This window comes from Mesorhizobium sp. P2_D5, from assembly GCF_056404355.1.
In genome coordinates this window covers 109,820-167,490 of sequence record NZ_JBFUEE010000005.1, presented here as the reverse complement: position 1 = coordinate 167,490, position 57,671 = coordinate 109,820, and the positions used below count along the sequence as shown (strand labels likewise).

At 63.6% G+C, this 57,671-nt stretch carries 45 protein-coding genes (1 of these 45 cut by a window edge); 19 read left to right on the top strand and 26 right to left on the bottom strand.

The annotated features are described in order from the left end of the window. The 4 genes from AC1DYW_RS22140 to AC1DYW_RS22125 all read right to left on the bottom strand — a co-directional run. Positions 1 to 478, bottom strand: partial view of a F0F1 ATP synthase subunit gamma gene (locus AC1DYW_RS22140; RefSeq protein WP_477227636.1) — the 5' portion only. The gene continues 407 nt to the left of window position 1, outside the view; only the first 478 of its 885 coding nucleotides appear in the window; its start codon is at positions 476 to 478; its stop codon lies beyond the left edge, outside the window. A 46-nt stretch (positions 479 to 524) separates the two neighbouring features. After that, complete coding sequence (gene atpA, locus AC1DYW_RS22135; RefSeq protein ID WP_095084178.1) at positions 525 to 2,054, bottom strand: F0F1 ATP synthase subunit alpha; 1,530 nt, start codon at positions 2,052 to 2,054, stop codon at positions 525 to 527. Beyond that, positions 2,054 to 2,614, bottom strand: coding sequence for a F0F1 ATP synthase subunit delta (locus AC1DYW_RS22130; protein ID WP_477227635.1), 561 nt, complete (start codon positions 2,612 to 2,614; stop codon positions 2,054 to 2,056). Before AC1DYW_RS22130 ends, atpA begins: the two co-directional genes overlap by 1 nt. Positions 2,615 to 2,860: 246 nt before the next feature. After that, positions 2,861 to 3,259, bottom strand: coding sequence for an AGROH133_08824 family phage infection protein (locus AC1DYW_RS22125; protein WP_477227634.1), 399 nt, complete (start codon positions 3,257 to 3,259; stop codon positions 2,861 to 2,863). Between the two features lie 369 nt (positions 3,260 to 3,628). Between AC1DYW_RS22125 and AC1DYW_RS22120 the strand changes: the two genes are divergently transcribed. Further along, complete coding sequence (locus AC1DYW_RS22120; RefSeq protein WP_477227633.1) at positions 3,629 to 6,598, top strand: hypothetical protein; 2,970 nt, start codon at positions 3,629 to 3,631, stop codon at positions 6,596 to 6,598. A gap of 48 nt (positions 6,599 to 6,646) precedes the next feature. Here the strand turns inward: AC1DYW_RS22120 and AC1DYW_RS22115 are convergent, their stop codons facing one another. Both AC1DYW_RS22115 and AC1DYW_RS22110 read right to left on the bottom strand, forming a co-directional pair. Next, a complete protein-coding gene (locus AC1DYW_RS22115; RefSeq protein ID WP_477227632.1) occupies positions 6,647 to 7,342 on the bottom strand; it encodes an aspartate/glutamate racemase family protein in 696 nt (231 codons plus the stop codon). 52 nt (positions 7,343 to 7,394) lie between these two features. Further along, positions 7,395 to 9,578: a primosomal protein N' gene (locus AC1DYW_RS22110; protein WP_477227631.1), complete on the bottom strand. Its 2,184-nt coding sequence runs from the start codon at positions 9,576 to 9,578 to the stop codon at positions 7,395 to 7,397. A 90-nt stretch (positions 9,579 to 9,668) separates the two neighbouring features. On the opposite strand from AC1DYW_RS22110, the gene fsa reads away from it, so the two are divergent. Next, positions 9,669 to 10,325 (top strand): fructose-6-phosphate aldolase, encoded by a 657-nt coding sequence (gene fsa / locus AC1DYW_RS22105; RefSeq protein ID WP_095084171.1) that lies wholly within the window; start codon positions 9,669 to 9,671, stop codon positions 10,323 to 10,325. A 107-nt stretch (positions 10,326 to 10,432) separates the two neighbouring features. On the opposite strand, the gene AC1DYW_RS22100 is transcribed toward fsa, so the two are convergent. The 3 genes from AC1DYW_RS22100 to leuS all read right to left on the bottom strand — a co-directional run bounded on the left by AC1DYW_RS22100 (position 10,433) and on the right by leuS (position 16,630). Next, positions 10,433 to 13,141 carry a DNA translocase FtsK gene (locus tag AC1DYW_RS22100; protein WP_477227630.1) on the bottom strand — a complete coding sequence of 903 codons (2,709 nt, stop codon included), beginning with the start codon at positions 13,139 to 13,141 and terminating at the stop codon, positions 10,433 to 10,435. 296 nt (positions 13,142 to 13,437) lie between these two features. Then, on the bottom strand, positions 13,438 to 14,019 hold the full coding sequence (gene lptE / locus AC1DYW_RS22095) for an LPS assembly lipoprotein LptE (RefSeq protein ID WP_477227629.1): 582 nt from the start codon (positions 14,017 to 14,019) through the stop codon (positions 13,438 to 13,440). After that, positions 14,006 to 16,630: a leucine--tRNA ligase gene (leuS, locus tag AC1DYW_RS22090; RefSeq protein ID WP_477227628.1), complete on the bottom strand. Its 2,625-nt coding sequence runs from the start codon at positions 16,628 to 16,630 to the stop codon at positions 14,006 to 14,008. The genes lptE and leuS overlap by 14 nt, the downstream gene beginning before the upstream one ends. A 153-nt stretch (positions 16,631 to 16,783) precedes the next feature. Between leuS and AC1DYW_RS22085 the strand changes: the two genes are divergently transcribed. Continuing rightward, on the top strand, positions 16,784 to 17,446 hold the full coding sequence (locus AC1DYW_RS22085) for a YggS family pyridoxal phosphate-dependent enzyme (RefSeq protein ID WP_477227627.1): 663 nt from the start codon (positions 16,784 to 16,786) through the stop codon (positions 17,444 to 17,446). 108 nt (positions 17,447 to 17,554) lie between these two features. Continuing rightward, positions 17,555 to 18,604 (top strand): aldo/keto reductase, encoded by a 1,050-nt coding sequence (locus tag AC1DYW_RS22080; RefSeq protein WP_477227626.1) that lies wholly within the window; start codon positions 17,555 to 17,557, stop codon positions 18,602 to 18,604. A gap of 55 nt (positions 18,605 to 18,659) precedes the next feature. Here AC1DYW_RS22080 and AC1DYW_RS22075 read toward each other — a convergent pair whose 3' ends face one another. Further along, a complete protein-coding gene (locus AC1DYW_RS22075; RefSeq protein WP_477227625.1) occupies positions 18,660 to 19,568 on the bottom strand; it encodes a LysR family transcriptional regulator in 909 nt (302 codons plus the stop codon). 119 nt (positions 19,569 to 19,687) lie between these two features. On the opposite strand from AC1DYW_RS22075, the gene AC1DYW_RS22070 reads away from it, so the two are divergent. Together AC1DYW_RS22070 and AC1DYW_RS22065 are read left to right on the top strand one after the other, a co-directional pair. Continuing rightward, entirely contained in the window at positions 19,688 to 20,869 is a 1,182-nt protein-coding gene (locus AC1DYW_RS22070) for an MFS transporter (RefSeq protein ID WP_477227624.1), read from the top strand. Between the two features lie 58 nt (positions 20,870 to 20,927). Further along, positions 20,928 to 21,962, top strand: coding sequence for an aldo/keto reductase (locus AC1DYW_RS22065; RefSeq protein WP_477227623.1), 1,035 nt, complete (start codon positions 20,928 to 20,930; stop codon positions 21,960 to 21,962). Between the two features lie 162 nt (positions 21,963 to 22,124). Here the strand turns inward: AC1DYW_RS22065 and AC1DYW_RS22060 are convergent, their stop codons facing one another. After that, positions 22,125 to 22,397, bottom strand: a complete 273-nt coding sequence (locus AC1DYW_RS22060) for an usg protein (RefSeq protein WP_457150557.1) — start codon at positions 22,395 to 22,397, stop codon at positions 22,125 to 22,127. A 317-nt stretch (positions 22,398 to 22,714) separates the two neighbouring features. Here AC1DYW_RS22060 and acs point away from each other — a divergent pair, with 317 nt between their 5' ends. Further along, positions 22,715 to 24,670: an acetate--CoA ligase gene (acs, locus tag AC1DYW_RS22055; RefSeq protein WP_477227622.1), complete on the top strand. Its 1,956-nt coding sequence runs from the start codon at positions 22,715 to 22,717 to the stop codon at positions 24,668 to 24,670. Next, positions 24,670 to 25,419 carry an MOSC domain-containing protein gene (locus AC1DYW_RS22050; RefSeq protein WP_477227621.1) on the top strand — a complete coding sequence of 250 codons (750 nt, stop codon included), beginning with the start codon at positions 24,670 to 24,672 and terminating at the stop codon, positions 25,417 to 25,419. Before acs ends, AC1DYW_RS22050 begins: the two co-directional genes overlap by 1 nt. Here the strand turns inward: AC1DYW_RS22050 and AC1DYW_RS22045 are convergent, their stop codons facing one another. From AC1DYW_RS22045 to AC1DYW_RS22035, 3 genes are all read right to left on the bottom strand, one after another. Further along, entirely contained in the window at positions 25,420 to 26,682 is a 1,263-nt protein-coding gene (locus tag AC1DYW_RS22045; protein ID WP_477227620.1) for a class I SAM-dependent methyltransferase, read from the bottom strand. It lies immediately after the preceding gene. 396 nt (positions 26,683 to 27,078) lie between these two features. Continuing rightward, positions 27,079 to 28,497, bottom strand: coding sequence for a TadE/TadG family type IV pilus assembly protein (locus AC1DYW_RS22040; RefSeq protein ID WP_477227619.1), 1,419 nt, complete (start codon positions 28,495 to 28,497; stop codon positions 27,079 to 27,081). Between the two features lie 331 nt (positions 28,498 to 28,828). Then, positions 28,829 to 29,698 carry a transglutaminase-like domain-containing protein gene (locus AC1DYW_RS22035; protein ID WP_457150552.1) on the bottom strand — a complete coding sequence of 290 codons (870 nt, stop codon included), beginning with the start codon at positions 29,696 to 29,698 and terminating at the stop codon, positions 28,829 to 28,831. Between the two features lie 167 nt (positions 29,699 to 29,865). Between AC1DYW_RS22035 and AC1DYW_RS22030 the strand changes: the two genes are divergently transcribed. Beyond that, positions 29,866 to 30,537 carry an HAD family hydrolase gene (locus tag AC1DYW_RS22030; RefSeq protein WP_477227618.1) on the top strand — a complete coding sequence of 224 codons (672 nt, stop codon included), beginning with the start codon at positions 29,866 to 29,868 and terminating at the stop codon, positions 30,535 to 30,537. Positions 30,538 to 30,635: 98 nt separating this feature from the next. Here AC1DYW_RS22030 and AC1DYW_RS22025 read toward each other — a convergent pair whose 3' ends face one another. Then, positions 30,636 to 30,857, bottom strand: a complete 222-nt coding sequence (locus tag AC1DYW_RS22025) for a DUF1674 domain-containing protein (protein WP_095084156.1) — start codon at positions 30,855 to 30,857, stop codon at positions 30,636 to 30,638. A 105-nt stretch (positions 30,858 to 30,962) separates the two neighbouring features. On the opposite strand from AC1DYW_RS22025, the gene htpX reads away from it, so the two are divergent. The 4 genes from htpX (at position 30,963) to purH (ending at position 37,231) form a co-directional block, all read left to right on the top strand. Next, complete coding sequence (htpX, locus tag AC1DYW_RS22020) at positions 30,963 to 31,982, top strand: zinc metalloprotease HtpX (RefSeq protein WP_477227617.1); 1,020 nt, start codon at positions 30,963 to 30,965, stop codon at positions 31,980 to 31,982. Continuing rightward, positions 31,979 to 33,367: an RsmB/NOP family class I SAM-dependent RNA methyltransferase gene (locus AC1DYW_RS22015; protein ID WP_477227616.1), complete on the top strand. Its 1,389-nt coding sequence runs from the start codon at positions 31,979 to 31,981 to the stop codon at positions 33,365 to 33,367. The genes htpX and AC1DYW_RS22015 overlap by 4 nt, the downstream gene beginning before the upstream one ends. 147 nt (positions 33,368 to 33,514) lie before the next feature. Further along, on the top strand, positions 33,515 to 35,239 hold the full coding sequence (locus tag AC1DYW_RS22010) for a heparinase II/III family protein (RefSeq protein ID WP_477227615.1): 1,725 nt from the start codon (positions 33,515 to 33,517) through the stop codon (positions 35,237 to 35,239). A gap of 375 nt (positions 35,240 to 35,614) precedes the next feature. Continuing rightward, a complete protein-coding gene (gene purH, locus AC1DYW_RS22005) occupies positions 35,615 to 37,231 on the top strand; it encodes a bifunctional phosphoribosylaminoimidazolecarboxamide formyltransferase/IMP cyclohydrolase (RefSeq protein WP_477227614.1) in 1,617 nt (538 codons plus the stop codon). Between the two features lie 150 nt (positions 37,232 to 37,381). Here purH and AC1DYW_RS22000 read toward each other — a convergent pair whose 3' ends face one another. Together AC1DYW_RS22000 and AC1DYW_RS21995 are read right to left on the bottom strand one after the other, a co-directional pair. Continuing rightward, positions 37,382 to 38,758, bottom strand: coding sequence for an MFS transporter (locus tag AC1DYW_RS22000; protein WP_477227613.1), 1,377 nt, complete (start codon positions 38,756 to 38,758; stop codon positions 37,382 to 37,384). Between the two features lie 281 nt (positions 38,759 to 39,039). Beyond that, positions 39,040 to 43,830, bottom strand: coding sequence for an NAD-glutamate dehydrogenase (locus AC1DYW_RS21995; protein ID WP_477227612.1), 4,791 nt, complete (start codon positions 43,828 to 43,830; stop codon positions 39,040 to 39,042). Between the two features lie 136 nt (positions 43,831 to 43,966). Between AC1DYW_RS21995 and AC1DYW_RS21990 the strand changes: the two genes are divergently transcribed. Both AC1DYW_RS21990 and AC1DYW_RS21985 read left to right on the top strand, forming a co-directional pair. Next, positions 43,967 to 44,530 (top strand): peroxidase-related enzyme, encoded by a 564-nt coding sequence (locus AC1DYW_RS21990; RefSeq protein WP_477227611.1) that lies wholly within the window; start codon positions 43,967 to 43,969, stop codon positions 44,528 to 44,530. A 130-nt stretch (positions 44,531 to 44,660) separates the two neighbouring features. After that, positions 44,661 to 44,984 carry a YciI family protein gene (locus tag AC1DYW_RS21985; protein ID WP_095084148.1) on the top strand — a complete coding sequence of 108 codons (324 nt, stop codon included), beginning with the start codon at positions 44,661 to 44,663 and terminating at the stop codon, positions 44,982 to 44,984. Positions 44,985 to 45,084: 100 nt separating this feature from the next. On the opposite strand, the gene AC1DYW_RS21980 is transcribed toward AC1DYW_RS21985, so the two are convergent. Continuing rightward, entirely contained in the window at positions 45,085 to 45,696 is a 612-nt protein-coding gene (locus tag AC1DYW_RS21980; RefSeq protein WP_457150544.1) for a LysE family translocator, read from the bottom strand. 476 nt (positions 45,697 to 46,172) lie between these two features. On the opposite strand from AC1DYW_RS21980, the gene AC1DYW_RS21975 reads away from it, so the two are divergent. Further along, positions 46,173 to 46,799, top strand: coding sequence for a DUF1062 domain-containing protein (locus AC1DYW_RS21975; protein WP_477227610.1), 627 nt, complete (start codon positions 46,173 to 46,175; stop codon positions 46,797 to 46,799). A gap of 65 nt (positions 46,800 to 46,864) precedes the next feature. On the opposite strand, the gene typA is transcribed toward AC1DYW_RS21975, so the two are convergent. After that, complete coding sequence (gene typA, locus AC1DYW_RS21970) at positions 46,865 to 48,694, bottom strand: translational GTPase TypA (protein ID WP_095084146.1); 1,830 nt, start codon at positions 48,692 to 48,694, stop codon at positions 46,865 to 46,867. A gap of 196 nt (positions 48,695 to 48,890) precedes the next feature. Between typA and AC1DYW_RS21965 the strand changes: the two genes are divergently transcribed. After that, the gene (locus AC1DYW_RS21965) at positions 48,891 to 49,172 is read left to right on the top strand and encodes a hypothetical protein (protein ID WP_245331066.1); all 282 of its coding nucleotides are present in this window, start codon (positions 48,891 to 48,893) and stop codon (positions 49,170 to 49,172) included. 45 nt (positions 49,173 to 49,217) lie between these two features. Here AC1DYW_RS21965 and AC1DYW_RS21960 read toward each other — a convergent pair whose 3' ends face one another. After that, complete coding sequence (locus AC1DYW_RS21960; protein WP_477227609.1) at positions 49,218 to 50,792, bottom strand: alkaline phosphatase D family protein; 1,575 nt, start codon at positions 50,790 to 50,792, stop codon at positions 49,218 to 49,220. Between the two features lie 153 nt (positions 50,793 to 50,945). Further along, on the bottom strand, positions 50,946 to 52,229 hold the full coding sequence (locus AC1DYW_RS21955; protein ID WP_457150612.1) for an MFS transporter: 1,284 nt from the start codon (positions 52,227 to 52,229) through the stop codon (positions 50,946 to 50,948). Positions 52,230 to 52,302: 73 nt separating this feature from the next. Here AC1DYW_RS21955 and AC1DYW_RS21950 point away from each other — a divergent pair, with 73 nt between their 5' ends. Together AC1DYW_RS21950 and AC1DYW_RS21945 are read left to right on the top strand one after the other, a co-directional pair. Next, positions 52,303 to 52,920 carry a TetR/AcrR family transcriptional regulator gene (locus AC1DYW_RS21950; protein WP_095084415.1) on the top strand — a complete coding sequence of 206 codons (618 nt, stop codon included), beginning with the start codon at positions 52,303 to 52,305 and terminating at the stop codon, positions 52,918 to 52,920. A gap of 45 nt (positions 52,921 to 52,965) precedes the next feature. Continuing rightward, complete coding sequence (locus tag AC1DYW_RS21945) at positions 52,966 to 53,559, top strand: hypothetical protein (protein WP_457150614.1); 594 nt, start codon at positions 52,966 to 52,968, stop codon at positions 53,557 to 53,559. A 196-nt stretch (positions 53,560 to 53,755) separates the two neighbouring features. Here the strand turns inward: AC1DYW_RS21945 and ppa are convergent, their stop codons facing one another. The 5 genes from ppa to AC1DYW_RS21920 all read right to left on the bottom strand — a co-directional run bounded on the left by ppa (position 53,756) and on the right by AC1DYW_RS21920 (position 57,499). Continuing rightward, the gene (gene ppa, locus AC1DYW_RS21940) at positions 53,756 to 54,289 is read right to left on the bottom strand and encodes an inorganic diphosphatase (protein ID WP_457150615.1); all 534 of its coding nucleotides are present in this window, start codon (positions 54,287 to 54,289) and stop codon (positions 53,756 to 53,758) included. A gap of 114 nt (positions 54,290 to 54,403) precedes the next feature. After that, positions 54,404 to 54,910 (bottom strand): GNAT family N-acetyltransferase, encoded by a 507-nt coding sequence (locus AC1DYW_RS21935; RefSeq protein WP_457150616.1) that lies wholly within the window; start codon positions 54,908 to 54,910, stop codon positions 54,404 to 54,406. Positions 54,911 to 55,152: 242 nt separating this feature from the next. Beyond that, on the bottom strand, positions 55,153 to 55,791 hold the full coding sequence (locus AC1DYW_RS21930) for a TPM domain-containing protein (protein ID WP_457150617.1): 639 nt from the start codon (positions 55,789 to 55,791) through the stop codon (positions 55,153 to 55,155). A 9-nt stretch (positions 55,792 to 55,800) separates the two neighbouring features. Then, positions 55,801 to 56,679 carry a TPM domain-containing protein gene (locus AC1DYW_RS21925; protein WP_477227608.1) on the bottom strand — a complete coding sequence of 293 codons (879 nt, stop codon included), beginning with the start codon at positions 56,677 to 56,679 and terminating at the stop codon, positions 55,801 to 55,803. Positions 56,680 to 56,683: 4 nt separating this feature from the next. After that, positions 56,684 to 57,499: a TPM domain-containing protein gene (locus AC1DYW_RS21920; protein WP_457150619.1), complete on the bottom strand. Its 816-nt coding sequence runs from the start codon at positions 57,497 to 57,499 to the stop codon at positions 56,684 to 56,686. Positions 57,500 to 57,671 lie beyond the last annotated feature (172 nt).

Sequence of the window (57,671 nt, the reverse complement as noted above, 5' to 3'; positions counted from 1 at the left end):
TCTTGGCGATCGCGTCGGCATTGACGAAGCCGAGCGTCTTGACCTCGCGCAGATCGACACGATCGAGAATCATCGACGCATAGTCGCGGCGCAGGATATCGAAACCCTTTTTGCCGACGCAGATGATCTTGACCTGCTTGCCGTCGGCCAAAAGCTTGCGGATATGGTCGCGGGCAAGGCGGGCGATCTGCGAATTGAAGCCGCCGCACAAGCCGCGCTCGGCGCTGCAGACGACGAGCAGATGCACGTCGTCCTTGCCGGTGCCGGTCATCAGCGCCGGGGCATCGCCGCCGCCGCCGATTGCCTGGGTGATATTAGCCAGCACGGAACCCATGCGCTCCGAATAGGGGCGCGCCGCTTCGGCAGCCTCTTGCGCACGGCGCAGCTTCGCAGCGGCGACCATCTGCATCGCCTTGGTGATCTTCTGCGTCGCCTTGACCGAGGCGATACGGTTACGAAGGTCTTTTAATGAAGGCATGCTTCAAACCTGATCCCGTCTTGTCTCATCCCGACTGGCGCTTCGCTCAGGCGAAGGTCTTGGCGAAAGCGTCGATCTCGGCCTTCAGCTTGGCGCGCAGATCGTCCGACAGCGCCTTTTCCTTGCGGATGGCCTCGAGCACGTCCTTGCCCGCCGCACGCATGTGGCTGAGCAGGCCATGCTCGAACTTGCCGACCTGGTTGACCGGCAGCTTGTCGAGATAGCCGTTGACGCCGGCGAAGATCACCGCGACCTGCTCTTCCGTCTTCAGCGGCGAGAACTGCGGCTGCTTCAGGAGTTCGGTCAGGCGCGATCCGCGGTTGAGCAGGCGCTGCGTGGCGGCGTCGAGATCGGAGCCGAACTGCGCAAAGGCCGCCATTTCGCGATACTGCGCGAGCTCGCCCTTGATCGAGCCGGCAACCTGCTTCATCGCCTTGATCTGCGCGGCCGAGCCGACGCGCGACACCGACAGGCCGACGTTGACGGCCGGACGGATGCCCTGGAAGAACAGGTTGGTTTCGAGGAAGATCTGGCCGTCGGTGATCGAGATCACGTTGGTCGGGATATAGGCCGACACGTCGTTGGCCTGCGTCTCGATGATCGGCAGGGCGGTCAGCGACCCACCGCCCAGATCGTCGTTGAGCTTGGCGGCGCGCTCGAGCAGGCGCGAGTGCAGGTAGAAGACGTCGCCCGGATAGGCTTCGCGGCCCGGCGGGCGGCGCAGCAACAGCGACATCTGGCGGTAGGCGACGGCCTGCTTCGACAGATCGTCATAGCTGATCAGCGCATGCATGCCGTTGTCGCGGAAATACTCGCCCATGGTGCAGCCGGCGAACGGCGCCAGATACTGCATCGGCGCCGGGTCGGACGCGGTGGCGGCGATGATGATCGAATATTCGAGCGCGCCGCGCTCTTCCAGCACCTTGACGAACTGCGCCACGGTCGAGCGCTTCTGGCCGACGGCGACGTAGACGCAGTAGAGCTTTTCCTTCTCGGGGCCGTTGTCGTGCACCGACTTCTGGTTGAGCATCGTGTCGAGGATGATGGCGGTCTTGCCGGTCTGGCGGTCGCCGATGACCAGCTCGCGCTGGCCGCGGCCGACCGGGATCAGTGCATCGATGGCCTTGAGGCCGGTCGACATCGGCTCGTTCACCGATTTGCGCGGGATGATGCCGGGCGCCTTGACGTCGACGCGTTTGCGCTCGACTGCCTTGATCGGGCCCTTGCCGTCGATCGGATTGCCGAGCGCGTCGACGACGCGGCCGAGCAGACCCGGACCGACCGGAACGTCGACGATGGCGCCGGTGCGCTTTACGATGTCGCCTTCCTTGATGTCGCGGTCGGCGCCGAAGATGACGACGCCGACATTGTCGGCTTCGAGGTTGAGCGCCATGCCGCGAGTGCCGCCGGGGAATTCGACCATTTCGCCGGCCTGGACATTGTCGAGGCCGTAGACGCGGGCGATACCGTCACCGACGGACAGCACCTGTCCAACTTCGGAGACCTCGGCCTCCTTGCCGAAATTCTTGATCTGGTCTTTCAGAATTGCGGAAATTTCCGCGGCGCGGATGTCCATCAGCCGACCTCTTTCAGTGCAAGCTTGAGCGAGTTGAGTTTGGTTTTGAGCGACGTATCGATCTGGCGCGAGCCCATCTTGACCACCAGCCCGCCGAGCAGTGACGGATCGACGGTGACAGAGATGGCCACGTCCTTGCCGGCAACGCTTTTCAGCGCCGCCTTGAGTTCGTTCTGCTGGGCATCGGTCAACTCGTGCGCCGACGTCACTTCAGCAGCGGTCTCGCCACGGTGTTCGGCGGCGATCTGGCGGAACGCCCTGATCATGCCGGGGATGGCGAACAGACGGCGGTTACGGGCCACGACGCGCAGGAAATTGCCGGTGAGGCCGGTGATCCCTGCCTTGTCGGCGATCGCCGCGATGGCCTTGGCCTGATCCTCGCTGGAAAACACCGGGCTGTTGATCAGCCGGGTAAGGTCGGCACTGCCCGCGAGCATCGCCTCGAAACTGTTGAGGTCTGCCTCGACCTTGGCGACCGAATTTGCCTGCAGGGCGAGTTCGAACAGCGAACCCGCGTAGCGTTCTGCGACACCTGAGATTGGCGATGACGATTGGGCCACGGACCGTCTTTTCTCTTGTCTGACAGGCCGCAGATTGTTGGCGCGAGCAAAAACTCTGGCTAAATCTTTGACCTTACTGCATTTTTCCAAGCACGGAGACGCGGCTTCCGCTATCCCCGGCCGAAAGTCGATTGCCGTCTACCACAGGCATTTTAAGACCGCAATGCGTCGTTCCGCATGGTTTTCAGGCACTATTGTCGCATCCGGCAAAAGAGTCCTGCCTTCCGCCCCGGAAACCCCAGGGATTCAAGGCAGAAAGCCGAAGGCAAAGGCGAGCGGCAACGCCGCCAATGCCAATTCCACCACAATGGACACCCAATTGAAAGGCGTATTGGCGCCATCCGACATCATCGACAGCAGCCGGCCGAAGGCAGTGAACAGCCAGGAGAAGCCAAGAGCCATATAGAGAAAGGGCTGTGGGCCGAGCAGGAGACAGCACAGGCCGACGCCAAGATAGAAGCCCGACATCCTGCCGCGCCCCTCGGCGATCGCCGCCACCTTCTCGGGCCTTACCTGCAAGCGAAGAATCCGGAAGGCCAGGTGGGGCGCCAGAAAAAACAAAAGCCCTTGCAGAACGGTGACGACGGCGCTCGACCACGCCAGCCATTCGCCCTGACTCGTCGGCCATGGAAGCGCAAAATCCATCTTGTCTCGAACCCCCTCACAGTAATTCCGGATGCATTGAATGTCGCCCGTGGAGGAAGTCAAGCGCACCCCCGGAAAGCCGGGGCTCGGCAGGGCCGCCTTGGAATGCCGTCGCCTCACGCTTGGAAGCCGCGACTTGGCAGCCGATTCGGTTGGCAGGGAAACAATTCCTTGGACAAGAGATACGCGGACAATTTCTTCGATAGTATAGATCGCTGTCTTGCCGCGGCGTAACGCAAGTATTATGCTTCGAATGTTCCTTTCGTCGACTTCTTGTTTATTTTAGCAACTTCACATGTTGTGCGATCACCTGTGAAATCTGCGCGGACGGGAGTGCGGCAGGCAGGATCTCGAAATTCGGAGACGATCATGCCGGATCTTTGTCGGACATTGCATCTGGCCAGCATCTGGATCGCAGCGGCCGCCCTTGCCGGGATCGCGCAGGGTGCACGCGCGGACTGTATCGCCGAACGGCCGACGGCCATGGCTCCCGCCGATCCCTTGGTCTGCCATGAGCTCGAGGCCGCGATCAAGAAGCCGTCGGCGCTGCCTCTGGGCGACTACGAGAACAAGCTCAACCAGTATCTCGGCAGTTACTGTTATCGCAACGAAGCTGCCGGATGGGTGCACGACAAATATGTGCGCCAGGCCGGACCCCGCATCGCGACCCTGGTCAACGGCGCCTGGCTGGGCAAGGATTTCGGAACCCATGCGCCTGTCATGATCTGGTATTCGCCGGAGATGATGGACTGGCTTCGCAAGAATCGCTCCGCCGAGGGCGAGATCGATCATCCGCCGCCGGTTCCCGACGGTGCCATCATGGTCAAGGAGATGTTTTCGGAGCCGGCGTCGGATTGCCGGACGATCGATCCTCTCAAACTTTTTCCAACCAGCGGCGCCGCGATCATGATCCGCGATGCCAGCGCCTCTTACGATGGCTGGTTCTGGGGCTGGTACGGCTTTGGCAGCCAGAGCGGCTGGACACCGGATTGGCCAGCCCTGCCGGCCGACAACAACAGCCTGCCCAACATGGGTTTCGCCCAGTACTGCATGAACTGCCATGCGTCGGCGGCCGACAATCTGACTTTCGCATCGCCCAAGAACATCGCGGGTGAGCCGGGCAAGCCGCTCAACTATCTCGCACAGGATTTCTTCAAGGGAGCGCCGGCAGAAACCTTGCACCAGACCGTCGTTTTGCCGGTCAATGCCAACCCGCGTCTCGGCCAACCGCTCTACAGTCCGAACGCCGACGTGATTGCCGCCCTGCAGGCCTACGTCCGCGAGATGCCGACCTATGAGACCGTCTCGCGAATGCCTTCTGAAACTTACGACAACACCTGGGTCGGGGCCAAGGGTCCTGGTGCGTCCGATACGTTCCTGACCTCGAGCCAATGCCTGGGTTGTCATGATGCCGGCAGCACCGGGCTGCAGTTCGACATGACCAGGCCAAACCCGCATGGCGATGGCTTGATCAATCTGTCTCCGCTGGCGACCTGGCGAACCTCGCCGATGGGGCTGGGAGGCCGCGACCCGATATTCTTCGCGCAACTGGCCAGTGAAACGCAAAGCTTTCACCCCAAAATGTCCGGTGTGGTGCAGGACGTTTGCCTTGGCTGCCACGGCATCGCCGGGGAACGGCAGTTCCACATCGACGAGAAGGCGCGCTCGGGCAAATGCGAATTGTTCACGCGCGACATGGTCGATGCGACGCCCTGGCCGGCCGACAATCCGGGTGCCGCGCTCGCCAATTACGGCATGCTTGCCCGCGATGGCATCACCTGCACATCCTGTCACCGCATGGTGCTCAACAGCAAGGCCAGCGGACCGCTGGGCGATCAGCCGCAGAACGCCTGCGTCGACGAGCGGCAGGCGCTGCTCAATCCGCACGCGACGGGCTTTGCCAAGACCTTCACCGGCAGCTTCATGGTCGGTTCGCCCGATACGCTCATCGGCCCGTTCGAGAAACCGGAGGTCGGGCCGATGCATACGGCGCTCGGCATCAAACCGGTCCACGACGCCACGATCATGAGCTCCGAGGTCTGCGGGACATGCCACACGGTTCATTTGCCGTTTCTGCAGGGCACCAACACCCTGGCGCATATCTACGAGCAGACGACCTATCCGGAATGGGCTTTCAGTGCCTATCGAACCGGCAGCACTCCGGACGGACCGCTTCCACTGGGTGCCGGTGCCACGCCGCGCAGCTGCCAGGGTTGTCACATGCCATCGACGGAACAGGACGGATCGCCGACGATGAGCAAGATCGCCAGCATCCAGGAAAATCTCAATTTCCCGCAGACCGAGTCCAGCAACGCGCCGGATCTTTCGGTTCGCGAGGGATTTGCCCGCCACACGCTCGTCGGTCTCAACGTCTTCCTGGTCAAGATGGCGCAGCAGTTTCCCGAAGTTTTCGGCATCAGGACGCGCGATCCCATGATGGGCAAGAAGGCGCTCGATCCTCTCGTCCTCACCGAGCAGGCGATGCTGGACCAGGCCTCGCAGGCAACAGCCACTGTCACCGTCAGCGACCTTGCCATGACTGCCGACGCGCTAGATGTCAAAGTGACGGTGAAGAACCTGGCCGGTCACAAGTTTCCCTCCGGGGTGGGTTTCCGGCGTGCGTTCCTCACCTTCAGCGTGCTCGACCAGAATGGCGAACAGCTTTGGGTTTCCGGCCGCACAAATGCTGCCGGTGTGATCGTCGGCGCCGACGGCAAGCCGCTTGATGGTGAGCTCTGGTGGAAGGACGATTGTTCCGGCCGCCTCCATCCTGGCGAACGGCCGCATCAGCCACACTACCAGAAGATCACGCGACAGGATCAGGTTCAGATCTATCAGGAACTGGTCTCAACGCCGCCCGCCGACACACCCAATCCGGTCTGCAATGCGCAATCCAAGCCGGAAGGCGAACTGACGACCAGCTTCCTGTCGATCTGCACGGAGGTGAAGGACAACCGGATACTACCGGCGGGTTTCCTGCCGATCGAAAGCCGGCTCGAAATCGCCAAGGCATTGGGCGCCGATGAGGAACTCGCCGTCGACGTCGGCGGGACCGCCGTCGAGGACGATCCCGACTACGTATCGGGCGGCAGCGACACGCTTAGCTACTCGATACCGCTTGCCGATTTGCCGAAGGGCGCACGCCCTGCCAGCATCGAGGCGGACCTCTACTACCAGGCGACGCCTCCGTCCTATCTGCAGGATCGATTCTGCACCGCCAAGGGCCCCGACACCGATCGCCTGTATTTCCTGGCCGGGCATCTCAATCTCGCCGGCACGCAGGCAGACGGATGGAAGCTGAAAGTGGTCGGCAGCGGAACTGTCGCCATCCAGCCCTGAGCTCTGACTTCCCAAGGGAAATCGCTGCGCGATTTCCCTTGAATTGCTTCAGGGCAGCATGAAGGCCACCGCCGCCTCGGCATGGATGCGCGTCGTGTCGAAGACCGGTATATTGAAGTCCGGCTGGCCGATCAGCATGGTGATCTCGGTGCAGCCCATGATGACGCTGTCGGCGGCCTCTTCGCGACGCAGGCGTTCGGTCTCGGCGATGTAGGCCGCCTTCGAAGTTTCGGTGACGACGCCCTGGCACAGTTCCTCGTAGATGACGCGATGCACCATGTCGCGGCCGGCGGCATCGGGCACAATGGGCTGCAACCCATGTTTGTCGGCGAGCCGGCCCTTGTAGAAATCCTGCTCCATGGTGAAGCGCGTCGCCAGCAGCGCCGGGCGCTGCATGCCGGCACGCTTGACGGCAAGCGCGGTGGCGTCGGCTATGTGGATCAACGGGATCGATACCGACGCCTGCACCTGGTCGGCCAATTTGTGCATGGTGTTGGTGCACAGAAGCAGGCCCTCCGCGCCGCCCGCCTCGAGCTTGCGTGCCGCGTCAGCCAGAAGCGCGCCGGCGCCGTCCCAGTCGCCATGATGTTGCCGCTCGGCGATCTCGGCAAAATCGAACGACCACAGCAGCAGTTTGGCCGAATGCAGCCCGCCGAGCCGCTCGCGCACGATCTCGTTGAGCAGACGGTAGTAGATGGCGGTCGATTCCCAGCTCATGCCGCCCAGAAGGCCGAGGGTTTTCATGTGATCTTCCTGTCTTGCCGGCTTGGCGGCAGCCTAGCGCCGAATCGCGCCCTTACAAAAAACTCTGCGGATCGATGTCGACCTGCACCCTGACCGAGCCGCGCTGTTTTGGCCCGTTGGCCAGCATGGCGCGGATGAAGCCTTGCATGTCGGCGCGCCGTTCACCCTGGATCAGCAGGCGAAAACGGTGGCGCCCGCCGAGCAATGACAGCGGGGCCTCCGCCGGTCCCAGCACGAACAGGTCGGTCGCCTCGGGCGCGGCGCGGCGCAGGCCGCGTGCGTGGCCTTCGGCTTCGGCCCGCGTCACCGCACTGACGATGACGCCGGCGAGCCGGCCGAATGGCGGCAGGGCCGCCCGTTCGCGCTCGGCGATCTCGCGCTCGTAAAAGGCCTCGGCGTCGCCGGAGACGATCGCCCGCATCACCGGATGGTCGGGTTGAAAAGTCTGCAGCAGGCCAAGGCTCTTCTTGCCGGTCCGGCCGGCGCGGCCGGTCACCTGGCTCAGCAGCTGGAAGGTGCGCTCGGCGGCGCGCGGATCGCCATTGGCGAGGCCGAGATCGGCATCGACGACGCCAACCAAAGTCATGTTCGGGAAGTTGTGACCCTTGGCGACAAGCTGCGTTCCGATGACGATGTCTGCCTCGCCATTGGCGATCGCTTCCAGCTCCAGCCGCAACCGCCGCACGCCGCCCATCAGGTCGGACGACAAGACGATGGTGCGCGCGTCCGGGAAATGCGCGACAACCTCTTCGGCGATGCGCTCGACGCCGGGTCCGCAAGCGACCAGATGGTCCAGCGTACCGCATTCCGGACAGGCTTCGGGGCGGCGTTCATTGTGCCCGCAATGATGGCAGACCAGTTGGCCGCGAAACCGGTGCTCAACCAGCCAGGCCGAGCAGACCGGGCAGCCGAAGCGATGGCCGCAGACGCGGCACAGCGTCAGCGGCGCATAGCCGCGCCGGTTGAGGAACAGCAGCGATTGCTCCTTCTTCCCCAGCGTCTGGCGCATCTGGTCGAGCAGCACCGGCGACAGGAAGCCGCCACGTGCCGGCGGCGCCCGCCGCATGTCGACCGCCTTGAGATGAGGAAGAGCCGCCTCGGCAAAGCGGGCGGAAAGCACCGCCCTGTTGTAGCGGCCCTGGCTGGCATTGACCCGGCTTTCGACCGATGGCGTTGCCGACGCCAGCACCACCGGAAAGCTGCCGATATGGCCGCGCACCACCGCCATGTCGCGTGCATTGTAGAAGACGCGGTCTTCCTGCTTGTAGGCCGGGTCATGCTCCTCGTCGACGACGATCAGGCCAAGCTCCCTGAACGGCAGGAACAGCGCCGAGCGAGCACCGGCGACGACGCGCACGCCGCCTTCCGCCACTTGCCGCCAGACGCGTTCGCGCATGCGCGGCGGCAGGTCCGAATGCCATTCTCCCGGCTTGGCGCCGAAACGTTGCTGGAAACGCTCGAGAAAGGCGTGCGTCAGCGCGATTTCCGGCAGCAGGATCAGCACCTGCTTGCCCTGGTCGAGAGCAGCCGCCACCGCTTCGAAATAAACCTCGGTCTTGCCCGACCCGGTGACGCCGTCGAGCAGCGCGACATTGAACACACCGGCCGCGACATTGGCGCGCAGCATCTGTGCGGCATCGCTCTGGTCCGGCATCAATTCCGGCACGGCGTAGCCGGTGTCCGGCGCGGCCACCACTGGGCGCGGCGGGATCATCACCGTCTCGAACACACCTTGCGCCCTCAGGCCGTCGATCACCGTCGACGACACGCCGGCCGCGTGTGCGAGGCCGGAGCGCGTCCAGGCAAGTCCGCCTTCGGCCGTCTCCAGCACGCGCTCTCTCGCACCCGTCATCCGGTCGGGCGTCAAGAGGGTGCGCTGCAGCCCCTCGATCCATGGTTCGGGGTCGAACGCTTCCGGCGCCCTGAGCAGCATGCGCGCCACCATGCCGGGCGGCGACAGCGTGTACTGCGCCACCCAGTCGACGAAGCGGCGCATTGCGCGGTCGATCGGCGGGCAATCGAAAACCTGTTCGATCGGGCGCAGCTTTTTCGCGTCGACCGTCTCGACCACGCCATCCCACACGATGCCGGCAACCTGGCGCGGGCCAAGCGGCACGCGCACGATCGAGCCCGGCACCACGCGCATGCCGGCCGGCACTGCATAGGTGTAGGGGCGTTCGGCGGGCATCGGCACCAGCACGGGTGCGGCTGCGACAAAGGGCGAATCTTCGATCATGAAGCGTGACCTTGCCCCGACTTTGGTCTAGATCAAAGGGCAACGCTGAACGTGCCTTTCCCAGCACGACGAAATCGTCAGGAGACCGCCATGAAATTTTTTGTCGACACCGCAGACGTCAAGGATATCCGTGAGCTCAACGATCTGGGCCTGCTTGACGGCGTCACCACCAACCCGTCACTGATCCTGAAATCCGGCGGCAAGATCGCCGAGGTCACCAAGCAGATCTGCGACATCGTCAAGGGTCCGGTCTCGGCTGAAGTCACCGCCACCGAATATTCCGAGATGATGCAGCAGGCCAAGGTTCTGGCCAAGATCGCCGACAATGTCTGCATCAAGGTGCCGCTGACGCTCGACGGCCTGAAGGCCTGCAAGACGATCCGCACCGAGATGAACCGCCTGGTCAACGTCACGCTGTGCTTCTCGGCCAACCAGGCGCTGCTGGCGGCCAAGGCCGGTGCGTCCTTCATCTCGCCCTTCGTTGGCCGCATCGACGACATGGGCGTCGACGGCATGGAGCTGATCCAGGAGATCCGGCAGATCTACGACAATTATGATTTCCAGACCGAGATCCTGGTGGCTTCGGTTCGCACCGTGAACCACGTCAAGCAGGCAGCACTGATCGGCGCCGATGTCGCCACCGTGCCGGCGGCGACGCTGAAGGCACTGGTCAAGCATCCGCTGACCGACAAGGGCCTGGAACAGTTCCTCGCCGACTGGGCAAAGACCGGCCAATCGATCGGCTAAGACCGCGATCGGCGGAAGTCACACCGCTTCCAACAGAAAAGGCCGGGCAACCGGCCTTTTTTATTGCGCTCCCGAAGACTTCAAATCGCCAAGGGCGCGCCTGCCGATCAATCGGTGCCATCATCGTCGGATGGGCTCACCGGCTGGCGCCGGCCCATGATGATCTCGCGTTTGCCGACATGGTTGGGTGCACCGACCAGCCCTTCCTTTTCCATGCGTTCCACCAGCGATGCGGCGCGGTTGTAACCGACACCGAGGCGGCGCTGGATGTAAGACGTCGAGCACTTCTTGTCACGCACCACCACCTTGACCGCCTCGTCATAGATGGAATCATTGTCTTCGGCTGCAACGGAGCCCTTGTCGAAGACCGCACCCTGATCGGCTTCGGCTTCTTCCTCATCCTCGTCGGCTGTCACCGTCTCCAGATATTCGGGGCGACCCTGGGCCTTCAGATGCGCCACGACATGCTCGACTTCCGCGTCGGAAACAAACGGGCCATGCACGCGCGAAATGCGCCCGCCACCCATCATGTGCAGCATGTCGCCCTGGCCAAGCAGCTGTTCGGCGCCCTGTTCGCCCAGGATGGTGCGGCTGTCGATCTTGGATGTCACCTGGAAGGAAATCCGGGTCGGGAAGTTGGCCTTGATCGTGCCGGTGATGACATCGACCGAAGGGCGCTGCGTTGCCATGATCAGGTGGATGCCGGCAGCGCGGGCCATCTGCGCCAGACGCTGGATGGCGCCTTCGATCTCCTTGCCGGCAACCATCATCAGATCGGCCATCTCGTCGACGATGACGACGATATAGGGCATCGGCGCGAGGTCGATTTCCTGCTGTTCGAAAAGCGGCTCGCCGGTGCCCTTTTCGAAGCCGGCCTGCACGGTCATCACCACCGTCTCGCCCTTGTCGCGGGCGGCAGCCGCGCGCTCATTGTAGCCGTCTATGTTGCGCACGCCGAGCCGCGCCATCTTGCGATAGCGGTCCTCCATCTCGCGCACCGCCCATTTGAGCGCGGTGACCGCTTTCTTGGGGTCCGTGACGACAGGGGTCAAAAGATGCGGGATGCCGTCATAGACGGAGAGCTCCAGCATCTTGGGGTCGACCATGATCAGGCGGCACTCTTCCGGCTTCAGCCGGTAGAGCAACGACAGGATCATGGTGTTGATGGCGACCGACTTGCCGGAGCCGGTGGTGCCCGCCACGAGCAGGTGCGGCATCTTCGCCAACTCGGCGATGACAGGCTCGCCGCCGATCGTCTTGCCGAGACAAAGCGCCAGCTTGCAGCTGGTCTTGCGGAAGCCTTCCGATTCGATCAGCTCGCGGAAATAGACCGTTTCGCGCATCTCGTTCGGAAGCTCGATGCCGATGACATTGCGGCCAGGCACGACGGCGACGCGCGCCGAAACCGCCGACATGGAGCGGGCGATGTCATCGGCGAGCCCGATGACACGAGAGGATTTGACACCAGGCGCTGGCTCGAACTCATAGAGCGTGACGACTGGGCCCGGGCGAACATGAATAATCTCGCCGCGCACGCCGAAGTCTTCGAGCACGCTTTCCAAAAGATCGGCGTTCTGCTCAAGCCGCTCCTGCGACATGTAGAACCCCTGCCCCTCCGGTGGCTGCTGCAACAACTCTTCGGAGGGGAGTTGATAGGAATCCCCCGCCATTGAAGGTGCGATTTTGCCGGCCAGAGGCAAGCGTGGGGACGCGGCCGCGGCCCGCACGGCGACGTCCCGTCTCGGCACGATTGGCACGGCAACGGTATCCCTTGCCGCAGCGGGGATTACAGCGGTCTCTGCCTGCAGAGGCGCATTGCTCGCCGGCACGTGCGGCGGGGCGACAGCTTCGTTCGAGTTGGACGGCCAGACATCGGGTAAAGGCTTCGAGGGCTGGCCCGGAAGCCATTCGATCACACGAAACAGCGAGGTGGTGTCGGCCACCATCGATGGGCTGATACCAATTCGCGCAGCGGCGGCCGGCGCCGGAGTGGTTTGGCTGGCTGGCCGGGCCTGGGACGAAACGTCGACAAGGTAGGGCGCCATGACCTCGAAGAAGGCATGATCGGAGAGATGAGGCCAGCGCAGTGTCTCGGGGTTGGCTGTCTTAGTCGCGGCGCTGCCTGCCGGGACGGCGGCCATGCGCACGGATGCTCGTCCCGTTGCGGCGGTCATCGGAGGTACCGACGGAGCACGTCGTGCCTTGTCGTTGGCACGCCCCGGCGCAGCGGACGCTGCAGCCGGCGGCGACGTCCTTGATGCGGCCGGTTCGCTGCTGCCCTGCAACCGGGCTGTTTCCAAATTGCGGCTTTTCACCGAAACCGGCAATGCCAGCAGCGAGGGAGCAACTGGTGCCTTATCAACGATGGGCTGTGTGACGGCCTGTTGCGTTGGGAGCGCGTCTGGAGCGCCTTGTTCGACGACAGGGTCGCTCTGCTGGCGATGCTTCTTGGTCTCGTAGTCAGGCGTGCGCGTAAAACGCACGTTGGGCGCGAGGAAGAAATATTCCTGCCAGGCAGGACTTTCGATGTCGCCGATTTTCGGGGACGCTTGGCTCGTCCCATGGTCAACCCTCGGCTCCATATAGGGCCGCCTGCTACCGCCAAGATCAACAACCCGTGCGGAATAGCCTGTCTGGTGTATGCCGGACTGCCGGCCGTCCTGTCCCTGGTGAATTTGGCGATCATGGCCGCCTGTCGCGGCTGAGGGAGCTTGCCGACCGGCCCTGCCACCCGCGCCCTCGAAACGCTCTACCCCGGGGTCATCGGGCGAAGTTGCCTTCAATGAATTGACCCGGGAAAAACGCTTGGATTCCATTCTCACGACTCGCTCTGAAACACCTGCCGAGCAATAGGGAGCGAGTGGTTAACAGTTGCTTCCCGGCGGCGCGATCGTCGACGATCTTGGGACAGCATGTCATCGTACCGGTCGCAACCAGCGACCCGTTGTCAGGCAGCACTCACGCCGACGCAATCTGATTGCGGGAACCACAAGGCGTGAGGTAGGCCACCTCCACGGAATCTCGGGCGGACTGACTTTGTGCGCGTGATCAACGTCACCATTGCCCGCCATACCCGCATTTTGAGGCGGGGAGCGTTCGAAACGATGATGCGCTAGCCGGCCGTCTTGCCGTACTTGACCAGGTCCTGAGCGATGGACAGCTGCAGCGCTTCGGCCAGTTCGCGCGCGGCACGGTTCTCGGCGTCGATCTGCGCCCGGTATGCGGCGAATTCCTGACGCGGCCTGTCGAAGGACGAGGTGATCGAGCGCCTCCCGGACGCGATCTTCGCCCCGGTCTTGGCATCGCTCAGCGTGTAGTTGGCGGTCAGCGTCACGGAACCAGCGGTCGGCTCGTCTTCGTCGGTTCCGACCTGCACGAGTGCCGCGGATTCGACGGCTTCGCCCACGCCGAGAAAGAGCGAATAGGCCGGCGAGGCCGGTTCGCCAGCGCCTCGTCCAAATCCGAAGATCAAATTGTTGCGCACCTGCTGTCCGAAACGCGTGTTGACCGGCTTGATGCCGATCGACGCCAGTTCGGAATTGGCACTGCCGGTCGAGCTGGTCGACAACGGCTCGCTCGAATAGAGCGGCCGCACCGTGCAGGCCGAGGCCAGCGCAAGCGAGCCGAGCAGGCCAGCAAGCGCCACGCGGCGCAGCAAACGGCCCAGCTCTGTCTTTCGATCAGGCAACGACATTGACGATCCTCTGCGGCACGATGATCACCTTGCGCGGAGCCTTACCTTCGAGCGCTTTCTGCACGAAGTCGAGGGCCAATACCGCTTTTTCGACCGCACCTTGGTCCGCGTCGCGGGCAATTGTCAAATCCCCCCGCTTCTTGCCGTTGACCTGTACCGGATAGGTAACTTCGTTGTCGACGACCAGTGCCGGATCGAAGATCGGCCACGGCCGTTCGGCGACCAGATCGGTGCCGCCGAGCGTTTCCCAGCACTCCTCGGCCAGATGCGGCATGACCGGCGCGATCAGATGCACGAGTATCTCTACGGCCTGCCGGCAAGCGCCTTTCAGCGCCGCATCGGCCTTGCCTTCGGCCACATCGCTGAGCGGCGTGGTCAGCGCATTGGCCAGTTCGTAGATGCGGGCGATGGCGCGGTTGAAGGCGAGCTTTTCGATATCCTCGCCGACCGCCTTCAGGATCTTGTGCGCCGCCTTGGAGACCGCTCCCGCCTCGCCGGCATTGGCCGCCACCGGCTCGACGCCGGCCAGCGTCTCGGCCGCGGTCGACACCAGGCGCCAGATGCGCTGGATGAAGCGATGCGCGCCGGCGGCGCCATCGTCGGTCCATTCGACATCGCGCTCGGGCGGTGAGTCCGACAGCATGAACCAGCGCGCCGTGTCGGCGCCGTAGCCGTCGGTGATGTCTTCCGGGCTCACCGTGTTCTTCTTCGACTTCGACATCTTTTCGAGCGGGCCGATCGTCACGGCCTCGCCGGTGGCGATGTCGATGGCGCGGCGCTTGCCGTCGACGTCCTCCAGCCGCACTTCCGTAGGCGCCAGCCAGCGACCATTCGATGCCGAGCCGACGCGATAGGTTTCGTGCACCACCATGCCTTGCGTGAACAGGCCCTTGAACGGCTCGGCCAGATCGACATGGCCGGTCTCGCGCATGGCGCGGGTGAAGAAGCGCGAATAGAGCAGATGCAGGATCGCGTGCTCGATGCCGCCAATATACTGGTCGACCGCCAGCCACTCATTGGCTGCCTTGGGATCGGTTGGCTCATACGCCCTGGGTGCCGTGAAACGCGCGAAATACCACGACGAATCGACGAACGTGTCCATCGTGTCGGTTTCACGCCGCGCATCCTTGCCGCATTGCGGGCATTTGACGTGGCGCCAGGTCGGATGGCGGTCGAGCGGATTGCCCGGCCGGTCGAAATCGACATCGTCGGGCAGCCTGACCGGCAGGTCGGCCTTCGGTACCGGCACCACGCCGCAATCCTCGCAATGGATCATCGGGATCGGGCAGCCCCAGTAGCGCTGGCGCGAAATGCCCCAGTCGCGCAGGCGGAAATTCACCTTGCGCTCGGCCATCGGCCGGTTGCCGATGGTCTTCTGCTCCAGCAGTTTCGCGACCTCGTCGAACGCCTGATCCGGCTTCATGCCGTCGAGGAAGCGCGAATTGATCATCACGCCGTCGCCGACATAGGCTTCATCGATGATCTGGAAGCTGCCTGGATTCTCGCCTTCCGGCATCACCACCGGGATCACCGGCAGGCCGTATTTGTTGGCGAAGTCGAGGTCGCGCTGGTCGCCGGACGGACAGCCGAAGATAGCGCCGGTACCGTATTCCATCAGCACGAAATTGGCGACATAGACCGGCAGCGTCCAGCTGTCGTCAAACGGATGAACGACGCGGATGCCGGTGTCGAAGCCCTTCTTCTCAGCCGTCTCCAGCGCCGCCACCGAGGTGCCCATATGACGGACCTCGTCGATGAACTTGGCCAGCGCCGGATTGGTCTCGGCAGCCTTCCTGGCCAGCGGATGATCGGCGGCGACAGCCATGAAGGAGGCGCCGAAAATGGTGTCGGGCCTCGTTGTATAGACTTCCAGCTCATGCTCGCCGCCGATGGCGTCGGCCAGCGGCCAGCGAATCAGCAGGCCCTCGGAGCGGCCGATCCAGTTCTGCTGCATCAGCTTCACTTTTTCCGGCCATTCGGTGAGGCCGTCGAGCGAATCCAGCAGGTCTTGCGCGAAATCGGTGATCCTGAAGAACCACTGCGTCAGTTCGCGCTGTTCGACCAGCGCCCCCGAACGCCAGCCGCGTCCGTCGATGACCTGCTCGTTGGCGAGAACGGTCATGTCCTCCGGATCCCAGTTGACCTTGGAGGATTTGCGCGTCACCAGGCCCTTCTCGACGAAATCGAGGAACAGCATCTGCTGGCGGTGGTAGTAGTCGACATCGCAGGTGGCGAATTCGCGCGCCCAGTCCAGCGACAGGCCCATGACCTTGAGCTGCTCGCGCATGGTGGCGATGTTCTGGTAGGTCCATTCCTTGGGATGGACCTTGTTCTGCATCGCCGCGTTCTCGGCCGGCATGCCGAAGGCGTCCCAGCCCATCGGGTGCAGCACGTTGAAGCCCTTGGCCCGCTTGTAGCGCGCCACCACGTCACCCATCGTGTAGTTGCGGGTGTGGCCGATATGGATGCGCCCCGACGGATAGGGGAACATCTCCAGCACGTAGTATTTCGGGCGCGGATCGTCATTGTGCGCTTCGAAAAGCTTCCTGGCGTCCCAGGCCTTCTGCCATTTGGGCTCTGACGCGCGCGGATTGTATCGTTCGGTTGCCATGGGACGTTTTTCACTTAAAAGCATGCGGACTGCGGGCGACAGCTCGGCAGTTCATTGGATATGGTCCGGGTGTTCACCATGGTTTGGCAAACCCGTCAACCATATGGGTCTCGCGTCGGTCAAAAACGCGGATCAAAACAGCGGGATTTGCATATGGGTGACGCCGTTCAGCAGTTTTTCGCGGTCAAGGCCAGGATCGCCGCCGCCGAACGCGAAGCCGGCCGCGATCCTGGCGCGGTAACGCTGGTCGCGGTCTCCAAGACCTTTGACGCCGCTGACATAAGCCCGGTCATCGAGGCCGGCCAGCGCGTCTTCGGCGAAAACCGCGTGCAGGAGGCGCAAGGCAAATGGCCGGCGCTGAAGGAGGCTTTTGCAGACATCGAGCTGCATCTGATCGGTCCGCTGCAGTCGAACAAGGCAAAGGAGGCGGTGGCGCTGTTCGATGTCATCGAGACGGTCGATCGCGACAAGATCGCCGTCGAACTCGCCAGGGAGATCACCAGGCAGGGCCGCGCGCCGAAGCTCTATGTCCAGGTCAACACCGGCTCCGAGCCGCAGAAGGCCGGCATCGAACCGCGCGATGCGGTCGCCTTCGTCACCCGCTGCCGTGGTGTCCACGGCCTCGCCATCGAAGGCCTGATGTGCATTCCGCCGGCCGACGAGAACCCAGGTCCTCACTTCGCTTTGCTGGAGAAGCTTGCGCATGAGGCCGGCGTCGCCAAACTGTCGATGGGCATGTCCGGCGACTACGAGACGGCGGTCGCCTTCGGCGCCACCAGCGTCCGGGTCGGCTCGGCGATCTTCGGCAGCCGCTGACACCGCGGACTTTAGGCCAATCAGGCAGCCTCGTTGTGCCAACACTGGAAACGAAACGTGTCGTTCCTATTTGCTTGGTGTCATCACCATTCTCCTGGAGCCTCCACTATGCGTTACAACCAGCTTGGAAATACGGGGATGTTCGTCTCCGAACTCTGCCTCGGCACCATGACCTTCGGCGCCGCCGGCGAAAACGCCCAATGGGGCCTGATCGCCAGCCTCGACCAGAAGGGCGTCAACGAGATCGTTGCGCGCTCGCTCGCCGCCGGCGTCAATTTCTTCGATACGGCCGACGTCTACTCGTTTGGCGAGTCTGAGCGGCTGCTCGGCCAGTCGCTGAGGGATCTCGGCGTCGACAGGCAGAAAGTGGTCATCGCCACCAAGGTGCATGGCGCCATGGGTGACGGTCCTAACCAGCGTGGCTCGTCACGCGGCCACATCATGGACTCGGTCGATGCCAGCCTCGAGAGGCTTCAGCTCGACCATATCGACCTCTATCAGTTGCACGGCACCGACATGGTGACGCCGATCGACGAGACGCTGCGGGCGCTCGACGATCTGGTTGCCAGCGGCAAGGTCCGCTATGTCGGCGTTTCCAACTGGCAGGCCTGGCGCATCGCCAAGGCGCTCGGCATCGCCGACCGCAAGGGCTTTGCCCGTTTCGAGACCATCCAGTCCTATTATTCGATCGCCGGACGCGATCTCGAGCGCGAAATCGTGCCGCTCATCAATGAGGAAAAGCTTGGCCTGATGGTATGGTCGCCGATGGCCGGAGGTCTGCTGTCCGGCAAATACGGCCCCGGCGCGCCCGGCAATGGCGAGGGACGTCGTGCCTCCCTCAACTTTCCGCCGGTCAACGAGGAGCGCGCCTGGGGGGCCGTCGCCGTCATGCGCGAGATCGCTGGGAAGCACGATGTGAGCGTTGCCACGGTGGCGCTCGGCTATGTCCTGGCCAAGCCCTTCGTGATGAGCGTCATCATCGGCGCCAGCCGCATGGAGCAGCTCGAACAGAACCTTGCCGCCACCCAGCTGAAGCTCGACGCCGACGATCTTGTCCGTCTCGATGAGGTCAGCGCCCTGCCGGCCGAATATCCCGGCTGGATGGTGGAGCGCCAGGCGGCCGGCCGCCGCCCGGCGCCGTTCACCCCGAAAGCATAGCAGCCGCCAGCGCAGGCATCTCGGGGGCCCATTGGCTCCCGAGAGCCGTCTCGCCTCAGGTCGGCCGCACGCTCTCGCCAAGGAAATCGAGAAAGGCCCGCACCCGCGCCGGCAGATGCCGGCCCTGGCCGACATAGACGGCGTGGGTGGCCTCCTCGTCGCCCGGATTGAAATCCTCGAGCAACTGCACCAGCCGGCCGGCCGCGATATCGGCTGCCACGTGCCAGCGCGCCAGCCGGGCAATGCCCGCGCCAGCCAGCGCCATCAGCCGCATCGCCTCGCCATCGCTGACCAGCGTGTTGCCGGCGATCGGAACCATGATGGGGTTGCCGGCTGCATCGAGGAACGGCCAGCCATCGACATGCCGCATGAAACCGAAGCCCATGCGGTTGTGCCTGTCGAGATCGGCCGGGGTTAGCGGCGTGCCATGCGCCTCGAGGTAGGAAGGTGCTGCAACGACCACCACCGGGCTTTGCCCGAGCTTGCGCGCCACCAGCCGCGATTCGCCGAGCGGCCCGGCGCGGATGGCGACATCGGCGCGTTCCGCCATCAGGTCGATGACACTGTCGGTCAGCACCAGATCGACCGAAATCTCGGGGTAACGTTCAAGGAAGCGCGGCAGAAGAGGGATCAGCCGATGCACCCCGAACGGAACGTAGGAGTTGACGCGCAACCGCCCGCGTGGCGCCGCCCCTGCCGCGGCTTCCTGCTCGGCCGCCGCCATGTCGGCCAGGATGCGCAGGCCGCTGTCGTAGAACGCGGTGCCTTCCGGCGTCAGTTGCAGTTTTCGCGTCGAACGGCTGACCAGCCGGGCGCCAAGCCGGGCCTCCAGCCGCGCGATCAGCTTGCTGACCGCCGACGGCGTCATGCGCAACGCGCGTGCCGCGGAAGAGAAACTACCTTCCTCGACGACGCGCACGAACACTTCGATCTCGCCGGAGCGATTGATATCAGGCCTGGCCATTTGTGAATCTATTTCACAGAAAATGTGCCCGGCGCAAGTCTGGTTCACAATGCATGGCGACACGATCTTTCGGGTCGGGGCGCGGGACGGCGCTCATCCTCATCGAAGTGGAAATCGCCATGCCTCTTGCTCTTTACGCCCTCGCCGCCGGCGCCTTCGGCATTGGCGTCACCGAATTCGTCATCATGGGTTTGCTGCTCGACGTCAGCAAGGATCTCGGCGTCTCGATCTCGGCCGCCGGCCAGCTCATTTCGGGCTATGCGCTCGGCGTCGTCATCGGCGCGCCCTTGCTGACCATCGCCACCGGCAACTGGCCGCGCAAGACCGTGCTTCTGGCGCTGATGGCGATCTTCACGCTTGGCAATCTCGCCTGTGCGCTAGCGCCCGACTATTGGACGCTGATGGGCGCCCGCGTCATCACCGCCTTTGCCCATGGCACCTTCTTCGGTGTCGGTTCGGTGGTCGCCACCGGGCTGGTCGCGCCCAACAAGAAGGCCTCGGCGATCGCACTGATGTTCACCGGCCTGACCATCGCCAACATCCTCGGCGTGCCCTTCGGCACCTGGCTCGGCCAGGCCTTTGGCTGGCGGGCGACCTTCTGGGCGGTAACCGTGGTTGGCCTGGCGGCCTTCGCCGTCATCTTGGCTCTGGTGCCACGCAGCCAGACGGCGCCCGAAAAGAGCGACCTGCGCGCCGACCTCGCCGTGCTGCGCCGCACGCCCGTGCTGCTCGGCCTCGCCACCACCGTGCTCGGCTATGCCGGCGTCTTCGCCGTCTTCACCTACATTGCTCCGTTACTGACGCAGATCAGCGGTTTTGGCGAAGCCGCCGTGTCGCCAATCCTGCTCGTCTTCGGCGGCGGTCTCATCGCCGGCAATCTCGCCGGCGGCAAGGTCGCCGATCGCTGGCTGGTGCCGGCCGTGCTGGGCAGCCTCGTGGTGCTGGCCCTGGTGCTCGCAACCATGACCTTCGCCATCCACAGCCAGGTAATGGCCGTGATCTATGTCGGCCTGCTGGGTGCCGCCGCTTTCGGCACCGTGGCGCCGCTGCAGATGTGGGTGCTGGAAAAGGCGCAAGGTGCGGGCCAAAGCCTTGCCTCTTCCTTCAACATCGCCGCCTTCAATCTTGGCAACGCCGCTGGCGCCTGGCTTGGCGGCGCGGTGATCGCCCAGGGCCTCGGCTTGGGTTCGCTCACCTGGATCGCCGCCCTGCTGCCACTCACCGCACTCGCCGTGGCGGGACTGGCACTGCGCCTCGATCGCAGCCCTACGATCGGCGAGCCTGTCTCGGTCCGCTCGTAACGCCGGCAAAACCGGATCGCCTTCGACATCCCTTTCCAAACCACCAGGAGCCACGAAAATGGACTATCGACGTCTCGGTGCATCGGGCCTGAAAGTGCCCGCACTCTCATTTGGCGCGGGAACCTTTGGCGGCTCCGGCCCACTGTTCGGCGCCTGGGGCAACAGCGACGCCAGGGAAGCGCGGCGGCTGGTCGACATCTGCCTCGAAGCCGGCGTCAATCTGTTCGACACCGCTGACGTCTACTCGAACGGCGCGTCAGAAGAAGTGCTTGGTGAGGCGATAAAGGGCCGCCGCGATGCCGTTCTGATCTCGACCAAGACCTCGCTGCCGATGGGCGACGGCCCGGCCGACTACGGCTCGTCGCGTTCGCGGCTGATCAAATCCGTGGACGATGCGCTGAGGCGGCTCGGCACCGATTACATCGACCTGCTGCAGCTGCATGCCTTCGATGCCGGCACTCCGATCGAGGAGGTGCTGTCGACGCTGGACGAGCTGGTGCACTCCGGCAAGCTTCGCTATGTCGGCGTCTCCAACTTCTCAGGCTGGCAAGTGATGAAGTCGCTGGCGCAGGCCGACAAGAACGGCTATCCGCGCTATGTCGCGCACCAGGTCTACTATTCGCTGGTCGGCCGCGACTATGAGTGGGAGCTGATGCCGCTTGGCCTCGACCAAGGCGTCGGCGCGCTGGTGTGGAGCCCACTCGGCTGGGGCCGCCTGACCGGTAAGATCCGCCGGGGAGCAAAACTGCCGGACAAGAGCCGGCTGCACGACACCGCCAGCTTCGGCCCACCGGTCGAGGACGAGCATCTTTACCGGGTCATGGATGCCCTCGACGCGGTGGCCGAAGAAACCGGCAAGACGGTGCCGCAGATCGCCATCAACTGGCTGCTACAGCGCCCGACCGTATCCTCGGTCATCATCGGCGCCCGCAACGAAGAACAGCTGCGCCAAAATCTCGGCGCCATCGGCTGGACCTTGACGCCGGAGCAGATCGGGAAACTCGACGCGGCAAGCGAAGTCACCGCGCCCTACCCATATTTCCCCTATCGCCGCCAGGAAGGTTTCGCCCGGCTGAACCCGCCGGCGGTTTAACACATCAACCGTTCGGGATCGGGGTGTGTCGAGATTCAGGTCAGGCCGAGTCGAGAATGGTGGCTTCCGAGAACCGGAGCGGAGCGTACTTAAAGTACGTGAGCACCGGAAGCGCAGGAAACCGCCATTCGCAGGCCGGCCTCACCTGAATATCGGCACACCCTAATGCAGCACGAACTCGCCATCGACTTTGCGCCATTCGTTCGGCGCGATCAGCTTCTGGTGCGTGTAAACAACCGAATGCAGGGGGCCGTCGAGCCTCGTCTTCCAGAATTCGATGAACCGGATCAGCACCGGAAACTTCGGAGCGATGTCGTAGTCCTGCCAGATGTAGCTCTGCAGCAGATGCGGATGATCGGGAAAATGGTAAAGAATCTTGGCCGTGGTCAGGCCATATCCCCTAAGCATCAGGTCCATTTCGGAATGGTCGTGCATTGCAGTCCCCCTTGGACGGTCCCTTGGTTGAGTCTCCGTTCCTCCCAACGCTGGATTGTGCGCGCCGTTGCTTAACTGTCTATTGATTTTTCCTGATCAAGAACGGGTTTTCCGCGCGAAAACATGCAGTTAGCAGCGGCATCGCTTGAGTGCTGACAGTGGGCGACAGTCTGTCTGCGGCATCCCGCCGCGCAAACCCAATGTCTAATATTGCCGTAACGGAGGAACTGGTAATAATGCCGCCGAATTCGCGGCCGCTTCGCCGCGATCCCGCCGGCGTTTCAAGCCAGCGGATTGGTTCGGGAGGAAAGTGAAGAATGTCCGAGGTTCATGTCCATCGCGTCCAGCCGGCGTGGAAGAAAAACGCACTGATCGACAATAACACCTACCTGAAATGGTATGCCGACAGCGTCAAGAACCCGGACAAATTCTGGGGCAAGCATGGCAAGCGCATCGACTGGTTCAAGCCCTTCAGCAAGGTCAAGAACACCTCCTTCGATGGCAAGGTCTCGATCAAGTGGTTCGAGGATGGCCTAACCAACGTCTCGTACAACTGCATCGACCGCCACCTGACGAAGCGCGGCGACCAGACAGCCATCATCTGGGAAGGTGACAATCCCTACGACGACAAGAAGATCACCTACAACGAGCTTTACGAGCATGTCTGCCGGCTCGCCAATGTGATGAAGAAGCACGGCGTCAAGAAGGGCGACCGCGTCACCATCTACATGCCGATGATCCCGGAAGCGGCGTATGCGATGCTTGCCTGCACGCGCATCGGCGCCATCCACTCGATCGTCTTCGGCGGCTTTTCGCCCGACGCGCTGGCCGGCCGCATCGTCGACTGCGAATCGACCTTCGTCATCACCGCCGACGAAGGCCTGCGCGGCGGCAAGGCCATCCCGCTGAAGGAGAACACCGACAAGGCGATCGATATCGCCGCCAAGAATTTCGTCATGGTCAACAAGGTTGTCGTCGTGCGCCGCACTGGCGGCAAGGTCGGCTGGGCGCCGGGCCGCGACGTCTGGTACCACGACGAAGTCGCTTCGGTGAAAGCCGAATGCAAGCCTGAGAAGATGAAGGCCGAGGATCCGCTGTTCATCCTCTACACCTCGGGCTCGACCGGCAAGCCGAAGGGCGTGCTGCACACCACCGCCGGCTATCTCGTCTATGCCTCGATGACGCACCAATATGTCTTCGATTACCATGACGGCGACATCTACTGGTGCACCGCCGATGTCGGCTGGGTCACCGGCCACAGCTATATCGTCTACGGGCCGCTTGCCAACGGCGCCACCACGCTGATGTTCGAGGGCGTGCCGAACTATCCGTCGCAGTCGCGCTTCTGGGAAGTCATCGACAAGCACAAGGTCAACATCTTCTACACCGCGCCGACGGCATTGCGCGCGCTGATGGGCGCCGGCGATGCGCATGTCACCAGGACATCGCGCGAGTCGCTGCGCGTGCTGGGTTCGGTCGGCGAGCCGATCAATCCGGAAGCCTGGGAGTGGTATTTCAACGTCGTCGGCAACGGCAAGGTGCCGATCGTCGACACCTGGTGGCAGACCGAGACCGGCGGCATCCTGATCACCCCGCTGCCCGGCGCCACCGACCTCAAGGCAGGTTCGGCCACGCGGCCCTTCTTCGGCATCAAGCCGCAGCTGGTCGACGGCGAGGGCAAGGTGCTGGAGGGCGCGGCTGACGGCAATCTGTGCATCACCGATTCCTGGCCGGGCCAGATGCGCACCGTCTATGGCGACCACGACCGCTTCGTGCAGACCTATTTCTCGACCTACAAGGGCAAGTACTTCACCGGCGACGGCTGCCGCCGCGACGCCGACGGCTACTACTGGATCACCGGCCGCGTCGACGACGTCCTCAACGTCTCCGGCCACCGCATGGGCACGGCGGAAGTCGAATCCGCACTGGTCAGTCACGACAAGGTTTCGGAAGCGGCCGTCGTCGGCTACCCCCACGACATCAAGGGCCAGGGCATCTACTGCTATGTCACGCTGATGGCCGGCGAACAGCCTGGCGAGGAATTGCGCAAGGAGTTGATTGCCCATGTCCGCAAGGAGATCGGCGCCATCGCTTCGCCCGACAAGGTCCAGTTCGCGCCCGGCCTGCCCAAGACACGCTCGGGCAAGATCATGCGCCGCATCCTGCGCAAGATCGCCGAGGACGATTTTTCGGCCCTCGGCGACACCTCGACACTCGCCGATCCGGCCGTCGTCGAGGACCTGATCGCCAACCGGCAGAACAAGAAAAGCTGATGCAATCGACAGTCGCGGTGGGTTCGGTCATCGAGCTTTGGCGCTACCCGGCGAGTTCGCTCGCCGGCGAGCGCCTGGACGCGATTTCGGTGGATCAGGAAAGCATCGACGGCGACCGCATGTTCGGTCTCGTCGATGCCACCGACAACGAAATCGCGCGACCCGACCGCGATGCGAAATGGCACAAGGTACCGCGCATCAGGACCCGGTTGTCGCCAACCCGTGAACTGGAGGTTGCCATTCCCGACGGCGACTGGCTGGCGGCGCCAGGAGCCGAAAGCGATCGCGCCGTTTCCGCCTATCTCGGCTTCGCGGCCTCGATCCGGCCGTTTCGGAGGGAACACGCGGCGCCTGGCTATTCCGGACCGCTGACCGCCGAGCGTTACCGCAAGGCCCCGATCCACCTTTTGACCACGGCTTCGCTGGCACGGCTGAAGGCGTTGCACCCCGAAGGCGTCCCTGATCCGCGCCGCTTCCGCCCCAACATCGTCGTCGACATGGCGCCGGTCGAAGGATCGTTCCCGGAGACGGAATGGATCGGCCGCAAGCTGGCGATCGGCGATCTGCTCTTGACCATCTCCGAGCCCTGCCGCCGCTGCGGCTTCACCATCATCGCCCAGGATGGTTTCGACCACGACCCGGCCATCCTGCGCAATCTGGTCCGCCACAACGCGCACAATCTCGGCGTCTACTGCACGGTCGATCGACCGGCCCGCGTCGAAATCGGCGCTGCGATGCGATTCGTCTGATCACCGGTAGAGATCCGCCCGCGTCGGCGGCAAGCCGCTCGATCCCCGCGCACGCTTGGTGACGACGGTCTGGAAAATCTGCGCCGAGGCGCGTTCGAAGGTGATCGAACAGCCCGTCAGGTAAAGCAGCCATAGGCGTGCCTTGGCTTCGCCGACCTCGGCGATCGCCTCATCGAACCGGTCGTGCAGACGTTCCGCCCAAAGCCTGCAGGTGCGGGCATAGTGTTCACGCAGGTTTTCGACGTCATGGACGAGAAAACCATGCGCCTCGAGATTGCCGAGCGTCATGCCTATGGTGTCGACCTCGCCGCCGGGAAATATGTATTTGATCAACGCCTTGTATTCCGCGCCCTTGCGCAGCGTCTTCTTCGCGCTACCCTTGCCGCGTCGGGTGATGGCATGGTGCAGGTAGATGCCGCCTGGCTTGAGCAAGCGATGGATGGTCGAGAAATAGGTGCCGTGGTTGGCGAGGCCGACGGCCTCGAACATGCCGATCGACGAGATCTTGTCGTAGCTGCCGCTCAGTTCCGTATAGGATTTTATGTCGATGGTGATCCGATCATCGAGACCTTCGGCGCGGATGCGCTCGCGTGCCAGTCGGGTCTGCTCCTCCGACAAAGAGACCCCATGGCCGATGGCGCCATAGTGCTTGGCGGCATGGATCAGCATCGCACCCCAGCCGCAGCCGATGTCGAGCAGCCGGTCGCCTGGCTTCAGCCTGAGTTTGCGGCAGATATGGTCGAGCTTATCCTGCTGCGCCTGGTCGATGCCGTTGGCGAAATCGGTGAAATAGGCGCAGGTGTAGACCATGCGTTCATCCAGGAAGAGCCCGTAGAACGCGTTCGAAATATCGTAATGATGCTCGATCGCCTGCTTGTTCGAACCGCTGACGAAGGGGTTGCGGCCGGCAAGATCGGCCCGGCGCGTCATCTGCTTTCGCGAGAACAGGACTGCGGGCAGATCGCGCAGGATCGCCAGCTTCGGCAACGCCTTCAACCTCAGCTTGCCCTGTGAGGGCAAGGCGTAGAGATCGAACAGCGACCCGTCCTCCACGTCGATCGTCTTGGAAATCCACATCTCGAGCAGCGTCGAGAAATTTGGCCGGCGCGCCAATTGCCAGACGATGTCCTGGTCGTTGATGGCCAGCACCGGACCGTCGGCGGGACCGATCCGCTCGCCGGTCCACAATCTGACGGCAAAGCCCGGCTTCAGCGTTTCAACAACCGTTCGAACGATCCGCGCGGCCTTGTCGGTGGCGTCCATGCTTCCTCCCCGAAGCCAGAGCGCCAATGTTGTCCGTTTGCCCCCGGATCGCAAGCCACCCCGTCTGGCCATGTCCGGAAAGACACACACCCGGCTTTTTGAGGGTGACGCCTTGCCATTTGCCAAATCAGACCCCATCATCTCAGTGTGTTCAACAAATCGAAAGGAGGTGATCCGATGTCGAGTGATTTCGTTTTCCAGAACGTGGCCTCAGCGGATTGCACTTTCGGGAAGCAGACTTCCCGTTAAGGCGCGAGATGCGCGGTAGGTGACCTCACGGGTCACCGCCATTGGCCGCGCCACGGACGGAAACACGGAAGGCCGCCGGCTTCGAGAGAAGCGGCGGCCTTTTCCTTTTGGACAAATAACCCGCGGACCTGTCCGCTGCTCAACGGCTCATTTGGTGACGGTGATCTTCTCGATGTTCTGGACGATGTCGTCGAACGCCTGCTTCAATTCCGCACCTGTCGCTGCCTCGTAGTAGTGCTTCAGCGACGACGTGTCCGCTGTGGAGCAGTCCCGGAGCACGCTTTTTGCCTGGTCCCGTTCGGTCGCCGTCATGTTTGGATCGTTCAGATCGAAGCCGATCGTGAAGATCTCGATGCCGACGCGCTTCATGTCGTCGCAAATGCCTTCGGCATTGTCGCGCGACATCTGGCCGGCATTCTGTGATTTTGGTGCGCCGCGCTCGCCGGCGAAGGCTGTGTTGAACTGGCCGTCCGTCATCAGGATGGCGACCTTGGCGACTTTCCTCTTATCGAAATTGGCGGGACCCGCACCCAGCCCGGCATTGACGATGGTCGAGCGCCAAGAGGGTGAAAGCATGTAATAGCCCCACTGCGCGGCGATACCGCCGGCGGTCACGCCAGCCGCGCTGAAATCATCGATCGTGTCGAGCAGTCTGTCTTCGTCGGCCGACAGCGGGATGAGTTCCGGCGTCGGGCAGGTTCTCATGTGATCGTCCCGATTGATTTTGGCCAGGTACTCCTTGCCGTTGCTGTCCCACCGCGACGTGGAAGGTCCGTCGGACGAAGTGTCGGCATAGCCATCCTTGTCCTTGCGTTCGGTGGCGCATTTGTCGGGCGCTGGTATCACCGACACCGAAACCGGAGCATCCAAGGGTGGCGGCAGGTCCGGCCCACCCTTCTCCTCGACGAAGACACTGTCAGCAAGACCGCCAGTGTTCACAGCTTCGGCGTAGGGAACAATCGCGACACGCACACGCGGATTTCTCGGATCGATGTTGTTGTCCAGCAGATCCTTGACAGCCCCGGAGGCGGCAATCTGCAGGTCGCCGATCTTGTTGGTCTTGGCCCAGATGTTCGGCCCCATCGACCCGGTCACATCGAGCATCATCGCCACTTCGATGGTCTTGTCCGAGTAGAGCGCCGTTGTGGAAGCGGCGACGCGCTTTGTGCCACCCATGTTGAACATCGGGAAATACAGGGCGACATCGACATGGGCGTCCGCCTGGACGGTCTTGGCGGTCCTGCTGACAATCAGCCTGTCGAGCACGATCTGGTCGGCCTGCAGGATGCCTGCCTGGCTGTTGGCATCGAGAAAGGCCTGCACCGATCTGTTGGCATCGGCTTCCCTGATGACGCCGGTCGTCAGGTCGCGAGCCGTCGACGTGACCGCAGCGTCGACCACGCCCTGCAGGCTCGATCTGGCATTGTAGAGCTGCGTTACGTTGACGGAAAAACCAACAGCCAGCGCCAAGACCGAAGCGGTCAGGCCGAACAGGACCGCGAAATTTCCATCGCGATGCCTGGCGAAGACGCCAGCCGCGTGAACAAGACCCCCGAAATTCCGCATCCTGCAGCCCCCACTCGCCTCGGCCTCGTCGCCGCAGGAAGGACAATGCAGGATTCCGGCCGGTTAACGCCGGTAAGGGACAGAAGTCCAGCCGCTCGCCAACAACCTATTGTTTTTGTTAGGTTGAGAGCTGCGCAAAGGTGAATGACTGGTAAATAGAAAAATACTCTTCCGGCTTCGTTTACCAGCCGCTTACCATGATTGAGCCAAGGGATCACGCAATGCCCGATGACGTCCTGTTGCGGCACAGGGCTTCTGTGCCGAAGCGGACCAGCTGTTAGAAACCGCAGGGCGTCAAACTTGCCGGATCACATGCCCGGCTACCGAGAGATCAGGCCAGCATCTGCGCGCTGACCGTCCTGTCGATGGCATGATAGGGCGGATTGAACAAATTGCCTTCCTGTTCGTAGGTCCACACCTTGAACAGGCTGAGCCGGTGCGGGCCGAAGCTGTGCAGCAGCGGCACGTCGGTAGCGTCGCGGCCGCGCGCGATGACGACGCGGCCGACCCTCGGCGTGTTGTGACGAGGATCGAATGCGTACCATTTGCCGTCGAGGAACGCTTCCATCCACGCCGAGAAATCCATCGGCGCCGGATCGGCCGGCACGCCGATGTCGCCGAGATAGCCGTTCACATAGCGCGCCGGAATGTTCATGCAGCGGCAGAGCGTTATAGCCAGATGAGCGAAGTCGCGGCAGACGCCGACGCGCTCGTCATGCGCCTGTGCCGCGGTGCGGGTCGAACGCGCGTAGCCGTAGCCGAATGATAGCCGGTTGTGGACATAGTCGACGATCGCTTGCACCCGCGCCCAACCCGAGGGGACATGGCCGAAAAGCTGCCACGCTAGGCCGCTGAGGTGATCGGTCTCGCAATAGCGGCTGCCGAGGAGATAGCCGAGCACCTCGTCGGGTAGTTCCGCCACCGGCACTTCCCTGGCCAGCGTGTTGACTTCGTCGGTCTCGCCGCTGTCCTCGACGACCGCGTCATAAAGGATGCGAAAACCGCCGGCGGGCGCGGTGAAGCGGCGGCAGCCATTGCCGTAGAGATCGTGGTAGAGCCTGGTCGACACCGCAGGCGACGTCAGCACCCGCGTCTGCCGCTTTATGTCGGCCTGCCTGTCCTTGTGGATCTCGAGCAGCGAAATCACCGGGGTGGCCGCGGTGCACTCGATAGCGATTTCGTAGCCGAGCCGGATCAGCATCGCAGTCCCCCTTCGATCGTCGTGGAAAACAGTTTTGTTCAAACGCGAGAGGACGGACTGTGGTTCCCTGGGACTATCGAAAAGGTGGCCCTCGTGCCTTCCCTTACCGACCACGCAACGTTAGGTTCGGCGACCGCCATAAGCGCTCCCCCAATTCAAGGAAAACCATGTTCGCAGGCAAGAAATTCGCGGCCTTCCTCTTCGATATGGATGGCACGCTGCTCAATTCGACCGCGGCCGCGGAACGCGTCTGGAGCAATTGGGCGATGGGGCACGGCCTCGACGTGGCGACTTTCCTGCCAACGATGCATGGCAGGCGCGCCATCGAGACCGTCCGCCGGCTGGCACTTCCCGGTATCGACCCACAGCACGAGGCGAACGAGATTACACGGGCCGAAATCGCCGATGTCGAAGGGGTCAATGCCATCGCCGGCGCCGCGGCATTCCTGGGTGAACTGCCGGCGGATCGCTGGGCCATCGTAACATCATCGCCGCTCGCGCTTGCGCTGGTGCGGATCGAAGCGGCGGGCATCCCGCGTCCGGCGACAATGGTCACGGCGGAAGACGTGGTTCACGGCAAGCCTGCTCCCGACTGCTTCCTGTTGGCGGCCGAACGGCTTGGCTTCGACGCCCACGACTGCGTGGTTTTCGAGGACGCGACGCCGGGCATCCAGGCGGGCGAGGCGGCCGGCGCCACGGTGGTGGTGATCACCGCGACGCATCAGCACAAGATGGAGACGCCGCACGAAACCATTTTTGACTACAGCAACCTGACGGCGGTCACCGACGCCCAGGGCCAGCTTGGTCTGGAGCAGATACGAAGCGCGGCGGCTTCCTGAAGCGCGTCGCGTTGAGACCGTTTCAAGCGACGCGCTTTAGGCCTTCTTGTTGTGCATGTCGTTGTCGCAAAACCGAGGTCACTTTTGCGCGACATGCATTAGAAATCGCTTGTCAGGCCTTTGACCTCCCAGTCACCGTAGCGGCCGGGTTCCTTGCCGCCACGGCCGCCGATTTCCTTCGGCGTCGCGGCTTCCTTCTCCAGATACTTCACGCGTCTTGCTTCGGCTTCCGCGAGCGCACGGCTGGCCTCCGGCGTCAGCGCCTTCGGCTGGATGTCATGGCCAAGGTCGGCATCGGTTTTACTGGTCTCGTCGTTCATGCGATATTTCCGGCGGATTGAAACAGGGGCAAGCCTTTCCCATCATATAGCGATGAGTTTACAGGGATCGACCCCTTTTCACCGCGGCCGGGACAGGAGCAGACGATGAACACACTTCGCACCGCCATGCTTCTTGCCGCGATGACGGCGCTGTTCATGGGCGTTGGCTTTCTGATCGGCGGATCGGGCGGCATGATGATCGCGCTGGTCATTGCCGCCGGCACCAATCTGTTCAGCTACTGGAACGCCGACAAGATGGTGCTGTCGATGAACCGCGCCGTTGAAGTCGACGAAAAGAACGCGCCCGAATATTACGCCATCGTTCGGTCACTGGCCCAACAGGCAGGCCTGCCGATGCCGAAGACCTACCTGATCGAGAATCCGCAGCCGAACGCCTTCGCCACCGGTCGCAACCCGCAGAATGCGGCCGTCGCCGCCTCCACCGGCCTGCTGCAGAGGCTGAGCCATGAAGAAGTCGCCGCGGTGATGGCGCATGAACTCGCCCATGTGCAGCACCGCGACACCCTGACCATGACCATCGTCGCCACCTTTGCCGGTGCCATCTCGATGCTTGGCAATTTCGCCTTCTTCCTTGGCGGCAATCGCGACAGCAATCCGTTCGGCTTTGTCGGCGTGCTGGCGGCGATGATCGTGGCGCCCTTTGCGGCGATGATCGTGCAGATGGCGGTCAGCCGCACCCGCGAATACGAGGCCGATCGGCGCGGTGCCGAAATCTGTGGACACCCGCTCTGGCTGGCGTCCGCCCTTGACAAGATCGCTCGCGGCGCCGAACGCATTCCAAACCCCGATGCCGAGCGCAATCCGGCAATGGCGCACCTCTTCATCATCAATCCTCTTTCCGGCGAGCGCATGGACAGTCTGTTTTCCACACACCCGAGCACCGAAAACCGCATCGCCGCCTTGCAGGCGATGGCGCGCCAGATGGAAGGCAGCGACACTCGGGTCGCACCACGCCAGGCCCCGGCCCCGCGGCAGCCGGACGAACAGCCGCCGTCAGGCCCATGGGGCCAGGCAGCGCGACCTGAACAGCCGGCGGAATCGGCCGAACCGAAGCCCAATCCATGGGGGCGCAACCCGACCGGGCCCAAAGGCCGGTGGTCGTGAGCGTGGCGGGCAGAGGACCTCGACGCACAGTTTCAGGCGATCAGGAACACAAGGATGGCGGCGACTTCGTTGCCGGTCTCGCCGCCCGCAAGGCGGCGGCACGCCTGCTTGCCGCGGTTATCGACGCCAGGACGCCGCTCGACGGGCTCACCGACCACGAGAACGGCCATCCGCAGTACAGAGCGCTCGACCTGCGCGATCGCGGCCTGGTGCGTGCCATCCTGATCACCGCACTGCGCTATCGCATGACCATCACCGGGTTGCTGGCGCGCCGGCTGGAAAAGCCACTGCCGCCCAACGCCACCGCGCTGTCGCACATATTGCATGTGGCGGCGGCACAGATCCTGTTCCTCGACATTCCCGACAGCGCCGCCGTCGACCTAGCGGTGACCCACGCCAAATCAGATCCGCGCACGGTGCGTTTTTCCGGCCTGGTCAACGGCGTGCTGCGCACGCTCGCGCGCGCCAAGGAAACGGAGTTGCCTGCCGCCCTTGCCGCCACCGACGAAGCGCCCAAATGGTTCTCCGACCGGCTGAAGGCTGCCTACGGCAATGAAAAGGCCAGGCAGATTCTCGCAGCACATCGGCACGAAGCGCCGGTCGATTTCTCGGTCAAGGCCGATCCCGAACTGTGGGCCGAGCGGCTCGGCGGCATCGTTCTGCCGACCGGCACAATTCGGGTGGAAAAGCTTGCCGGGCCCGTCACCGAATTGCCCGGCTTTGCCGACGGCGCCTGGTGGGTCCAGGACGCCGCCGCCAGCCTGCCGGCGCGGCTGTTCGGTGATGTCAGGGGGCTTCGCGTTGCCGATCTCTGCGCCGCTCCCGGTGGCAAGACCGCGCAGCTCATTCTCGCCGGCGCCAAGGTCACCGCCGTCGACACGTCGAAGAACCGGCTGGTGCGGCTGACGCAAAATCTCGACCGCCTCGGCCTGTCCGCCGACATCGTCCAGGCCGACCTCACCAAATACGAGCCGAAGGAATTGTTCGACGCCGTGCTCCTCGACGCGCCCTGCTCGTCGACCGGCACGGTGCGGCGACATCCCGACGTACCATGGACCAAGACGGCGGCCGATGTCGAAAAGCTGGCCGACCTGCAACGCAGGCTGCTCGCCCGCGCCGTCACGCTGGTAAAACCCGGCGGTAGGATCGTCTTTTCCAACTGTTCGCTCGACCCGCTCGAGGGCGAGGACCTCTATCGCGCCTTTCTGGCTGGGACGGCTGAAATAGCCGACGATCCGCTGCGGCAAGGCGAGATCGCCGGCATCGATCCGTTCCTGACACCGCAAGGCACATTGCGCACCACGCCCGCCGACCTGGACCTCGGCGCGCCGGAACGCTCAGGCCTCGACGGCTTCTTCGCCGGCCGCATGCGTAGAGCCGGCTAAATATTTAACCGCCGGGATTTGCTGACTTTTTTAGGGAAGGTCGGGGGCAGCACCGGGTGAACCGGCGCCGTCCGATGGAATTCGCCTTCGCACGAGTCGTGCAATCATGTAAACTTGCGCCGGGGTAGAGGACGATCAGGAGGGGATTTGGCACTTGCTGCCAGCAACACGACGCGTCTCTGGACGCTCGTCGCGAAGGAGTTCTGGCGCAAGACGCGCCGGCGCTTGCGTGCCGGGCCGATCTATCGTTGGCGCTATTCCGGCCGCACGCCCGAACGTGTTCTGATCGCACCGCCGGACCTGCGTCTGGCCGACCCGCAGATCGCGCTCGAGATCTACTACGGCCGTTATCCCCTCTCGGGGCATCTGGTCGAGACCGGCGGCAAATCGCCCTTCCAGATCAACGTGCCCAACCATGGCTGGCAAAAGACGCTGCACGGCTTTCGCTGGCTGCGCCACATGCGCGCCGCCGGCACCGAGCTCGCCGCCGCCAACGCCCGCGCGCTGGTCTCCGACTGGATCACCATCCATGGCAGCCATATTTCCGGCATCGCCTGGGAGCCCGGCACGACGGCCAAGCGCATCATCGCCTGGCTGCAGCATTCCTCTGTCGTGCTGCAGGGCGCCGAATTCCCCTTCTACCGCGCCTTCCTGAAGACGCTTGCCGTCCAGATCCGCTACCTCAGGTCGATGGCGCGCGAAATGCCGGATGGCAAGGACAGGCTGCGCGCCCGCATCGCGCTGGCCTTCGCCGCCCTGTCCTTGCCGGCGCCGGCATCGGCGCTGCGCGGCGCCACCCGCAACCTCGCCGCGGAGCTCGACCGCCAGATCCTTGCCGATGGCGGTCACATTTCGCGCAATCCGATGGTCGTCCTGGAAATCCTCGCCGACCTTTTGCCGTTGCGCCAGACCTATGCCAACCAGGCCGAAACGCCGCCGCAGGCCCTCATCGGCGCCATCGACCGCATGCTGCCGGCGCTGCGCTTCTTCCGTCATCAGGACGGCAGCCTCGCCCGCTTCAACGGCATGGGCGCCACCATCCACGATCGCATCGCCACCATCCTGCGTCACGACGACACCGCCGGCTCGCCGCTGCTGCATGCCCCGCATTCCGGCTACGAGCGCCTGTCGATGGGCGGCGCCACCGTCATCGCCGACACCGGCCTGCCGCCGCCGGTCGACGTGTCCAACGCCGCGCACGCCGGCTGCCTCGCCTTCGAACTGTCGTCCGGCCGCCAGCACTACATCGTCAACGCCGGCATCGACACCTATGGCGTCGCCGAGTTCCGGCCGCTGGCGCGCGCCACCGCCGCGCACTCGACCGCCACCATCAACGACACCTCGTCGGCACGCTTCAGCCATTCGTTACGCGTCAACGACCTGCTCGGCTCACCATTGATCGGCGGGCCGCAGCAGGTGCAGTGCAAGCGCACCGACCAGAAAGGAATTCAAGGCTTTATCGCCCGCCATGACGGCTATGTCCCGCGCTTCGGCTTCCTGCATGAGCGCGAGCTGAAACTGTCGCAGAACGGCAACGTGCTGGCCGGCAGGGACCGCTTTCTGCGGCCCGGCAATGCGGCGATCCGAAACAATGGCCGCGACTTCGTCACCATCCGCTTCCACGTCCATCCCGACGTCAACCTGCTGCAGGACGAGCACGATCGGCTGGTCCTGGCCGGCGATCAGGCCGACACCTGGGTGTTCACCTCCAGCGAAGTGGTGCCGGAGGTCGAGGAATCGATCTATTTCGCCGGCCTTGGCGGCCCGCGCCGCAGCCGCCAGATCGTGCTTGCCTTCAAGGCCTCGGACGTCGCCGAAGTCCACTGGCAGCTGACACGCACCAGCATCGCCGGTTACCCGGAAAACAACTGATCGTATCTACGAAGGCAGTGGGTAGTTTTTCAATTTGAACCAATGGAAAATCTTGCGAGAAGATGGATGCTGTTGGCTCGAAGCCGAATCGGCGTGGCCTATACAAGAAGCGAGCCGTTCAGGGGCGCGGAATGACTAGCAATATACGCAAGAGAGCAGCAGCAAATATAGTGATCACCATACTTGCCGGCATCGCGGCCTTCGCCATGTTTCTCGCGGTTTTGTTTGTCGCCTTGATCGTAGCAATTCCTTTCATGAACTCCTAAGCCGAAGTTCAAACTGAGACACTATCCGGCAGCGCTTCCAGTTTGATTTCCCGATGTCATGTGCTACGGCGCGGGCACCCACCACACCAGCCGTGAAAGGCCGCCGCCCATGGCCGTCGCCGCCAAGAACATTCCAGCACCTGACCTCGTTCCGGTGCGTCGCGCCCTGCTCTCCGTCTTCGACAAGACCGGGCTGATCGATTTCGCCAGGGCGCTGGCGGCTGCCGGCGTCGAACTGGTCTCGACCGGCGGCACGGCAAAGGCGATCGCCGAGGCTGGCCTGGCGGTGCGTGACGTCTCCGAGCTCACCGGCTTTCCCGAGATCATGGATGGCCGCGTCAAGACCTTGCATCCCAGCGTGCATGGCGCGCTGCTTGGTGTGCGCGACGACCCCGAGCACTCGGCTGCGATGCGCAAATACGGCATCGAGCCGATCGATCTCGTCGTCTCCAATCTCTATCCCTTCGAGGAAGTCCGCCGCTCCGGCGCCGACTATGCCGCGATTGTCGAGAACATCGACATTGGCGGCCCAGCGATGATCCGCGCCTCGGCCAAGAACCATGCCTATGTCGCTATCGTCACCGATCCTGGCGACTACGCCTCTGTGCTGAACGCACTGGAGATGAACATTGGCTCGCTGTCGCTGGATTTCCGCAAGAAGCTGGCGGCCAAGGCCTTTGCCCGCACCGCCACCTATGACGCGGCGATCTCCGGCTGGTTCGCCGAGGCGCTCGAGATCGAGCATCCGATGTGGCGCGCCTTCGGCGGCAGGCTGGTCGAGGTGATGCGCTACGGCGAGAATCCGCACCAGAGCGCCGGCTTCTACCTCAATGGCGACAAGCGGCCGGGCGTCGCCACGGCGCGCCAGTTGCAAGGCAAGCAACTCTCCTACAACAACATCAACGACACCGACGCCGCCTTCGAACTGGCCGGCGAATTCGATCCGAACCGCTCCGCCGCCGTCGCCATCATCAAGCACGCCAACCCGTGCGGCGTCGCCGAGGGCGCGTCGCTGAAGGCAGCCTATGCCAAGGCGCTCGCCTGCGATCCGGTCTCGGCCTTCGGCGGCATCGTCGCCATGAATCGCACCCTCGACGCCGAGGCCGCCCAGGAGATCGTGAAAACCTTCACCGAGGTGATCATCGCGCCCGACGCGACCCACGAGGCAGCCGCAATCGTCGCGGCGAAAAAGAACCTGCGCCTGTTGGTGACCGGAGGCCTGCCGGACCCGCGCACCCCAGGCACGACAGTCAAATCCGTCGCCGGTGGCATCCTCGTCCAGGGCAGGGACAATGCCGTGGTCGACGACCTCGAGCTGAAAGTGGTGACCAAGCGCGCACCGACGGCGGCCGAAATGGCCGACCTGAAATTCGCCTTCCGCATCGCCAAGCACGTCAAGTCCAACGCCATCGTCTACGCCAGGGACGGCGCCACCGTCGGCATCGGCGCCGGCCAGATGAGCCGGGTCGATTCCTCGCGCATTGCCGCGCGCAAGGCGCTCGACGCGGCCGAGGCGGCGGGCCTCGCCGAACCGCTGACCAAGGGCTCGGTTGTCGCCTCCGACGCGTTCTTCCCCTTCGCCGACGGATTGCTGTCTGCGATCGAAGCCGGCGCCACCGCCGTCATCCAGCCCGGCGGCTCGATGCGCGACGACGACGTCATCGCCGCCGCCGACGCGCACGGCATCGCCATGGTATTTACCGGAGTGAGACACTTCCGGCACTAGCTGCCGGCGAGAGAGATGTTTGAGAATTCGCTCCGCTGAGTCGGATGGCGTGGTTTTCGAGAACCGGAGTGGAGCGGACATTCAAGTCCGTGAGCACCGGAAGCGCAGAAAACCGCCCCAGGCGGCCGGCGGAGTAGAATTATCGATCTCTCACTCTACCGGCTGGTCCGCCGGATAGGGCGTCCTGATCAGGATCGCCATGCCGATGCCCAGGAACAGGATGATCACCGCCATGCCGAGCCGCGCCGAGCCGCTGACGGCGGTGATGGTTGCCACCAGGAACGGCGCCAGGAAGCTGGTTGCCCGTCCGGCCAGCGCATAGATGCCGAAATAGCGGCCGGATTCCGCCGCCGTGACGCTGCGCGCCATGTAGGAGCGCGACGAAGCCTGCACCGGCCCGAAGGCCAAGCCGATCAACAGGCCGTACAGGATATAGGCCTTTTCAGCCGCAGTGCCGAACAGGCCACCCGAATCGACCGTCGACAGCTGTATCAGGCCGAGCAGCGTGAAGCCCGGACCAGTCGAGACGACGCCAACGGTGGCGATGGACAGCATGACCAGCGCAATCATCACCACCACCTTGGAACCGAGCGCGGTGTCGAGGCGCGCCGCAACCCAGCAGCCGAGGATTGCGACGACATTGAGGATGATGCCGAACATGCCGATCTCGGTGATCGACCAGTGGAACATCGCCGCCGCGAAGGTGCCGCCCAGCGCCAGCAGCGCGTTGACGCCGTCCTGGTAGATCATGCGGGCGACGAGGAAGCGGAAGATACCGCCACGCTGGCGCACCTCGGCCAGCGTTGATTTCAACTCCGACAGGCCTTCGCGCACCGCCGGCCCGATCGGGATGCCCTTGATGGCATCCGGCGTGAAGAAGAACATCGGCAGGATGAACAGGAAGTACCAGCCGGCCGACAGCGGCCCGGTGGCGCGCGCGTCCTCGCCGAGCTTCGGGTCGAGGCCGAACAGCGGGTCGAGGCCGATGATCGTCTTGCCGGTCTCGGGCGAGCCGGCCATGCAGGTGACGACGAAGATCAGCGCGATCATGCCGCCGAGATAACCGAGACCCCAGGCAATGTTGGAGATGCGGCCGATTTCGCTTTTCGGCACAAGGCGCGGCATCATCGAATCGTTGAACACGGTCGAGAATTCCGCCGCCACCGACGCCAGCGAGAACAGCGCCACGATGAGGAACAGGTTGGAGCCTGGAGCGGCGAACCACAACAGGCAAAGGCTGGTGATCTTGATCGCGGCGAAGAACGCAATCCAGGGCTTGCGCGGTCCGGTCTGGTCGGCGATCGAGCCGAGGATTGGCGACAGCACGGCGATGACCAGCCCGGCCGCGGCAATGCCATAGCCCCAGACCGCCTGGCCGGTATTGGGATCGCTCGCCATGCGCGAAACGAAATAGGGGCCGAAGATGAAGGTGGTGACGACAGTGAAGAACGGCTGCGCCGCCCAGTCGAAGAACATCCATCCCCAGATGCCGCGCCCGGACGCACGCTGCACGGTTACCTCGGTCATGTCCCCTCCTCAGCGTCTGCTCCACGCGTCGCGCGCCATGTCTGCATGTTTTTTCGTGATGGTGCAAACGAACAAGCATAGCGCCGCCCCTCATTGCCCTGCCGGGCATTTCTCCCCCTATAGTGACGGGAGAAAGACGCGGTCATCGACGTTTCGCCAACGGTCAGCGTTGTAGTAAGGCGCCGACGATCGCGACAGGCTCCCTTCTCCCCGTCACAATACGGGGAGAAGGTGGCGGCAGCCGGATGAGGGGCAGCACCAGCCTTGTGAAGCGAATGGGTTCACATCCCCGTCAGATCGCTCATCAGCCCCGACGCGACCGACAGCCGCGACACGGTGATGTCGCCGCCTTCGGTGAGCGCCTGAAGCCGCTCGCGGATGCGCGCCACCCGCTCGCCGCCGGCTTCCAGCCAGGCCACCACCGGATCCGCGGCCTTGGCATGACCGGTGAGTGCTGCCACCGCAATGCCGCGCCGCGCTGCGCCGATCGTGTCGGTGGCGCGCGACAGCGCCAGCTGATCGTAGTAGTCGGAGGGAGTGATCGAACGCGCCGCGTCCTCGACACGCGGGATACGGAAGGCATCGCTGACCGCGAAGAACGCCTTGGCCGCGGCAACGATGTCGGCGCCGGCCGTGCGCGCCGTCAGCGAGATGTCGGGGATGAGCTCCGCCACCTCGTTCAAGGCCAATTGCCCGGCCAGCTTTTCCGGCGCGCCGCTTTTGAACAGTCCGTGCCGCTTCTCCTCGATACGCTCGCGCGAGAAGGCCGGCAGCAGCGAAACGAGCCTGGGCTCCAGTGCCTTGCGCGCTTCCATGAGTTCGCCAATGCGCTGACCAAGTGGTGCGGTGCCGGCATCGTTCTTGAGATACCAGCCGCTGGTCACATAGATCAGCCGGCTGACCGCCTGGTAGAGATCAAGCTGCACCTGGCCGTCGACGAGATTGTCAAGCGCGTCGATCTCGCGATAGAGCGCCGGCAAGGCAAAACCGTCGCGCACCACAGCAAAGGTGCGCACCACGTCGGCCGCGGTGCGGCCTGTCGCTTCCTGCAGCCTGTTGACGAAGGACGGCCCGCCGCGATTGACCAGGTCGTTGGCGACGACGCGGGCAATGATCTCGCGGCGCAGCCTGTGGTCGTTGATCTCGGCTGCGTATTTCTTCGCCATCCGGTCCGGGAAATAGCCCATCAGGTCGCGATCGAAATGCACGTCGTCCGGCACGTCGCTGGCGACGATATCGGAAAACAGCACGATCTTGGCATAGGCCAGCAACACGCCGAGCTCGGCCCTGGTCAGCGGCTCGCCGCGTGCTTCGCGCTCGGTGAGCGCCGCCGGCGACGGCAGCGTCTCGACGGCGCGGTCGAGCAGGCCGCGTCCCTCCAGCGCCGTCATGAAGCGGCTTTGATGCGCGATGTCAGCGAGGCCGCGCTTGCGGGCGATCGAAAGCGCCAGCGTCTGCTCGTAATTGTTGGACAGCACCAGTCCGCCAACCTCCCCGGTCATTTCGGCCAGCAGCTTGTTGCGCGCCGGGCGCGTCAACGATCCCTTGCGCATGGCCGAAGCCAGCGCAATCTTGATATTGACCTCGACGTCGGAGCAGTTGACGCCGCCCGAATTGTCGATGGCGTCCGAGTTGCAGCGGCCGCCATTCATGCCGAACTCGATGCGGGCCCGCTGCGTCACGCCGAGATTGGCGCCCTCGCCGATCACCTTGGCGCGCACATCGAGCGCGGTGATGCGGACGGCATCGTTGGCGCGGTCGCCGACCTCGGCGTTGGTTTCGCCGGATGCCCTCAAATACGTGCCGATGCCGCCGAACCAGAGCAGATCGACCGGCGCCTTGAGGATGGCGCCCATGATCTCGACCGGCGTGGCGGTCGTCTTGGCCAGACCGATCGCCGCCGCCGCCGCCGCCGGCAAGGTAATCGACTTCTGGTTGCGCGACACGATGATGCCGCCTTCCGACAGTTTGGTCTTGTCGTAGTCTTGCCAGCTCGAACGCGGCAGGGCGAACATGCGCTCGCGCTCGGCCATCGAAGCCGTCATGTCGGGATCGGGATCGATGAAGATGTCGCGATGGTCGAAGGCGGCGATCAGCCTGGTCTTCGGCGACAAAAGCATGCCGTTGCCGAACACGTCGCCCGACATGTCGCCGACACCGACGACGGTGAAGGGTGAGGTCTGGATGTCGCGGTTCATCTCGCGGAAATGCCGCTTGACCGCCTCCCAGGCGCCCTTGGCGGTGATGCCCATCTTCTTGTGGTCGTAGCCGGCCGAACCGCCGCTGGCGAAGGCGTCGTCGAGCCAGAAGCCATGCTTCTCGCTGATGGCGTTCGCCGTGTCGGAGAAGGTCGCCGTGCCCTTGTCGGCGGCAACGACGAAATATGGATCGTCCGGGTCGCGGCGCACGACGCCGGCCGGCGGGATGACGCCGTCGAGGCCGATATTGTCGGTGATCGACAGCAGGCTGGAGACAAAGTTCTTGTAGGCCGAAGTGCCGGCCTCGAAGATCGCATCGCGGCTGCCGCCCGCCGGCAGGCGCTTGGGGAAAAAGCCGCCCTTGGCGCCAACCGGCACGATGACGGCATTCTTGACCTGCTGCGCCTTGACCAGGCCGAGAACCTCGGTGCGGTAGTCCTGGGCGCGGTCCGACCAGCGCAGACCGCCACGCGCCACAGGGCCGAAGCGCAGATGCAGCCCCTCGACCTCGGAACCGTAGACGAAGATCTCCCGCCACGGCCGCGGCGCCGGCAAGCCGTCGACCGCATGCGAATCGAGTTTGATCGCCAGCGACTGGCCTTTCTCTTTCGTATCGGCAACGAAATGATTGGTGCGCAGCGAGGCTTCGATCAGGTTGAGGTAGCGGCGGATGATGGTGTCGTCGTCGATGTTCGGCACATCTTCCAGCGCATCCTTGATCTTGGCCTTGAGGTGCTTTGCCGCCACCACGCCTTCTGTCTCGGCCGTCGGGCCAAGCCGGGCGATGAACAGGGCGTGCAGGCCGCGCGCGATATCGGGATAGCGGTTGAGCGCGGCGGCGATGAAGTCCTGGCTTTGCGGAATGCCGACCTGCTGCAGATAGCGGCCATAGGCGCGCAGGATGGTGATCTCGCCCGACCACAGGCCTGCGGTCTGGGCAAGGCCGTTATAGCCGTCATTGTCGACGTCGCCGCGCCAGACGGACAGGAATGCGTCTTCGAACAGCGCGCCGCCATCGGCAAGGTCGATCGGCTTGCCGTAGCTGTTCTCCAGCTCCATGTCGTGGATGAAGACCATGCCGGACTGGTCGTCGCCGACCTCGAAGGTGCGCTCGCTGATGACCCGGAAGCCGATGTTTTCCAGCACCGGCACGCGCCGTGACAACGCCACCGGGCTGCCGTGGTGATAGATCTTCAGCGACGCCTGATGCGGCTTCTGCTCGGCATTGCGATAATAGTCGATGGCGATCGGATTGCTGGCGCTGATCTTGGCGATGCGCCCCGCATCGGCCAGCGCCACCGCTGCGCTGAACGTATCGCGGTAGCTTTCCGGCAGCCGTGCGGCGATGCTCTTCAAAGCCTGGTTGCCGCCATTCGCGTCGGCCGCATCGGAAAGGGCATCCTCCCAGGTGCGCACGATGTCACGGATCGCCGCCTCGATCGCCGCTTGCTCGACCTTCGGCGTCTTGCCGCCGGAGCGGCCGATGATGAAATGGACGCGCGCCAGCCCGCCTTCGGGGAAGGCCGGGTAATGGGCCGACAGCCGGCCTTCGAAGACGGTCTTGAGATAGCTGCCGATCTTCTCGCGCACGACGCTGTCGTAGCGGTCGCGCGGCACGAAGACGAGGATCGAGACGAAGCGATCGAACTGGTCGACACGCACCAGCGCCCGGACCCGCGGCCGCTCGACCAAGCCGAGAATGGCTGCGGCGTGCTTCCTCAGGATCGGCACCGGCACCTGGAACAACTCGTCGCGCGGATAGCTCTCCAGCACATTGATCAGCGCCTTGCCGGAGTGATCGTGCCGATCGAAACCGGACTTGGCGATGATCGTTTCGGCCTTCGACCGCAGATACGGGATCTTCATCACGGAGCGCGTGTAGGCGGTCGAGGTGAACAGGCCGACGATGCGCAATTCGCCCGCCAGCGTGCCCTTGGACGTGTAGGTCTTGACGCCGATGTAATCGAGATAGATGCGGCGGTGCACCGAAGACTTGGCATTGGCCTTGGTGACGATCAGCGGCTCCGGCCCATGCAGGAAGGCGCGGATTTCCGGCGTTGTCGTCACAGCTTCCGTGCCGCGCCTCAGCACCAGCACATCCGGATCGGACAGGATACCGAGACCGGGCTTGTCGGCGCGCTCCAGCGTGCCGCTTTCCTCGCCGCCGGTGTATTTGAACTCGCGCATGCCGAGGAAGGTGAAATTGTCGTCGCGCAGCCACTCCAGGAAGGCGATCGCCTCGGCAACGCTCTTCTTGTCGAGCGGCACCGCCGAATAGCGGAACTCCGAGATCGCCTGGTCGAGGCGGGCCAGCATCGGCCGCCAGTCGTGGACAGCAGCGTGCACCTGGCCGAGCATCTTGCGCAGCCGCTCGGTCAATCCGGCCGCCTGCTCGGCGGTCAGCCGCGGGATATGGACATGGATGACGCTCAGCCGGTCGTGGCTGCCGTCGTCCTTGGCGAAATTGCCGTCGCCGAGGATTTCTTCCACACCGCCTTTGCCGCGGCGAACGGTGATGACCGGGTGGGTGACCAAGGTCGGTTCACCGGCGCTTTCGGTGATCTCGCCGAGGATGGAATCGAACAGGAACGGCATGTTGTCGTTGACGACCGTGATCACCGTCACTGGGCGGCCCTGGCTGACGACGCCTGAATCGGCATCGACGGCGACGACGCACTCACTCTTCTTGTGGCCGGCGACCGCCTGGCCGGCAAGATCGGCGGCGCGTTCGAGGTCGGCCGCCTCATAGGCGGCGATGTCTTCGGCCGGCGCGCGGGCGAGCAGGTAGTCGGCAAGCCTGGCTGGTCTTTCCTCCGTCCTTGCTGCTGCGGTGGCCTTTTTCTTCGACTTCGCTGCGGATTTCACGCTGGCCATGATGCCATTCCTCCCGTCGCATGCTTTTGTGACTATGGTAGCAGATGAGCGCTGTTTGGCGACAAAGGTTTGACGGCTTGCCAAGATTTATCGGAATTCGGCGACAGGACATCGCCCAACGAGGAGAAGCCACCCCATGACCGGCAAAATCACCGCGCTTGACCTTGCTTCGGGAGAGTTGAGCGATGCGACAAAAACCTATTTCGCCAAATGCGAGGAGAAGCTCGGCCTCGTTCCCAACGTGCTGCGCGCCTACGCCTTCGACGACAAGAAGCTGCGTGCCTTCACCGACATGTACAACGACCTGATGCTGGGCGAGTCCGGCCTGTCGAAACTGGAACGCGAGATGATCGCGGTCGCCGTCTCCTCGATCAACCATTGCTATTATTGCCTGACCGCGCATGGCGCGGCGGTGCGCCAGCTCTCCGGCGACCCGACGCTCGGCGAGATGATGGTGATGAACTTCCGCGCCGCCGAGCTATCGCCGAGGCAGACCGCAATGCTCGAATTCGCCGTCAAGCTGACCGAAGAGCCGACTAAGATCGTCGAGGCTGATCGAGCCGGACTGCGCAAGGCCGGCTTCACCGATCGCGACATCTGGGACATCGCCTCGACCGCTTCGTTCTTCAACATGTCGAACCGCGTGGCGGCGGCAATCGACATGCGGCCGAACGACGAATACCACGCGATGGCGAGGTGAGCTGCTGGAGCCAGCCGCGCCCTACATTAGCCCTTTCGCATTCTCGTTGCATGTTCGCCGCTTTGGTCCGATGATTGCCAGGCGGCGTGACCGCATGCCGGTTCGATGCCGCTGATCAAGGGAGGAGAACATGGCGAAGTTTCTCTACGTCTATCACGGCTCGGGCAAGATGCCGACCGAGGAGGCCGAACGGCAGGCGGCAATGGACGCCTGGACGCACTGGTACGGCAAGCTCGGCTCGGCCGTGGTCGACGGCGGCAATCCGGTCGGCATGTCGAAGATGGTGCTGCCCGGCGGCAAGGTCGAGAACAATGGCGGCAGCAATCCAACCGCCGGCTATACGATCGTTGAAGCAAAAGACATCGACGATGCCGTCGGCAAGGCCAAGGATTGTCCTATCCTTATGGACCCGGCTTTCAGCGTCGAGATCGCGCCGATCATTGAAGTGATGTGACGCGGCGTTTTAAGCGTGATCCTCCTAACCGAGGGTCTGCGAAGCAGAAAACGTTCCCGCTTTTCGCTGACGCCGTCCTTCGGTTCGGATGCATGCCCTATCACCGCGCCGCGATCGCCGCGGCGGCACCGGCCATCGTCGTGGCGCTGACGCGGTTGGCGATCTTCATGGCGCGCTTGCTTTTCAACAGCTTGCGCGCCTGCGAGGCGGCGAGCACCCAGGCGAGATTGATGACGATGAGGACCACCGCCATGGTCGCCGTCAATTCGACCCAGCCGAGGATGCTCACCGACGCGAGGTCGATGATCGTCGGCAGCAGCGCCAGGTAGAACATCATGATCTTCGGATTGCCGAGCGTCACCGCCATGCCGGCGAAGAACAGTTTTGCGGGCGAATCCTCGCGCGGCATCTCGCCCTCTTTGGCGTCAACCGGCGCGGTCCACATCTTGAAGGCGAGATAAGCGAGATAGGCGACGCCGATCCATTTCACGACGACGAAGGCGAAGTGAAAACTCTGCGCCACGACAGCCAGTCCGAACACCGCCAGCGACAGCCAGATGCCCTCGCCAATCCACATGGCGAGCAGGAACGGGAACACGTCACGATACCCTTTCGAGATGACCCGCGCGACGAGCGCCGCGATCGACGGGCCCGGCGAACCGGCGGCAACGAACAAGGCGGCGGCGAAGATCAGCAGCGAAGTGAGGTGCATGGTCAGGATCTCTGCTTGAGGTTCGATCCGCCACACTAACCCGACAGCTGTAACGCTGGCAAAGGCAAGATAATCGCTGGAGCTTCTCCCTTCTCCTCCATCCCTTACGGGGAGAAGGTGCCGGCAATGAAGGGTAGCACCAACGTGAGATAATCAGGTGCCTTGCACCTCTGGCATCTCGCAGCTAGAAGGGCCGCCGCGAAACAATTTCGAGCGTCACTTTGCCTCAGTAACCGCCGGTCTCGTCAACTCCCCCGACACACTGCATGGCGCCGCATTCGCGGTGCCTGTTTTCAATTCATGTGTTCCTCTGGGCGGCGGTTCGAGACCGGTTTGGCACTGCTGAACCGCTGTCGCGCGCTTTCCGCCCGTGACACCTGATTTCCGATCGCCACAGCCTGCCGCCACGCCGCGCCCGCATGGGCATCTCGACATTGCCGACCTGATGAACTTCCCGACGGGAAGGGCTTATCGGCATGTCTGCACTCCTGCGTATCCGCTGGGCGATCGCGCCCAAGACCGCACCTCGACCACTCATCAACTGCAATCGCTGCGGCACCGTCAAGGCCTATCGCTGCAGCGAAAAATTCCGCGTCAACGCCAACGGCAAGCGCATCGACGTCTGGCTGATCTACCGTTGCATCGACTGCGACAATTCCTGGAATTTCGGCATATTGGAGCGCTGCAGCCGCCGCGATATCGAACCGGCGCGGCTCGCGGCGCTCGAAAGCAATGATCCGTCACTCGCCCGGCGCCATGCTTTCGATGTCGTCGCGCTGCGGAGCCGTGTGGGACGCGTTGAAGAATTTGCCGACGTCGTCGTCCGCAAACAAGTGCTCGGCTCCCCTCAAGAGGCCGCAACCATGTTGGAACTCCTGCTCGGGCTCGAAATGCCGACATCGCTGCGGCTTGACCGGCTGCTCGCGAGCGAACTCGGCCTCCCGCGATCGCGGCTTCAGGCGTTGGAAGAAAGGCGATTGCTGGTCGTGGACCCTGACGGCGCCAAAGCCCTGCGCAAGCCGGCCCGCGCGGGGACCACGATCCGCATCGACCTCGCCGGCCAACCCGATCGTCAGGCCATCATCTCGGCCGCCAGCGGGTGAATGAACAGAGGGGCGAAGCACTTGTGCACTCCGCCCCTCTCAGCTGTGAGAAAAAGAAAATAAGGTTATGCGGCGCCGACTGCCTTGGCTGACTTCTCGAAGCGCTTGCGCTCGTTCGGATCGAGATAGAGCTTGCGCAGGCGGATAGTCTTCGGCGTCACCTCGACCAGCTCGTCGTCCTGGATCCAGGCCAGCGCGCGTTCCAGCGTCATGCGGATCGGCGGGGTGAGCTTGACCGCCTCGTCCTTGCCGGCGGCGCGGATGTTGGTCAGCTTCTTGCCCTTCAGCACGTTCACTTCGAGGTCGTTGTCGCGGCTATGGATGCCGATGATCATGCCCTGATAGACCTTGACGCCGGGATCGATGACCATCGGGCCGCGATCTTCCAGGTTCCACATGGCATAGGCCACCGCCTCGCCCTGCTCGTTGGAGATCAGCACGCCATTGGTGCGGCCCGGCAATTCGCCCTTATAGGGCTCGTAGGCGTGGAACAGCCGGTTCATCACGGCGGTGCCGCGCGTGTCGGTCAGCAGTTCCGACTGATAGCCGATCAGGCCACGCGTCGGCGCGTGGAAGACGATGCGCTGGCGGTTGCCGCCGGACGGGCGCAGCTCGACCATCTCGGCCTTGCGCTCCGACATCTTCTGCACGACGATGCCGGCATGCTCCTCGTCGACGTCGATGACGACTTCCTCGACCGGCTCCAGCAATTCGCCGCTTTCGCCCTTCTGCATGACGACGCGCGGACGCGATACGGCGATCTCGAAGCCTTCGCGGCGCATCGTCTCGATCAGCACGGCCAGCTGCAATTCGCCACGGCCGGAGACGAAGAACGAATCCTTGTCCGGCGATTCCTCGATCTTCAGCGCGACATTGCCTTCGGCCTCGCGCAGCAGGCGGTCACGGATGACGCGGCTGGTCACCTTGTCGCCTTCGGTGCCGGCAAGCGGGCTGTCGTTGACGAGGAAGGACATGGTCACGGTCGGCGGATCGATCGGCTGCGCATGCAGGGGTTCGGTCACGGACGGGTCGCAGAACGTATCGGCGACGGTGCCCTTCGACAGGCCGGCGATGGCGACGATATCACCCGCCTGGGCCTCTTCGATCGGCTGGCGCTCGAGGCCGCGGAAAGCGAGGATCTTGGAAATACGGCCGGTCTCGACCAGCGTGCCGTCATGGTGCAGCACCTTGACCGGCTGGTTGGACTTCAGCGTGCCGCTCTCGATGCGGCCGGTGATGATGCGGCCAAGGAAAGGATTGGCTTCCAGGATGGTGCCGATCATGCGGAATGGGCCGGGATGAACGGTCGGCGTCGGCACATGCTTGATGACGAGATCGAACAGCGGCGCCAGGCCCTGGTCCTTGGGGCCTTCCGGATTTTCCGAAACCCAGCCATCGCGGCCTGAACCGTAGAGGATCGGGAAATCGAGCTGCTCGTCGGTGGCGTCGAGCGCCGCGAACAGGTCGAACACCTCGTTGACCACCTCGACATGGCGGGCGTCCGGACGGTCGATCTTGTTGATGACGACGATCGGCTTCAGGCCGACCTTGAGCGCCTTGCCGACGACGAATTTGGTCTGCGGCATCGGCCCTTCGGCGGCGTCGACCAGCACGATGGCCGAATCCACCATCGACAGGATGCGCTCGACCTCTCCGCCAAAGTCGGCGTGGCCAGGGGTGTCGACGATGTTGATGCGGGTGTCCTTCCAGTCGACCGAGGTCGCCTTGGCCAGGATGGTGATACCGCGTTCCTTTTCGAGGTCGTTGGAATCCATGGCGCGCTCGGCGACGCGCTGATTGTCGCGGAAGGAGCCGGATTGCCGGAGCAACTGGTCGACGAGGGTGGTTTTTCCATGGTCGACGTGCGCGATGATCGCGATATTACGAATTTTCATGTTCTGGTCTCGGAAGCGTTGCAGGCAGCAGGCCAAAGGCGCTGCCTCTTTCGGTTGCGCGGCTCATACAGGGTTTTTCGCAGTTGCGAAAGAGGACGCGCGACACCAAATACTCATCAAATCTTAAGCATCTGCGTGTGAAATGATTTTGTTAACCAAGGCGGGAACCTTTCGAGGCCCGGACAGTTCGAACGTCATGACCGATAAACTCAACCGATTTTGGCCGCTCATCGCGTCCGCTGCCTTTGCTATCCTGCTGGCGGCCAACGCCGCGCAGTCGGCTGCGACGCAGAAGGAAGCGCGGCCTGCCTTGCCAACCGTTGCGCCATCCGCCGAGCAGGTCTTTGCCGACGCACCCGACGGGGTCGACCCGATGGTGACCGGCCCGGTCAGTGCCGCCTTCAAGCAGAGGCAGGACGCCGCCAACTGCGACACTGCCGTCTGGCCGAACGTCCCGATGGTCTGCTATCCCGACTGACGACCGCCGGCAGCGGTCGTCATCCCACAGATGACGAAGGTCGGCTTACGCCGACCGCACCGGGTCGAGCGTGACCTTGTAGAGTTCGTTGTCGTCGCGATCCATCAGCCGCACACTCATCTGCTCGCTGGCGCCATTGATATCGACCAGCCCGAAGAATTGCAGGCCAGCTGACGGCGGCAGGTTCTGGCCTTGCTCGGCAGTTGGCGCCTTGATGAATTTCAGCTCTGGACCGAAGGTCATGTCGAAATCGTTCGGGCCGAACGTGCCTGCATGGATCGGGCCCGAGACGAATTCCCAGAACGGATTGAAATCCTGGAACTGCGCCTTGTGGGGATTGTAGTAGTGCGCGGCGGTGTAATGCACGTCGGCGGTCAGCCAGACGGTGTTGCTGATGCCGGCGTTCTTGATGAACCGCAAAAGGTCGGCAATCTCGAGCTCGCGTCCCTTGGCCGGACCGTTGTCGCCGTTGCTCACCGCTTCGGCGCCCGCTTTCTTGGCGGCATCGTCCCAAACGACGAGGCCGAGTGGCATGTCGGCGGCGATGATTTTCCAGGTTGCCTTCGAATTTGCCAGTTCGCGCTTCAGCCATTTCGTCTGCTGTTCGCCGAGCATGCGCGATTGCGGCGTCATCTCATCTTGCATGTCCGGACCGTTGGGGCCGCGATAGGAACGCATATCGAGGAAGAACACGTCGAGCAGCGGCCCATAGGCAATCTTGCGATAGACGCGGCCCGGCTCGGACGGTTCGTAGCGGATCGTCGTCATTTCATGGAAAGCGCGCGCCGCGCGTGCCGCCAGCACATGGATGGATTTCTCGGTGTACCGGTTGTCGGCACTGAGATCCTTCGAATCCGACCAGTTGTTCAGCACTTCGTGGTCGTCCCACTGGTAGAACGTCGGGCAAATAGCGCTGAGGCCCAGCACGTTCTTGTCCATCATGTTGTATTTCCACTGGTCCCGGTATTCGTCCAGCGTCTCGGCGACCTTGCGCTTGCCGTCGATCAGCACGACGTTCTTCCACTTGCCGCCCCCGGGCAGGTCGACCTCGTCCTTCATCGCGCCGTCGGCATAGATGGTGTCGCCCGAATGCAGGAAGAAGTCGGGCGTGTGCTTGCCGATCGTGGCGTAAGTCTTCATACCGGTCTCGTCGATACCCCAGCCTTGGCCGGCGGTGTCGCCCGACCAGGCGAACTTGATGTCGCGCCTGGAAGCGGGCGCGGTGCGGAAGCGGCCGGTGATTGGCTCGGAAACCGCATTGACGTCGGCGAGATCGGCCGCCGTCATGCGATAGAAGATGTCCTGGTCGGAAGCGAGGTCGGTGAGCAGACGCTTGACCGTATAGTCGCTGGCCGGCGAGGTATCGAGCGGCGCAAGGCGGACGGCATCAGTGAAACTTTCGGTCGACGACACTTCGAACATGACGCGCGACGGCCGATCCGTGCGCGTCCACACCATGCCGCTGGTGGCGTCGACATCGCCCGACTGGACGCCATGGGTGAAGGCCGGGCGCTGGCTGGCGCGTGAATAGTATGGCAGCGCCAGGCCGGAGACGCCGACCAGGCCAACGGCGCTGGCCGAGGTGACGAAAGCACGGCGGGTCATCGAGAGCTTGTTCATGGCTGTCTCCTGGATGGCTTGAACGGTGCCACCAAGGTCCAGCCTCAATGTTTCAGGCGCATCTCGAAACCATGACGGTTTGATAACAACCAACAGGCTGGGCACGTTCTCCCCTTCTCCCAGGGGGAGAAGGGGAGAACGCACCCAGTCGCCTTAAGCCGCTTGCGGTTCCGGATCGAAGGCCGGTCGGCTGGTGTTGATCAACAGCGAGATACAGGCGGCGGCGATTGCCGTCATGCCGGCGATCATGAAGGCCAGCTCGTAATTGCCCTGAAGCTCGCGCATCGTGCCGCCGAAGGCTGCGGCAGCAGCTGCGCCGATCTGATGTCCAGCGACGATCCAGCCGAACACGATCGGACCGCTGCGATCGCCGAATGCCTCGTTGGCGAGCCTCAGCGTCGGCGGCACGGTGGCGATCCAGTCGAGGCCGTAAAGCACCGCGAAGATGATCAGGCTGGTTGCCGAGAAGCCGGAATAGGGCAGGTAGATCAGCGACAGGCCACGGATCCCATAATAGACGCCGAGCAGCTTGCGCGGGTCGAAACGGTCGGTGAGCCAGCCCGACAGCGTCGTGCCGATCAGGTCGAAAATGCCCATCATCGACAGCAGGCCGGCGGCCTGCACCTCGCCGATGCCCATGTCGCCGCAGAAGGCGATCAGATGCGTGCCGACCAGTCCGTTGGTGGTGAAACCGCAGACGAAGAAGGTGGCGAACAGATACCAGAACACGCGCGTGCCGGCGGCGCGGCGCAGCGTCGAGAACGTGTGGGCTAGGAAATTGCCCTGCGATGCCGGTGACACCGGCGGCACATCGTCGGCCGCGGCACCATAGCGCACCATGCCGATCGAAGCCGGCCGCTCCGGCACCAGCAGCCAGACCAGCGGCACCAGAGCAGCGGTGGCGATCGAAACGGCGATGACAACCGGCTGCCAGCCGCCCGACTGTGCCAGCGAGGCGATCAGCGGCAGGAACACCAGCATGCCGGAGGCACTGGAGGCCGACATCAGCCCCATGACAAGGCCGCGATTGGTCTTGAACCAGCGGTTGACGATGGTAGCGCCGAGCACGCTGGCGACAGCGCCGGAACCAATGCCCGAGAACACGCCCCAGGTGATGAACAGATGCCAAGGCTTGGTCATCAAGAGGCTAAGCGCGGTCGAGCCTGACATCACCACCAGCGAGGCAAGCAGCGTGCGGCGCAGCCCGATCCGCTCCATCAGGGCGGCGGCGAACGGCCCGGTCAGGCCGTAGAGCAGGATGCCGACACCGGCGGCCAGCGAAACGACGTCGCGGCGCCAGCCGAAACTGTTCTCCAACGGCAGCATCATGACGGCGGGCGCCGAGCGCAGGCCGGCCGCGACCAGCAGGCAGAGGAAGATGACGCCAACCACGACGAAAGCGTAGCGCTGGCCAAACGGACGGGATTGAGCTATCATGTTACTGACCGGTACGTTGCAGATGGGAGAAGGTATACGTACCGATCGGTAACATTGTCAATCGAGTTCCATGATGCCAACGGACAAAAATATTGAACTGACCATCAGCGACGGTCATGCATCGGCGCCACCGAAGGCCGCCAAGAAGATCCTCGACGTGGCCTACGAGCTGTTCTACCGACGCGGTATCAGGGCGATCGGCGTCGACGAGATCGTCAAGCGCGCCGGCGTCACCAAGCCCAGCCTCTATCGCAGCTTTCCCTCCAAGGATGAGCTGGCGGCCTCCTATCTCAGGCAGTACGACCAGGAATACTGGGAGCGTTTCGATGAGGCGGTCGCCGCCCATCCCGGCGACCCGCGTGCGCAGATCAAGGCATTCCTGACCCGCATCGGCAAGCGAACGCAGGTGGCGGACTATCGCGGCTGCGGCATGACCAATGCGGCGGTCGAGTACCCCGAACACAGCCATCCGGCCCGCGTGGTCAGCGAGGCCAACAAGCAGGAATTGCGCCGCCGCCTGCGCGCCATGGCGGTTGCAATGGGTGCGCAGGATCCCGATACGCTGGGCGACGGCCTGCTGCTGCTTATCGAAGGCGCCTATATCAGCGGCCAGCTGTTCGGGCTCGGCGGCCCGGCGCAGTCGGTCGCTCGCAACGCCGATCTGCTGATTGAAGCGAGCTTGAAGAAATAGCGTTTGACGCTACGCTGCGATGGCTTGCAACGGAGATTGTCGGCCATGCGCGCTCTTCTGATCCCGTTCGTCTTGGCCGGTTTCTGCCAGGCTGCGCAGGCGAGCGATATATCTAGCGCCTATACCGATCTCGACTGGAAGAAGGACTGCGTAACCTACGCGCAGGCCGAAGAAGGCGACGGCGACTGGGCCGATCTCGCCTGTTCAGGCTATCGCGGCTACCCCGTTCTGATCGCCTATGACGACGCGCGCGAATCGCTGTTTTATGGCTTTCCGCCCGGCAGCGACATGACATCGGTCTGGGAGAGTTTCTCCGGCTTCAATTCGTCCGGCGCCAGGATCGAGTGGCGCATCGAAACCACGGGCGACAAGGCTGTGCCCTTTGCCGCGATCCACCGCCGCTCGATCAGCAACCCGGACGACGAAAAGAAGCCGACCGAGGTGCTGCTCATCGCCAAGGTCGGCCAGATGGACGCCCGCGATGGCTGCACGGTCGGCCTGGTGCTGGCCACCGGCAATCCCGCCGCCAACGATCAGGCGCGCAAACTGGCCGACGAGAAAGCGCGGACGTTCGCCTGCGGCAAGGACCGGCACACCGTCATCGGCAACGTGCCGGCTTTCGGTCGGGTCGATAACTAAGCTCGTCGGATTGGCCGCAGCGTCCGCAACTTCGTCATCCACGGGCGGAGCAACGAGCGTAGCGACGCAGCGCAGACCCGAGGATCCATGCCGCGAAATCACAACGCCGTAGCGGTGCAGAATTCTGTTCCGCCGCGTCCGCGACAGGCATCACGGCATGGATCCCAGGGTCTGCGCGTGGGATGACGAAGCTGAGCTACTTGCTCGCCTTGGCCCGAGCGATCGCCTCGAGGATCATCTTCTTGGCGTATTTGGAATCGTGCCAGCCTTCGATCTTGACCCATTTGCCGGGCTCGAGATCCTTGTAGTGCTCGAAGAAGTGCTGGACCTGCTGGCGCGTGATGTCGGGCAGCTGCGTGTACTCGGTGACGTTTTCGTAGCGCAGCGTCAGCTTGGGTGACGGCACGGCGATGATCTTTTCGTCCTGGCCGGCATTGTCTTCCATGATCAGCACGCCGATTGGCCTGACATTAATGACGCAGCCCGGCACCAGCGCACGGGTGTTGCAGACCAGCACGTCGATCGGATCGCCGTCGCCCGACAGCGTGTGTGGCACGAAGCCGTAATTGCCGGGGTAGCGCATCGAGGTGTGCAGGAAGCGGTCGACGAACAGCGTGCCGGCCTCCTTGTCCATCTCGTATTTGATCGGCTCGCCACCGATCGGCACCTCGATGATGACGTTGACGTCCTCAGGCGGATTCTTTCCGCTGGCTATGGCTTCAATGCGCATGGCTTTGTCCCTCTTATCGATGAAAGATCGATAGCGGGCGAGGCGCGGCGGCGCAATGCGGCGAATGGTGCTGGGTAGGGTCCAGGTGGACACAGTGGCCGAAAGGCCTGGCCGTCACTCCCAGACGAAAGCGACCTTCTTCAGCGCCTTCTGCTCGAAGATTTCGACACCCTCGGCAACGTCACGGCCGCCGGCGCCGGCGTAGAAGGCGAGCGCGTTCTGGTTGTCTTCCAGCGCCCACACTACCATGCCCTTCAGCCCGTGATCGGCCAGACGCGCCTTGGCTGCCGCGAACAAACGGCTGCCGAGCCCGATACCCTGGTATTCCGGGCGCAGGTACAATTCGTAGATTTCGCCTTGCTGCCTGAGTTCCCGGGCCCTGTTCTTGCCGATCGTGGCATAGCCGGCGATCTTTCCGCCGATTTCGACAACCAGCACGGTGGCGGCGCGGCGGATGGCATTCGCCCACCAATCGGCGCCACGGCGGTTGATCATCGATGTCAGCGTGCGGTGTGGAATGATGCCGGAATAGGCGCCGCGCCAGGCCTGCAGGTGCACCTCGGCGATGGCGCCTGCGTCGCTCGGTTCGGCCTTCCTTATGTCGATCGTCAGCGTATTCATGATTTCTTAACCATAAACCCGCATTGCCCGATTGCAAGAGTCAGCGCGGCCCGCCGACCGCTTTCTCACAGACGATCATCGCGTCGGTGACATCGGCGAGAGCCTGTCTGAAAACGCGCTCAGCCGAGATGGATGGGGTGGTTTTCGAAAACCGAAGCGCCGCGGACTTTCAGGTCCGTGAGCATCTGAAGCCCAGAAAACCGCGCCAGGCGTCCGGCTGAGTAGCGTTTGCAGGCAGGCTCTCAGATCTCGACGAGATGGTCGTCGAGTTCGTTGGTGTCGCCCGACGTGACCGGGAAATGCTCGGCCAGCACCGCGCCCACCGTTTCGATCGCTTTGACGAAGCCATCGGCAAGCCGGTCGTCGCCGGCGTGCGCGGTCAAGTCGCGCACCACGCCATCCCAGACATGCTGGCCGACTTTGGCATCGATGCCCGAATCGGCGACCACCTCGGCGTAACGTTCGGCGATCGAGACGAACACCAGCACGCCGGTGCGCGCCGCGGTGCGGTGGACGTTGCGGGCGAGGAACTGCTTGATCGCATTGGCGTGCGCCGCCTGATAACGCATCCGCCTTGGTACCAGATGGATGCGCAGGCCGGGCAGCACCCACAACAAGGCCAGCACGCAGGCCAGCGCCAGCAGCTGGGCGATAACGAAATGCGGCAGCCGGATCGACAGCCACCAGGCCTCCAGCCCATAACCAACGGCAAGGCTGACGATCAGCATGCCTGCCGTCGCCATGAAGGCGGCCGGGAAGAAATAGCCGTCGCTGGCATGCGCCATGACGCAGTAGATCTCGCCATCGGTCCTGGTTTCGGCGGCGCGGATCGCAGTGGCGATGCGCTCATGATCTTCCGGGCTGATCGGTCGTGTCGCCATGATCATGTCTCACCAGCTTCCTGAAGAACCGCCACCACCGGATGAGCCACCGCCACCCGAAAACCCGCCGCCGCTTGAGCCGGACGACCACCCGCCACCGGAACTTCCCGACGACCAGCCGTTGCCCGACGACGAACCCGTTGTCCAGCTGCTGCCCGAGGATCCGCTCGGTCCGCGGCCGTAACGAAACGTCATGCCCAGCCATTTGTATACGCCCGGCGACAGCTTTGTGCCGAACGTCGGCGGCAGGAACGCCATCGCCAACCCGCCAAAGAACATCGTGCCCCACAGGATCAGGAACACCGCGACGATGGGGTCGATGGGCATGCTGTTATGGGCGGGATTGCGCTGACCGCGCGCCTCCAGCTCCTCCGGATTGCCTTCCAGCACCATAACCATGTCGTCGACGGCCTTGCTGATGCCGCCGGAGAAGTCGCCGGCCCGGAAGGCCGGCACCATGTCGTTTTCAATGATCAGCTTGGTGTGCAGGTCGGTCAGCGTGCCTTCCAGCCCATAGCCGACCTCGATGCGCATCTTGTGGTCGTCCTTGGCCACCAGCAAAAGCACGCCATTGTTCTCGCCGGCCTGACCGAGCTTCCAGAAGCGGAACAGCCGGTTGGCGTAGGGTTCGATCTCCTCGCCGTCGAGACTGTTGATGGTGGCGACGACGATCTGGTCGGAGCCCTTTGTCTCGAAATCGGCGAGTTTCTGCGTCAGCGCCGCCTTGGTCGCGGTGTCGATGATGCCGGCATTGTCGACGACACGGCCGGTCAGCGCCGGCAGCTCGGCGGCGAAGGCCGTGAACCCGACGAACAGCGCCGCCACGGCCACCAGGACTGCCGCGGCGAACCGGCAGGGTCTCGACAGGCTGACGGTGCGTGTTGTCATGCGATCACCAGCTTCCCGAGGAACCGCCACCGCCGGACGAACCGCCGCCGCCGGAAAAGCCGCCACCGCCACCGCCCGAAGACCAGCCGCCGCCGGAGCTTCCCGACGACCAGCCGCCACCAGACGACCGCCGGTGTGGCTCGAACGTCATGCCGAGCCAGCGGTAGCGGCCGGGACCAAGCTTCTGGCCAAAGATCGGCGGCAGGACGGAGACCGCGATGCTGCCGAAGAAGATGATCGCCCAGATGCTGATGAAGACGGCGAAGAACAGATCGTCGGAATTGAATGGCGCCTGCTGGTTGCGCTCGCCACGCGCCACCAGCTCCTCCGGATTGCCTTCCAGCACCATAACCATGTCGTCGACGGCCTTGCTGATGCCGCCAGAGAAGTCGCCGGCGCGGAACGCCGGCACCATGTCGTTTTCGATGATCAGCTTGGTGTGCAGGTCGGTCAGCGTGCCTTCCAGGCCATAACCGACCTCGATGCGCATCTTGTGGTCGTCCTTGGCCACCAGCAGCAGGACGCCGTTGTTTTCCTTCGCCTGGCCGAGTTTCCAGAAGCGGAACAGCCGGTTGGCGTAAGGTTCGATCTCCTCGCCGTCGAGACTGTTGATGGTGGCGACGACGATCTGGTCGGAGCCTTTTGTCTCGAAATCGGCAAGCTTTTGCGTCAGCGCCGCCTTGGTGGCGGCGTCGATAATGCCGGCATTGTCGACGACACGGCCCGTCAGCGCCGGCAGCTCGGCGGCAAAGGCTGAGAACGGGAGGAAAAGGAGGCTGAGAAATAGCGCAAGGAATGCCAGGTTGGCGTTTCTTCCCACCCCCCTCTGGCCTGCCGGCCATCTCACCCGCAAGGGGGGAGATTGGCTGTCATCACAGGCAGCGTACTCTCCGCAACGCAAACGATTGGCGAAAGCGCCAAAGCTGCCGATCTCCCCCCTTGCGGGGGAGATGGCCGGCAGGCCAGAGGGGGGTGGGACGGAGCTCAAGGTC

What these genes read in the sequence shown, in the direction of transcription:
- ppa (WP_457150615.1), bottom strand. Translation starts at nt 54,289, where the DNA reads ATGCGCATTGAAGCCATAGCCAGCGGAAAGAATCCGCCTGAGGACGTC.
- AC1DYW_RS21995 (WP_477227612.1), bottom strand. Translation starts at nt 43,830, where the DNA reads ATGGCCAGCGTGAAATCCGCAGCGAAGTCGAAGAAAAAGGCCACCGCA.
- AC1DYW_RS22070 (WP_477227624.1), top strand. Translation starts at nt 19,688, where the DNA reads ATGCCTCTTGCTCTTTACGCCCTCGCCGCCGGCGCCTTCGGCATTGGC.
- typA (WP_095084146.1), bottom strand. Translation starts at nt 48,694, where the DNA reads ATGAAAATTCGTAATATCGCGATCATCGCGCACGTCGACCATGGAAAA.
- acs (WP_477227622.1), top strand. Translation starts at nt 22,715, where the DNA reads ATGTCCGAGGTTCATGTCCATCGCGTCCAGCCGGCGTGGAAGAAAAAC.
- fsa (WP_095084171.1), top strand. Translation starts at nt 9,669, where the DNA reads ATGAAATTTTTTGTCGACACCGCAGACGTCAAGGATATCCGTGAGCTC.
- AC1DYW_RS21990 (WP_477227611.1), top strand. Translation starts at nt 43,967, where the DNA reads ATGACCGGCAAAATCACCGCGCTTGACCTTGCTTCGGGAGAGTTGAGC.
- AC1DYW_RS22120 (WP_477227633.1), top strand. Translation starts at nt 3,629, where the DNA reads ATGCCGGATCTTTGTCGGACATTGCATCTGGCCAGCATCTGGATCGCA.
- leuS (WP_477227628.1), bottom strand. Translation starts at nt 16,630, where the DNA reads ATGGCAACCGAACGATACAATCCGCGCGCGTCAGAGCCCAAATGGCAG.
- AC1DYW_RS22040 (WP_477227619.1), bottom strand. Translation starts at nt 28,497, where the DNA reads ATGCGGAATTTCGGGGGTCTTGTTCACGCGGCTGGCGTCTTCGCCAGG.
- AC1DYW_RS21960 (WP_477227609.1), bottom strand. Translation starts at nt 50,792, where the DNA reads ATGAACAAGCTCTCGATGACCCGCCGTGCTTTCGTCACCTCGGCCAGC.
- AC1DYW_RS21930 (WP_457150617.1), bottom strand. Translation starts at nt 55,791, where the DNA reads ATGGCGACACGACCGATCAGCCCGGAAGATCATGAGCGCATCGCCACT.
- lptE (WP_477227629.1), bottom strand. Translation starts at nt 14,019, where the DNA reads ATGTCGTTGCCTGATCGAAAGACAGAGCTGGGCCGTTTGCTGCGCCGC.
- AC1DYW_RS22085 (WP_477227627.1), top strand. Translation starts at nt 16,784, where the DNA reads ATGGGTGACGCCGTTCAGCAGTTTTTCGCGGTCAAGGCCAGGATCGCC.
- AC1DYW_RS22080 (WP_477227626.1), top strand. Translation starts at nt 17,555, where the DNA reads ATGCGTTACAACCAGCTTGGAAATACGGGGATGTTCGTCTCCGAACTC.
- AC1DYW_RS22065 (WP_477227623.1), top strand. Translation starts at nt 20,928, where the DNA reads ATGGACTATCGACGTCTCGGTGCATCGGGCCTGAAAGTGCCCGCACTC.
- AC1DYW_RS22060 (WP_457150557.1), bottom strand. Translation starts at nt 22,397, where the DNA reads ATGCACGACCATTCCGAAATGGACCTGATGCTTAGGGGATATGGCCTG.
- AC1DYW_RS21925 (WP_477227608.1), bottom strand. Translation starts at nt 56,679, where the DNA reads ATGACAACACGCACCGTCAGCCTGTCGAGACCCTGCCGGTTCGCCGCG.
- AC1DYW_RS21985 (WP_095084148.1), top strand. Translation starts at nt 44,661, where the DNA reads ATGGCGAAGTTTCTCTACGTCTATCACGGCTCGGGCAAGATGCCGACC.
- AC1DYW_RS22115 (WP_477227632.1), bottom strand. Translation starts at nt 7,342, where the DNA reads ATGAAAACCCTCGGCCTTCTGGGCGGCATGAGCTGGGAATCGACCGCC.
- AC1DYW_RS22035 (WP_457150552.1), bottom strand. Translation starts at nt 29,698, where the DNA reads ATGCTGATCCGGCTCGGCTACGAAATCGCTATCGAGTGCACCGCGGCC.
- AC1DYW_RS21975 (WP_477227610.1), top strand. Translation starts at nt 46,173, where the DNA reads ATGTCTGCACTCCTGCGTATCCGCTGGGCGATCGCGCCCAAGACCGCA.
- AC1DYW_RS22025 (WP_095084156.1), bottom strand. Translation starts at nt 30,857, where the DNA reads ATGAACGACGAGACCAGTAAAACCGATGCCGACCTTGGCCATGACATC.
- AC1DYW_RS22125 (WP_477227634.1), bottom strand. Translation starts at nt 3,259, where the DNA reads ATGGATTTTGCGCTTCCATGGCCGACGAGTCAGGGCGAATGGCTGGCG.
- atpA (WP_095084178.1), bottom strand. Translation starts at nt 2,054, where the DNA reads ATGGACATCCGCGCCGCGGAAATTTCCGCAATTCTGAAAGACCAGATC.
- AC1DYW_RS21955 (WP_457150612.1), bottom strand. Translation starts at nt 52,229, where the DNA reads ATGATAGCTCAATCCCGTCCGTTTGGCCAGCGCTACGCTTTCGTCGTG.
- AC1DYW_RS21950 (WP_095084415.1), top strand. Translation starts at nt 52,303, where the DNA reads ATGCCAACGGACAAAAATATTGAACTGACCATCAGCGACGGTCATGCA.
- AC1DYW_RS22000 (WP_477227613.1), bottom strand. Translation starts at nt 38,758, where the DNA reads ATGACCGAGGTAACCGTGCAGCGTGCGTCCGGGCGCGGCATCTGGGGA.
- AC1DYW_RS21980 (WP_457150544.1), bottom strand. Translation starts at nt 45,696, where the DNA reads ATGCACCTCACTTCGCTGCTGATCTTCGCCGCCGCCTTGTTCGTTGCC.
- AC1DYW_RS22030 (WP_477227618.1), top strand. Translation starts at nt 29,866, where the DNA reads ATGTTCGCAGGCAAGAAATTCGCGGCCTTCCTCTTCGATATGGATGGC.
- AC1DYW_RS21935 (WP_457150616.1), bottom strand. Translation starts at nt 54,910, where the DNA reads ATGAATACGCTGACGATCGACATAAGGAAGGCCGAACCGAGCGACGCA.
- AC1DYW_RS22100 (WP_477227630.1), bottom strand. Translation starts at nt 13,141, where the DNA reads ATGGAATCCAAGCGTTTTTCCCGGGTCAATTCATTGAAGGCAACTTCG.
- AC1DYW_RS22050 (WP_477227621.1), top strand. Translation starts at nt 24,670, where the DNA reads ATGCAATCGACAGTCGCGGTGGGTTCGGTCATCGAGCTTTGGCGCTAC.
- AC1DYW_RS21965 (WP_245331066.1), top strand. Translation starts at nt 48,891, where the DNA reads ATGACCGATAAACTCAACCGATTTTGGCCGCTCATCGCGTCCGCTGCC.
- AC1DYW_RS22110 (WP_477227631.1), bottom strand. Translation starts at nt 9,578, where the DNA reads ATGATCGAAGATTCGCCCTTTGTCGCAGCCGCACCCGTGCTGGTGCCG.
- htpX (WP_477227617.1), top strand. Translation starts at nt 30,963, where the DNA reads ATGAACACACTTCGCACCGCCATGCTTCTTGCCGCGATGACGGCGCTG.
- AC1DYW_RS22075 (WP_477227625.1), bottom strand. Translation starts at nt 19,568, where the DNA reads ATGGCCAGGCCTGATATCAATCGCTCCGGCGAGATCGAAGTGTTCGTG.
- AC1DYW_RS22045 (WP_477227620.1), bottom strand. Translation starts at nt 26,682, where the DNA reads ATGGACGCCACCGACAAGGCCGCGCGGATCGTTCGAACGGTTGTTGAA.
- AC1DYW_RS21945 (WP_457150614.1), top strand. Translation starts at nt 52,966, where the DNA reads ATGCGCGCTCTTCTGATCCCGTTCGTCTTGGCCGGTTTCTGCCAGGCT.
- purH (WP_477227614.1), top strand. Translation starts at nt 35,615, where the DNA reads ATGGCCGTCGCCGCCAAGAACATTCCAGCACCTGACCTCGTTCCGGTG.